The organism is Clostridium sp. X, assembly GCF_055755365.1.
The window spans coordinates 1,609,901-1,667,571 of the sequence record NZ_CM146912.1; the positions used below are offsets into that span (position 1 = coordinate 1,609,901).

At 30.7% G+C, this 57,671-nt stretch carries 48 protein-coding genes and 1 pseudogene (2 of these 49 running past the window's edge); 39 read left to right on the forward strand and 10 right to left on the reverse strand.

The window, feature by feature from the left end:
- Nucleotides 1-173 carry the 3' portion of a lysostaphin resistance A-like protein gene (locus tag ACX0KU_RS08190; protein ID WP_472989315.1) on the forward strand. Its footprint begins 571 nt before the window's first position, so only the last 173 of its 744 coding nucleotides appear in the window; the start codon falls outside the window, past its left edge; it ends in the stop codon at nt 171-173.
- Nucleotides 174-250: 77 nt separating this feature from the next.
- On the opposite strand, the gene ACX0KU_RS08195 is transcribed toward ACX0KU_RS08190, so the two are convergent.
- Nucleotides 251-790 (reverse strand): permease, encoded by a 540-nt coding sequence (locus ACX0KU_RS08195; RefSeq protein ID WP_472989317.1) that lies wholly within the window; start codon nt 788-790, stop codon nt 251-253.
- Nucleotides 790-1,272: a permease gene (locus ACX0KU_RS08200; RefSeq protein WP_472989318.1), complete on the reverse strand. Its 483-nt coding sequence runs from the start codon at nt 1,270-1,272 to the stop codon at nt 790-792. The genes ACX0KU_RS08195 and ACX0KU_RS08200 overlap by 1 nt, the downstream gene beginning before the upstream one ends.
- A 352-nt stretch (nt 1,273-1,624) precedes the next feature.
- Between ACX0KU_RS08200 and ACX0KU_RS08205 the strand changes: the two genes are divergently transcribed.
- The 5 genes from ACX0KU_RS08205 (at nt 1,625) to ACX0KU_RS08225 (ending at nt 9,238) form a co-directional block, all read left to right on the forward strand.
- The gene (locus ACX0KU_RS08205) at nt 1,625-2,329 is read left to right on the forward strand and encodes a response regulator transcription factor (protein ID WP_472989319.1); all 705 of its coding nucleotides are present in this window, start codon (nt 1,625-1,627) and stop codon (nt 2,327-2,329) included.
- Nucleotides 2,301-4,472 (forward strand): sensor histidine kinase, encoded by a 2,172-nt coding sequence (locus ACX0KU_RS08210; RefSeq protein ID WP_472989321.1) that lies wholly within the window; start codon nt 2,301-2,303, stop codon nt 4,470-4,472. Before ACX0KU_RS08205 ends, ACX0KU_RS08210 begins: the two co-directional genes overlap by 29 nt.
- A 195-nt stretch (nt 4,473-4,667) precedes the next feature.
- Nucleotides 4,668-6,257, forward strand: a complete 1,590-nt coding sequence (locus ACX0KU_RS08215; RefSeq protein WP_472989322.1) for a methyltransferase — start codon at nt 4,668-4,670, stop codon at nt 6,255-6,257.
- A gap of 37 nt (nt 6,258-6,294) precedes the next feature.
- Nucleotides 6,295-7,518 (forward strand): RtcB family protein, encoded by a 1,224-nt coding sequence (locus ACX0KU_RS08220; RefSeq protein ID WP_472989323.1) that lies wholly within the window; start codon nt 6,295-6,297, stop codon nt 7,516-7,518.
- A 214-nt stretch (nt 7,519-7,732) separates the two neighbouring features.
- Nucleotides 7,733-9,238 (forward strand): cache domain-containing protein, encoded by a 1,506-nt coding sequence (locus ACX0KU_RS08225; RefSeq protein WP_472989324.1) that lies wholly within the window; start codon nt 7,733-7,735, stop codon nt 9,236-9,238.
- A 308-nt stretch (nt 9,239-9,546) separates the two neighbouring features.
- Here ACX0KU_RS08225 and ACX0KU_RS08230 read toward each other — a convergent pair.
- Nucleotides 9,547-9,711, reverse strand: a pseudogene (locus tag ACX0KU_RS08230) (transposase); the annotation flags it as partial.
- Nucleotides 9,712-9,907: 196 nt separating this feature from the next.
- Here ACX0KU_RS08230 and ACX0KU_RS08235 point away from each other — a divergent pair.
- The 11 genes from ACX0KU_RS08235 (at nt 9,908) to ACX0KU_RS08285 (ending at nt 25,018) form a co-directional block, all read left to right on the forward strand.
- On the forward strand, nt 9,908-10,339 hold the full coding sequence (locus tag ACX0KU_RS08235) for a histidine kinase (RefSeq protein WP_472989325.1): 432 nt from the start codon (nt 9,908-9,910) through the stop codon (nt 10,337-10,339).
- Nucleotides 10,340-10,431: 92 nt separating this feature from the next.
- Nucleotides 10,432-11,937 carry a cache domain-containing protein gene (locus ACX0KU_RS08240; RefSeq protein ID WP_472989326.1) on the forward strand — a complete coding sequence of 502 codons (1,506 nt, stop codon included), beginning with the start codon at nt 10,432-10,434 and terminating at the stop codon, nt 11,935-11,937.
- The gene (locus ACX0KU_RS08245) at nt 11,937-13,532 is read left to right on the forward strand and encodes a response regulator transcription factor (RefSeq protein WP_472989327.1); all 1,596 of its coding nucleotides are present in this window, start codon (nt 11,937-11,939) and stop codon (nt 13,530-13,532) included. Before ACX0KU_RS08240 ends, ACX0KU_RS08245 begins: the two co-directional genes overlap by 1 nt.
- 236 nt (nt 13,533-13,768) lie before the next feature.
- Nucleotides 13,769-14,545: a short-chain-enoyl-CoA hydratase gene (locus tag ACX0KU_RS08250; RefSeq protein WP_472989328.1), complete on the forward strand. Its 777-nt coding sequence runs from the start codon at nt 13,769-13,771 to the stop codon at nt 14,543-14,545.
- A gap of 39 nt (nt 14,546-14,584) precedes the next feature.
- Nucleotides 14,585-16,141, forward strand: coding sequence for an acyl CoA:acetate/3-ketoacid CoA transferase (locus ACX0KU_RS08255; protein WP_472989329.1), 1,557 nt, complete (start codon nt 14,585-14,587; stop codon nt 16,139-16,141).
- Between the two features lie 10 nt (nt 16,142-16,151).
- Nucleotides 16,152-17,459 carry a GntP family permease gene (locus ACX0KU_RS08260; protein WP_472989330.1) on the forward strand — a complete coding sequence of 436 codons (1,308 nt, stop codon included), beginning with the start codon at nt 16,152-16,154 and terminating at the stop codon, nt 17,457-17,459.
- Nucleotides 17,460-17,941: 482 nt separating this feature from the next.
- Complete coding sequence (gene leuA / locus ACX0KU_RS08265) at nt 17,942-19,612, forward strand: 2-isopropylmalate synthase (protein ID WP_472989331.1); 1,671 nt, start codon at nt 17,942-17,944, stop codon at nt 19,610-19,612.
- Nucleotides 19,613-19,745: 133 nt separating this feature from the next.
- On the forward strand, nt 19,746-20,441 hold the full coding sequence (locus ACX0KU_RS08270; protein WP_472989332.1) for a response regulator transcription factor: 696 nt from the start codon (nt 19,746-19,748) through the stop codon (nt 20,439-20,441).
- A gap of 4 nt (nt 20,442-20,445) precedes the next feature.
- The gene (locus tag ACX0KU_RS08275) at nt 20,446-21,687 is read left to right on the forward strand and encodes a HAMP domain-containing sensor histidine kinase (protein WP_472989333.1); all 1,242 of its coding nucleotides are present in this window, start codon (nt 20,446-20,448) and stop codon (nt 21,685-21,687) included.
- Nucleotides 21,688-21,832: 145 nt separating this feature from the next.
- Complete coding sequence (locus ACX0KU_RS08280) at nt 21,833-22,513, forward strand: ABC transporter ATP-binding protein (RefSeq protein ID WP_472989335.1); 681 nt, start codon at nt 21,833-21,835, stop codon at nt 22,511-22,513.
- Nucleotides 22,514-22,528: 15 nt separating this feature from the next.
- Nucleotides 22,529-25,018 (forward strand): ABC transporter permease, encoded by a 2,490-nt coding sequence (locus ACX0KU_RS08285; protein ID WP_472989336.1) that lies wholly within the window; start codon nt 22,529-22,531, stop codon nt 25,016-25,018.
- Nucleotides 25,019-25,090: 72 nt separating this feature from the next.
- On the opposite strand, the gene ACX0KU_RS08290 is transcribed toward ACX0KU_RS08285, so the two are convergent.
- Nucleotides 25,091-25,792 (reverse strand): response regulator transcription factor, encoded by a 702-nt coding sequence (locus ACX0KU_RS08290; RefSeq protein ID WP_472989337.1) that lies wholly within the window; start codon nt 25,790-25,792, stop codon nt 25,091-25,093.
- 283 nt (nt 25,793-26,075) lie between these two features.
- On the opposite strand from ACX0KU_RS08290, the gene ACX0KU_RS08295 reads away from it, so the two are divergent.
- Together ACX0KU_RS08295 and ACX0KU_RS08300 are read left to right on the forward strand one after the other, a co-directional pair.
- Nucleotides 26,076-27,299 carry an FMN-binding protein gene (locus tag ACX0KU_RS08295; RefSeq protein ID WP_472989338.1) on the forward strand — a complete coding sequence of 408 codons (1,224 nt, stop codon included), beginning with the start codon at nt 26,076-26,078 and terminating at the stop codon, nt 27,297-27,299.
- Between the two features lie 115 nt (nt 27,300-27,414).
- Nucleotides 27,415-29,391, forward strand: coding sequence for a carbohydrate-binding domain-containing protein (locus ACX0KU_RS08300; protein ID WP_472989339.1), 1,977 nt, complete (start codon nt 27,415-27,417; stop codon nt 29,389-29,391).
- Nucleotides 29,392-29,657: 266 nt separating this feature from the next.
- On the opposite strand, the gene ACX0KU_RS08305 is transcribed toward ACX0KU_RS08300, so the two are convergent.
- Nucleotides 29,658-30,101: a hypothetical protein gene (locus ACX0KU_RS08305; RefSeq protein ID WP_472989340.1), complete on the reverse strand. Its 444-nt coding sequence runs from the start codon at nt 30,099-30,101 to the stop codon at nt 29,658-29,660.
- 219 nt (nt 30,102-30,320) lie between these two features.
- On the opposite strand from ACX0KU_RS08305, the gene ACX0KU_RS08310 reads away from it, so the two are divergent.
- Nucleotides 30,321-30,446, forward strand: a complete 126-nt coding sequence (locus ACX0KU_RS08310; protein WP_472989341.1) for a hypothetical protein — start codon at nt 30,321-30,323, stop codon at nt 30,444-30,446.
- Nucleotides 30,447-30,474: 28 nt separating this feature from the next.
- Nucleotides 30,475-31,008 carry a hypothetical protein gene (locus ACX0KU_RS08315; RefSeq protein ID WP_472989343.1) on the forward strand — a complete coding sequence of 178 codons (534 nt, stop codon included), beginning with the start codon at nt 30,475-30,477 and terminating at the stop codon, nt 31,006-31,008.
- Nucleotides 31,009-31,218: 210 nt separating this feature from the next.
- On the opposite strand, the gene ACX0KU_RS08320 is transcribed toward ACX0KU_RS08315, so the two are convergent.
- Complete coding sequence (locus tag ACX0KU_RS08320) at nt 31,219-31,566, reverse strand: L,D-transpeptidase (RefSeq protein WP_472989344.1); 348 nt, start codon at nt 31,564-31,566, stop codon at nt 31,219-31,221.
- Nucleotides 31,567-31,656: 90 nt separating this feature from the next.
- On the opposite strand from ACX0KU_RS08320, the gene ACX0KU_RS08325 reads away from it, so the two are divergent.
- From ACX0KU_RS08325 to ACX0KU_RS08345, 5 genes are all read left to right on the forward strand, one after another.
- Nucleotides 31,657-39,168: a DNRLRE domain-containing protein gene (locus ACX0KU_RS08325; protein WP_472989345.1), complete on the forward strand. Its 7,512-nt coding sequence runs from the start codon at nt 31,657-31,659 to the stop codon at nt 39,166-39,168.
- A gap of 14 nt (nt 39,169-39,182) precedes the next feature.
- The gene (locus tag ACX0KU_RS08330; RefSeq protein WP_472989347.1) at nt 39,183-40,016 is read left to right on the forward strand and encodes a hypothetical protein; all 834 of its coding nucleotides are present in this window, start codon (nt 39,183-39,185) and stop codon (nt 40,014-40,016) included.
- A gap of 522 nt (nt 40,017-40,538) precedes the next feature.
- Nucleotides 40,539-40,664: a hypothetical protein gene (locus ACX0KU_RS08335; protein WP_472989348.1), complete on the forward strand. Its 126-nt coding sequence runs from the start codon at nt 40,539-40,541 to the stop codon at nt 40,662-40,664.
- A gap of 231 nt (nt 40,665-40,895) precedes the next feature.
- Nucleotides 40,896-41,648 carry an RHS repeat-associated core domain-containing protein gene (locus ACX0KU_RS08340; protein WP_472989350.1) on the forward strand — a complete coding sequence of 251 codons (753 nt, stop codon included), beginning with the start codon at nt 40,896-40,898 and terminating at the stop codon, nt 41,646-41,648.
- Nucleotides 41,649-41,656: 8 nt separating this feature from the next.
- A complete protein-coding gene (locus tag ACX0KU_RS08345; protein WP_472989351.1) occupies nt 41,657-42,091 on the forward strand; it encodes a hypothetical protein in 435 nt (144 codons plus the stop codon).
- Nucleotides 42,092-42,563: 472 nt separating this feature from the next.
- Here ACX0KU_RS08345 and ACX0KU_RS08350 read toward each other — a convergent pair whose 3' ends face one another.
- Nucleotides 42,564-44,036, reverse strand: coding sequence for a recombinase family protein (locus ACX0KU_RS08350; RefSeq protein WP_472989352.1), 1,473 nt, complete (start codon nt 44,034-44,036; stop codon nt 42,564-42,566).
- A gap of 343 nt (nt 44,037-44,379) precedes the next feature.
- Between ACX0KU_RS08350 and ACX0KU_RS08355 the strand changes: the two genes are divergently transcribed.
- On the forward strand, nt 44,380-44,580 hold the full coding sequence (locus tag ACX0KU_RS08355; protein ID WP_472989353.1) for a hypothetical protein: 201 nt from the start codon (nt 44,380-44,382) through the stop codon (nt 44,578-44,580).
- 26 nt (nt 44,581-44,606) lie between these two features.
- Here the strand turns inward: ACX0KU_RS08355 and ACX0KU_RS08360 are convergent, their stop codons facing one another.
- Nucleotides 44,607-45,008, reverse strand: coding sequence for a helix-turn-helix domain-containing protein (locus tag ACX0KU_RS08360; RefSeq protein WP_472989354.1), 402 nt, complete (start codon nt 45,006-45,008; stop codon nt 44,607-44,609).
- A 287-nt stretch (nt 45,009-45,295) separates the two neighbouring features.
- On the opposite strand from ACX0KU_RS08360, the gene ACX0KU_RS08365 reads away from it, so the two are divergent.
- From ACX0KU_RS08365 to ACX0KU_RS08390, 6 genes are all read left to right on the forward strand, one after another.
- Nucleotides 45,296-45,865, forward strand: coding sequence for a hypothetical protein (locus ACX0KU_RS08365; RefSeq protein WP_472989355.1), 570 nt, complete (start codon nt 45,296-45,298; stop codon nt 45,863-45,865).
- Nucleotides 45,862-46,041, forward strand: coding sequence for a hypothetical protein (locus ACX0KU_RS08370; protein ID WP_472989356.1), 180 nt, complete (start codon nt 45,862-45,864; stop codon nt 46,039-46,041). Before ACX0KU_RS08365 ends, ACX0KU_RS08370 begins: the two co-directional genes overlap by 4 nt.
- The gene (locus ACX0KU_RS08375) at nt 45,992-47,560 is read left to right on the forward strand and encodes a recombinase family protein (protein WP_472989357.1); all 1,569 of its coding nucleotides are present in this window, start codon (nt 45,992-45,994) and stop codon (nt 47,558-47,560) included. The genes ACX0KU_RS08370 and ACX0KU_RS08375 overlap by 50 nt, the downstream gene beginning before the upstream one ends.
- Complete coding sequence (locus ACX0KU_RS08380) at nt 47,529-49,166, forward strand: recombinase family protein (protein ID WP_472989358.1); 1,638 nt, start codon at nt 47,529-47,531, stop codon at nt 49,164-49,166. Before ACX0KU_RS08375 ends, ACX0KU_RS08380 begins: the two co-directional genes overlap by 32 nt.
- Before the next feature lie 263 nt (nt 49,167-49,429).
- Nucleotides 49,430-49,870 carry a hypothetical protein gene (locus ACX0KU_RS08385; protein ID WP_472989359.1) on the forward strand — a complete coding sequence of 147 codons (441 nt, stop codon included), beginning with the start codon at nt 49,430-49,432 and terminating at the stop codon, nt 49,868-49,870.
- A 338-nt stretch (nt 49,871-50,208) separates the two neighbouring features.
- Nucleotides 50,209-50,991 carry a hypothetical protein gene (locus ACX0KU_RS08390; RefSeq protein WP_472989360.1) on the forward strand — a complete coding sequence of 261 codons (783 nt, stop codon included), beginning with the start codon at nt 50,209-50,211 and terminating at the stop codon, nt 50,989-50,991.
- A gap of 188 nt (nt 50,992-51,179) precedes the next feature.
- Here the strand turns inward: ACX0KU_RS08390 and ACX0KU_RS08395 are convergent, their stop codons facing one another.
- Nucleotides 51,180-52,115 (reverse strand): tyrosine recombinase XerC, encoded by a 936-nt coding sequence (locus tag ACX0KU_RS08395; RefSeq protein WP_472989361.1) that lies wholly within the window; start codon nt 52,113-52,115, stop codon nt 51,180-51,182.
- 107 nt (nt 52,116-52,222) lie between these two features.
- Here ACX0KU_RS08395 and ACX0KU_RS08400 point away from each other — a divergent pair, with 107 nt between their 5' ends.
- The 5 genes from ACX0KU_RS08400 (at nt 52,223) to ACX0KU_RS08420 (ending at nt 56,325) form a co-directional block, all read left to right on the forward strand.
- On the forward strand, nt 52,223-52,993 hold the full coding sequence (locus ACX0KU_RS08400; protein WP_472989362.1) for a GIY-YIG nuclease family protein: 771 nt from the start codon (nt 52,223-52,225) through the stop codon (nt 52,991-52,993).
- A gap of 201 nt (nt 52,994-53,194) precedes the next feature.
- Complete coding sequence (locus tag ACX0KU_RS08405; RefSeq protein ID WP_472989363.1) at nt 53,195-54,043, forward strand: hypothetical protein; 849 nt, start codon at nt 53,195-53,197, stop codon at nt 54,041-54,043.
- 70 nt (nt 54,044-54,113) lie between these two features.
- Complete coding sequence (locus tag ACX0KU_RS08410) at nt 54,114-54,305, forward strand: hypothetical protein (RefSeq protein WP_472989364.1); 192 nt, start codon at nt 54,114-54,116, stop codon at nt 54,303-54,305.
- 181 nt (nt 54,306-54,486) lie between these two features.
- Complete coding sequence (locus ACX0KU_RS08415) at nt 54,487-55,302, forward strand: hypothetical protein (protein WP_472989365.1); 816 nt, start codon at nt 54,487-54,489, stop codon at nt 55,300-55,302.
- Nucleotides 55,303-56,121: 819 nt separating this feature from the next.
- Nucleotides 56,122-56,325 carry a hypothetical protein gene (locus ACX0KU_RS08420; RefSeq protein WP_472989366.1) on the forward strand — a complete coding sequence of 68 codons (204 nt, stop codon included), beginning with the start codon at nt 56,122-56,124 and terminating at the stop codon, nt 56,323-56,325.
- Nucleotides 56,326-56,524: 199 nt separating this feature from the next.
- On the opposite strand, the gene ACX0KU_RS08425 is transcribed toward ACX0KU_RS08420, so the two are convergent.
- Nucleotides 56,525-56,788, reverse strand: a complete 264-nt coding sequence (locus ACX0KU_RS08425; protein WP_472989367.1) for a hypothetical protein — start codon at nt 56,786-56,788, stop codon at nt 56,525-56,527.
- 570 nt (nt 56,789-57,358) lie between these two features.
- Between ACX0KU_RS08425 and ACX0KU_RS08430 the strand changes: the two genes are divergently transcribed.
- Nucleotides 57,359-57,671 carry the 5' portion of an FMN-binding protein gene (locus ACX0KU_RS08430; RefSeq protein WP_472989368.1) on the forward strand. Its footprint extends 32 nt past the window's final position, so 313 of the gene's 345 nt are visible here — the first part of the coding sequence; its start codon is at nt 57,359-57,361; the stop codon falls past the right edge of the window.

Here is a 57,671-nt window from a genome sequence, read left to right on the forward strand (position 1 = left end):
CTTGTGTGATTTATCATATGCTTTTTAATATTGGTGGAACTATTACAAATAGCAATCTAAAGATGGAAACATATATGGTACTTATAACACTTATAGTATGTACATTTTATTCCTTTTATTTAATGAGAAAATTGAAAGTAGATAGAGATTATGATAATAACCTACCCTTATAGAAATGAGAAATTTTTAATAAAATATCTTAAATAATGTATTTCAAAGAGCCGTAATATTTAATATTACGGCTCTTTATCTATTCTAGCTCTTCTGCATGTAAATAGATACGATCAAGTTCTTCTTTTGGTAGCAGTTTATGGACTAAGTATCCCATTATTATTACTCCAGGTATATCTATAAGAAGTCTAGTTAGTGTAAACTCATAACCTAAATAAGTAACTTCAAACATTAGTGTAACTATTTTAGTTACACACCAAGCATTCATAAATATTATTATATTACTAAATTTAGCGCCTTTTCTTAAAAGTACTGCCGTAAAAGGGAAGGCAGCATACATAGGGCCTGCAGCTAGAGAACCAATAAGCATAGCAAGTCCGATTCCTAGAAGTCCAGAGTCTTCACCCATGTATTTAATCATAGACTCTCTTGGAATCCAAACATCCATAAGTCCAAGTAAAATCATAATTGGAGGTAGTACGGAGATCATTTGTTTAAAACTTGATGTTGCTACAGAAAAAGTTTTAAAACCTGTTTCTATATTAATTATAGTTATAATTAATACTACAATTAGACAGCACACAGCAAATCTATATCTTCTCAGAATTCTTGTAAGCATTATCTTCCAACCACCTTTCCAATAACAAATGCTACTACAAAAGAAAATAAAAAAGCTATAAAGTTTCTATAAAATGCAGCCTTTTTTCCTATGTATTTAGCTTCTAATGAAAAGGTTACTAGGCCAACTAAAGTTAGAGTAGATACAAGAGCTCCAATTTGAGCATAGCCAGCTCCAGTTTTTATAAGCATATCTGCTGTAGAGAATGCTACAAATGTAGGCATTAAAGTTGCGGCACCAACTATAGCTGAAACTATAACACCAAGTATTCCAGATTCTTTTCCTATTATTTTAGATATCAATGATGGTTCTAACACCGCTAAGATTATTCCTATTATAAAAATAATGCCTAAAAACTGAGGCATTATATTTTCAAAAGACTTCCAGCCTTTTTTTAATGCTAGCATTGTTTTATTTTTATCTTTTATATATGAAATTAAAAGTAGAATTAATGCAGTTGCATATAAAATTAACGCAGTCATAAATCCCCCTCCTGATAGCACTACGTATCTTCTACTAATATTATATGGCTCATATGAGAAAATTGCATAGAAATTTCTCTAAAAGATATAGCACAGAATTATGTAATGTAAGTCTTAAGAAAATCTTTAGAATTCCTACCATATTATCTTTAAAAATTGAGAGTAGTATATAGATATTCCATAGATTAGTTTAATTCAGAAACATAAGATACGGAAACATAGCTTGGTGATTGGTAAATTATAAATGCTATAAGAAAGGGGGAAGGAGTGAGTTAATGTGATTAAATAACTATGATATTATATAATTAGGATTGGAATCATATAGATATGCTTGTAGAAAGAGGTAAATAAGATGAATGAATATAATATTCTAGTTGTTGAGGATGAAAGAGATATAGCAGTTGCAATAGAAGCTTATTTAGTAAATCAAGGATACAGAGTTTTTGTTGGAAGTAACGGCATTGAAGGTTTGGAGATAGTAGAAAGAGAGAGCATACATCTAGCCATTGTAGATGTAATGATGCCTAAAATGGATGGAATAACCTTTACAATGAAGCTTAGAGAAAATAATGATTTTCCTGTAATAATCTTATCTGCAAAATCTGAAGATGTTGATAAGATAATGGGACTTAATATAGGTGCAGATGATTATGTAACAAAACCTTTTAAACCTCTTGAGCTTTTAGCCAGAGTAAATTCTCAGCTGAGAAGATATAGTAAGTTCTTAAATATGGTAAATGAAAACAAGATAAATAATAATATATTTATGGTAGGAGGCTTAGAGCTTAACATAGATACAAAAGAAGTAACAGTAGATGGAAGTTTAATAAAAACTACTCCTATTGAATTTAAGATTCTTACTTTGCTTATAAAAAATCCTGGAAGAGTTTTTTCAACAGAAGAAATCTATGAAAGAGTTTGGAATGAGCAGGCAATAAACACTGATACAATAATGGTTCATGTGAGAAATATAAGAGAGAAGATAGAGATAAATCCGAAAAATCCAAAATATTTAAAGGTGGTGTGGGGTGTTGGATATAAAATTGAAAAGCAATAGAAATAAATATATTATAAATATGGTTATATTTTTCTTATTAATAGCTTTAGCTGTGGGAATGTATTCCACATATACATTTATAAAAGAACAAGCAAAAAAATATGAGTATAATATTTTTGAAAGAGATAGCTTTCTAAGTGATTTAAATACTAGCAATTATGGTATATACTTTGATACATTAAAGAATAAAGAAAATAATACTTTAAAGCCTTCAGATGTGCTTATAAATATAGAGGCAAAATCTAATGATGATGAACGGGAAGATATAAAACACGAAAAGGAAGAGTTTGATAGAAGCATTTATAGGTATCAAGCAGCATTAGATTCAAGATTAAAAAATTTAGATTACTATGCTATAAATAGGCAGAACAATCTAGTTAAAGAGAGAAATAATCAAGGTATAAGTGCTCTGTTAGCTTCTAACTCTGACAGTAATAGTATTAAACTTTTAAATAACAAATATAGTTTTTATACAGTTATTGACTATAATGAAAATGGAGATATAAGCATTAAAAATATCTACGGGGCAGATAAGCTAATTGTAACTGATAATATTAAAAATAATAGAATAGATATTTCTTATAATACAGAGATAAAACCTATTAAAAATATGACATATATTTATGCGGTTCCAAGAGAATTACAATACGAGGATTCAATATCTAATTATAAAATGCAAAGCAAAATTCATTCATATAATATGGCTTCGTCAAATTTTATAAATCCAGCTATTATTCTTATACTTATTATGGGGTTAATAATTCCGTATAAACTGTCAAAGGAGTTAATTGGATTCGATAAAATTAAGAAAATACCTGTAGAAATAATTTCTATTATATTTATTTTCACAGTAGGTATTGCTTTAAATGAGATGTCCTACCATATGATAAGCAGTACACTAGAGAAGAATTTAATTAATCTTGCCCCAATTGTTGTAAGTGAGGCAACTATTAATACATTAGAAATCATGGTAAACATTCTTTTCTGGATTGTTAGCTTTGGAGTAATATTTATTGCAACAGTTCTCTTAAAGCACATTTTAAGCATTGGAATTAGACAATATATAAGAGAAGGTTCGTTGACTTATAAGATTTTAAGAAGCATCTGGAGGAGTAATAAAAAGATCTATAATTATTTAATAGGTATAGATTTGAAAAATAAGGAAAATAAAAAGCTTGCAGGATTACTAGGTATAAATTTATTAATATTATGTATAATGAGTGCTACATGGTTTTTCGGAATATTTATAGCCCTAATATATACTGTAGTATTATTTAAATTAATAACAAAGCATTACAACGATATAAGTGACAAATATAATAAGCTTTTTGAAGCTACAAATAGGATAGCAGAAGGTAACTTAGAGGTTAATGTTGAGGAAGATTTAGGAGTATTTAATGCCTTAAAATTTGAGCTACAAAACATTCAAAATGGTTTTAAGAAGGCAGTTAATGAGGAAGTAAAAAGTCAAAGAATGAAAACGGAGCTTATAACTAATGTATCTCACGATTTAAAAACTCCCTTAACTTCTATTATTACCTATGTAGATCTATTAAAAGATGAGAAACTTCCACTAGATAAAAGAAGAGAATACTTAGATACCTTAGATAGAAAATCTCAAAGATTAAAAGATTTAATTGAAGATTTATTTGAAGTTAGTAAAGCTACCAGCGGTAACATAAGCTTAAAAATAGATAGTGTGGATGTTGTATCACTAATGAAACAAACTTTGTTGGAACTAGACGATAAGATATCAAAAGCATCTTTAGTAGTAAGAACTAATTATCCAGAAGAAAAGGTAATACTTCCTTTAGACAGTCAGAGAATGTTTAGAGTTTTTGAGAATCTTATAATAAACATAACAAAGTACGCTCTAGAGGGCAGTAGAGTCTATATAGATATTATTAATAGCAGTAATAAGGTTGAGATAATATTAAGAAATATGGCCTCAAATGAAATAAACTTTAATGTAAATGAAATTATGGAAAGATTCGTAAGAGGAGATAAAGCTAGAAATACTGAAGGATCAGGTTTGGGACTCGCTATAGCTAAAAGCTTTGTAGAGCTTCAAGGGGGAAAACTAGATATAATAGTAGATGGTGATTTATTTAAGGTTTTAATTACTTTTAATAAAATTAACTAGAATAGGCAATTAAGACGACTTTATGTGGTCTTGATTGCCTATTTTTATTTGAAGTACTATGATAGAGTACTAATTATAGATTAAATGATTGTTTTAGTATATAATCTAATGTTTAAGAGAAAATTTTATTATATAAGATAATTATAGAAACTTCTAAATAAAGATTATTAAATTTATATATAAGAGGAGAAGCAAATGAAAAATACAGACTATACAAGTTTAATAGAAGATTTAAAAACATCAGATGATAAGCAGAGAGCTAAGATAATAGATACGCTCTCAAGAGATTATAATAGTGCAATGCCATTGTTATGGCTAGAAGCATTAGAGCAGGAGAATCCAAGATCAATACTTTCTGTAATAAGAGATATTATAAAGAAAGAAAAACCAAGGGGAATATTCAAAAGAACTATGGGTAACTCTAAGCAAAAACTTGGTGATTTCTTAAAACATTCAGATCCTAAGGTTAGAAAGAATGTATGTGGTATTATTGGTGAAATAGGTGATCCAGAATATTTGGAAGCGTTATATAGTGCTTATAATTTAGAGGATCAATTATTTGTAAAATCATCATATGTCCTTGCAATAGGAAACTGCGGTGGAGTTGCAGATGCAGAAAGACTTACAAAGATACTTGAGGAAAAAAACGGATCTATGCAGGATGATAAGCACAGTAAGGAAGAAAGACTTGCACTTACAAGAGCTATAGCTAAGTTATCTCCTCCTATTCATCATGAATTTATAGGCTTTAAAAATCCTGTACCTATGGTATTAACAGCTATGAATGGTCAGTTTCAAGTTACTTTAACGGATCTTGCAGAAAAGTCCATTAAGGGTAAACTAATTACTGAAGGTATACTTATTAAAGAGAAGGATTTAAAAAAGGTTAATAGCTGTAGAACCTTCTATGAACTTCTTTACCAAATAGATTCCTGCAGCAACTTAAAAATGGATTATAAGGCAATAGCTAGTTCAATTATAAAGGCAGATGTTTTAGGATTTTTAAATCAGTGTCATGCAGGAGAAGGTAATACTCCATTTTGGTATAGAATTGAATTTAAAACTAATGATTATAATAAAGAAAGAACGGAATTTGTAAAGAACTTATCAGGAGAATTGGACCAAATTTCAGGTGGAAAGTTAAGAAATAGTCCATCTTCCTACGAGATTGAGATTCGAATAATTGAGAATAAGGGTTTATGCAATGTATTTATAAAGCTTTATACAGTAAAGGATAATAGATTTGATTATAGAGAAAAAAGTGTACCAGCATCCATAAATCCTGTAACTGCAGCTATTGTAATGAAAGCTATAGAAAAGTGGCTAAAACCTGATGCTAAAGTTATAGACCCTTTTTGTGGAGCTGGAACTATGCTAATTGAAAGAGCTAAGTTAAAGGAATTTAAAGCCCTAACAGGAGTAGATATATATGGTTCAGCTATTACAGCAGCTACAACAAACTCTAAACTGGCTAATATTAAAATGGAATTAATACCTGAAGATATATTAGAGTATTCAACTTATAATGTTTTTGACGAGATGATATCAAATATGCCTTTTGAGAGTAAGGGTGGATCTGGTGATTTTAATACAAGATTATATCGTGATTTTGTAGATAGGATTCCAAGTCTTATAAGAAGGGGAGGAATGGTATTTCTCTATACCGTTGAAAGCAATTTACTTAAGAAGAGTTTAGTAGGTAATGAGGATCTTCAGGTTATTGATACTATAAAAGTTGAAAGTGGTGGCTTAATTCCTCAAGTATTTATAATTAAAGTAAAATAAGATTATAGATAATTTTAGTAAAAGGGATGAAAATACAATGATAGAGTTAAAGGGAAAATATAATACAGCTAAGGTTTATACAGATAAGCTAGAGCCAGAGGTTATTTCACAGGTAATTGAACTATGTAACCAAGAATTCTGTAAGGATAGCAAAATTGCAATAATGCCAGATACTCATGCAGGAAAAGGTTGTGTAATAGGCTTTACTGCTAATTTAGGCGATAGAGTTATACCTAACATAGTTGGTGTTGATATTGGCTGTGGAATGACAGCAGTAGAGCTAGGAAAAATAAATATAGACTTAAAGAAATTAGATGAAATTATCCGAAAGTGGATACCTTCAGGTATGCAGGTTAATGAAGGAAGAGCTGTAAAGTTTCCAAGGCTTCAAGAATTACACTGTTATAGAGAGTTGACTCAGACAAAGAGAATTGAGAGAAGCATAGGTACTTTAGGTGGGGGTAACCATTTTATAGAAGTAGATGTTGATGATGAAGATAATGTATACCTTGTAATTCATTCTGGAAGCAGAAATCTTGGTAAGCAGGTAGCAGAGTTTTATCAAAAGCTTGCTATTGATCTATGCTCTGGTAAAGAAGATTACTTTGAACAACGAGAGAAAATCATTGCTGAGTATAAAAAAGAAGGTAAGAGAAATCATATTCAAACTGCATTAAAAGAGCTTCAATCAAAATATGATAAATTGCTACCAAGTTATCCAAGAGATTTATGTTTTTTAACTGGAAAATATAAAGAAAGATATTTGCATGATATGAATATTTGTCAAGAGTATGCACTGTTAAATAGAGAAACAATGGCAAATACTATCCTTGAGAAACTATTAGGGAAAAAGATAAAGGATTATAGTTACTTCCATACTATCCATAACTATATAAACTTTAAGGATAATATAATAAGAAAAGGAAGTATTTCTGCTTATGAAGGCGAGAAAATATTAATCCCAATAAATATGAGAGATGGAAGTATAGTTGCTATTGGAAAGGGTAATCCAGATTGGAATTATTCTGCACCACATGGAGCTGGAAGACTTATGAGTAGAAGTAAAGCTAAAGAGAGTTTAACGCTTGAAGACTATAAAAAATCTATGGAAGGAATATTCACTACATCAGTGAATCAGTCCACACTAGATGAAGCACCTATGGCCTATAAGCCTATAGAAGAGATTATAAATAATATTCATGATACTGCTGAAATACTGAAAGTTATAAAGCCTATTTATAATTTTAAAGCGGGAGAATAGAAAATGTAAAAGTCAGATGAAAATCTGGCTTTTTTTTTTATTCATTTCAGAAGGTTACCTAGGTATTAAATGTTATGTATATAAGTATATATATAATGTGGATATCACAAAAAGAGGTGATATGAAGTATATTTATTAGTTACAGATAATATTACAGTTTATTAATTAAGTATTTTTATATACTTTTTATAACTTCAACAAAAGGAGGAGAATAGTGAAAATCAAATGGAATATTAAGAAGAAGCTAATACTTATTATATCCGTAGTGTTTATAGTTCCAATGATTGTTTTAGGGCATATAAGTTATAATTATGCGAAAAATCAATTGGATAAGAAAGGTCAAGAGATTTTAGAAAATAGTGTAAAAATGGTTATAAGTATGATAGATGAAAAAAATGCAGAAGTAGAAAGAGGTGTAATTTCTTTAGAAGATGCACAAGAAGAGATTAAAGAATATATTTTAGGGAAAAGAAGAAAAGATGGAACCAGAGCTATGACTAATAATGTAAATTTAGGTGAGAATGGATACTTTGTTATATATGGTCAAGATGGATTAGAAATAGCACATCCAAGAATAGAGGGTACGAATATTTGGAATGTAGAAGATTATAGTGGGACAGGCTATTTTTTTGTTAGAGATGTTATAGAAGTGGCCAATAAAGGTGGAGGCTTTATATACTATGACTGGGTATATCCAAATTCAGGTAAAATCGGTACAAAGATAAATTATTCTGAAACGGATACTAATTGGAATTGGGTAGTGAATGCCACAGCATATGTTGAAGACTTTAATAAAGGTGCTAAGAATATACTATATGTATTAACACTTACTGTAACTCTAGAGATTATAATAGGGCTTACAATAATAGTTTTTATTGCTAGAAAAATATCTGAACCAATAGAAAAACTATCAGAACAAGCAATAAAAATATCAAATGGTGAGCTTGAAATGAATGATATTGAAATAAAGGGAAATGATGAAGTAGCCTATTTAACTGTGGCTTTTAATCAAATGATACATGATATTAAGAAGCTAATAAAAGAGATTAAGGATAAAGCTACACTTAAGGCTCTATTAAAAGAAACAGAATTAAAGGCATTACAATCACAAGTGAATCCCCATTTTTTATTTAATATTTTAAGTGTAATTACAGAATCTGCACTTATAGAGGGAGCGGATAAAACTCTTAATATAGTAGAAAAGATATGTGGAATGCTTAGATACAGTTTAATTAGTTTTCATAAAGAAGTTAGGCTTGAGGATGAACTAGAAATGATAAAGAGATATGTATACTTGCAGTCCCAACGTTTTGGTGATCGCATTAAATTTGAACTGGATTTTCCACAGAATATTCCTTTAACGTATATGACATGTATGACCATTCAGCCAGTTGTTGAAAATGCTATTATACATGGTTTAGAGCAAAAGATTGAAGGTGGTACAGTTAAGATATCTCTAAGAGAAGAAGAAAAAAATATAATTATTGAAGTAAAAGATAATGGGGTAGGTATTGATAAAGAAGTTTTGGACAAGTTATTTGATGAAAAAGATAATAGAAATCATACTGGCCATACAACGGGGATAGGGATAAAGAATGTATATGATAGGCTAAGAATCTATTATGAACAAGAAAATTTATTATTGATCTACAGCGAAATTAATGTTGGAACCTGTGTTACTATTGTACTGCCAAGGGTGAATAAGAGAGGAGTGAAATAGAAGGTTATTTTTTCAATGTTAGATATTTCTTATCATTGGGGAGTTTGTATACTTTTTAGTTTAGAATATGAAAGTAGCACATTTTTAGGAGAAAGTAGCATTGATGAAAAATTCTATTTTTAACAGAGAAGGATAAGGAAATTAGTTACAAAACTACTTTACCAGATTGTTCAAAAACCCTATGCAAATGCATAGGGTTTTATAATTCTTGTATTTTATAATGAGATAGCATTTGGGTAAATACCGAATTTTTACAATCATAAGCAATATCTAGTTTTAGAGTAAATAAAAAATAACTAAGATAACACTCAGGCTATCTTTTTCATATTCTGAACTGCTGCGGTAAGCAGGCATTGCTCGGAAACTTTTTTGATTCCGCGCATGCGACAATAGCGAAGCCCATGCAATTCTTTTGAATCAGCAAAGCTTCGCTCAATTTTTTCTTTTCTTCTTTTATAAATGCTTTTGCATTTATCTGGTTTACCTTCTCTAACCATGTAACCACTATCGGAGTCAGTAGTACTTACTTTTATTATTTATGAAGCTTTGTGAAATTATTTGAATATTAACAATTGTGTGTTAATATATACATAGTATTTGGAATAGTTATAATTAAACTTTTGAGAACATACTCTATATTATGAATATCATAAGAAGAGGTGATATAAAATGCAGAAAGAATATTTTCAGATGATATTATCTAGTTTAAATCTTGCATATGAGTTTACATTAATGGAAGAGAGCGAATTAACATTAGATGTATTAAATAAAGTAATTGATTTAACACGTTACTTTTCTCAGAGCAAAGAAGATATGGTAATGTTAAGTCAAGAGATTAAAAAAATGGAAACGTTTTTATCTATACTAGAACTTCGCTTTCAAAAAGATTTTCAGTATGAAATATATTTAAAAAATGAATTAAAACCTATATTTATCAAGAGATTTTGTTTTATAGAACATATTGTAAAATTTTTTATTAATTATATTGAAGTTGAATCAAATAAAAAAGTAATGAAAATATATATTAATAATGAAATGAATAGTTTAAATATGAGAATTCAGAATGAAAACGCTAGTATATATGAAGATTATATTTACTAGTTATAAATAATAACATTAGAATTTATTAATCCTATGTTTTTATAAAGAATATTTTTATATATTTTTATGGATTTAATAAAAGGAGGAGCTTAGTGAAAGTTAAATGGAATATTAAAAAAAAGCTAATACTTATTACATCTCTATTATTTATAGTTCCAATGATTGTTTTAGGGATTATAAGTTATTATTATGCGAAAAATGAACTGGATAAAAGGGGACAAGAAATTTTGCAAAATAGTGTAAAAATGGTTATAAGTATGATAGATGAAAAAAATAAGGAAGTAGAACGAGGTATGATTTCTTTAGAAGAAGCACAAGAAGAAATTAAAAAGTATATTTTAGGAGAAAAAAGAAAAGATGGTACACGAAACATAGAGAATAATGTGAATTTAGGCAAAAATGGATACTTTGTTGTGTATGGTCAAGATGGATTAGAAATCGCACATCCTAGAATAGAAGGTCAAAATATTTGGAATACAGAAGATTATAGTAGGACAGGTTATTTTTTTGTTAGAGATGCTATAGAAGTGGCTAATAAAGGTGGAGGTTTTACATATTATAGTTGGATATTTCCAAACTCGGATAAAATTGGTACTAAAATTAATTATTCTGAAAGGGATGCTAATTGGAATTGGGTAGTTAATGCTACAGCATATGTTGAAGACTTTAATAAAGGTGCTAAAAACATACTATATGTGTTAATACTTACTGTAATTCTAGAAGTGATAATTGGATTTACAATAATAATTTTTATTGCTCGAAAAATATCTGAACCAATAGAAAAACTATCAGAACAAGCAATAAAAATATCAAGTGGTGAGCTTGAAATGAATGATATCGAAATAAAAGGAAATGACGAGATAGCATATTTAACCATGGCTTTTAATCAAATGATACATGATATTAAAAGACTAATAAAAGAGATCAAAGATAAAGCTGCACTTAAGGCTTTATTAAAAGAAACAGAATTAAAGGCATTACAAGCACAAGTAAATCCTCATTTCTTATTTAATATTTTAAGTATAATTACAGAATCTGCACTTATAGAGAGAGCGGATAAAACTCTTAGTATGGTAGAAAAAATATCTGGAATGCTTAGATATAGTTTAACTAGCTTTCATAAAGAAGTTAGGCTTGAAGATGAATTAGAGATGGTAAAGCGATATGTATATTTGCAATCTCAACGTTTTGGTGATCGAATTAAGTTTGAAATAGATTTACCTAAAAATATTCCATTAATATATATGACATGTATGACTATTCAACCCATTGTTGAAAATGCTATTATACATGGATTAGAGCAAAAAGTTGAAGGCGGTACAATTAAAATAACATTAAAAGAAGAAAAAGAAAATTTAATTATTCAAATTAAAGATGATGGAATAGGTATTGATAAAAAAGTTTTGGACAAGTTATTTGATGAAGATAATCAGAGAAATCATACTGGTCATACAACTGGTATAGGGATAAAGAATGTTTATGATAGGCTAAGAATCTATTTTGAACAAGATAATTTATTATTAATCCATAGTGAAATTAATGTTGGAACCTGTGTCACTATCGTACTTCCAAGACCAGATAAGGGAGGAGTGAAATAATGTATCAAGTATTAATAGTAGATGATGAGGCAAGGGAAAGAAATATAATAAAAATTTTATTAGAAAGACAATACCCAAAAAAATTTGAATTTTGCGAAGCAAATAATGGAGAAGCAGCAATAAGTGAATTTGAAAAAAATCAACCTGAATTATTAATAATAGATATTAGAATGCCTGGTATGGATGGAATTGAGGCTATTAAAAGAATACGTAAACAGTCACTTGATGTTTACGTTATTATTATTACAGCTTATGATCATTTTGAATTTGCTAAAGAAGCCATAAAAAATGGTGTAAATGACTTTATATTAAAACCTCCTTCGAGAGATAGTTTTAATCAAGCTATAAATAAATTTTTGCAATATATTGAAAAACGTGAATTGAACAAACGGAATGTAGAAGAGACACAAGAAAAACTTGAACATTGGATTTCTGTTATGAAAAAGGATATGGCTATATCTTTGGCTTACGGGGGATTAGAAGAAAATATAGAAGGTTATTTTTCAATGTTAGATATTTCTTATCATTGGGGAGTTTGTATACTTTTTAATTTAGAAAATGAAAATAACACATTTTTAAGAGAAAATAATATTGATGAAAAGTTCTACTTAAATAAAATTAGCAATTATATTAATGAGTTTATGAAAAAGTCTTTAGTTCAGTATATTTCTGGGATACAAGGGAAAAATATAATTACGTTTTTATTTTTAAGAGAAAAAGATAAGGAAACTAGTTATAAGACTGCTTTAGATATATCTTCTAGTATAGTGAAATACATACAAGGAAATGCCAATCTAACTATAAAAGCTGGTGTGGGAAGAAACTATCTTTTAGTTAAGGACTTAAGTAAATCATATGAAGAAGCTCTAAGTGCTATAAAAAACAAGAAAAAAACATCTAACAATAAACTTGTATATGCATACAATGTGGAAGACCAGAAGAATGAGGATAATGATGATTGTTATGAGAAATTACTTGTAAAAAAAATTAGAGAGGGAAATCAGAGCGAAGTAATTGATATTTTATTAGAAAGTTTTAATTTTTTGAAGAATAAATACAGTAATGAACAAATGACTTTAAAAGTTAGAATAATTGAATTGCTATCATCCATAACTAAAAGTTGTTTAGGAAAAGAATATACTTCTTCAAGTTTAAATGATTTGGCACCTCTTATTAGATTAGATGAGTTTCATGAAATTATAAAGTTTGCCCAGGGATTTGTTGAGAAGATATTTAAACAAGTGAAGGACCAACAGAATAGTAAAAGACACTTTATTATTGACAAAGTATTAGAATATGTTAATGAAAACTATTATCAGCCACTCTCTGTAGAGGAAACTGCTCAAATGTTTTCATTAAGTCCATTTTACTTTAGTAAATTATTTAAAGAACATCAGAATATAAATTTTGTAGATTTTATTACAGAAGTTCGTATAAAAAAAGCTATAGAATTATTCTCAGATGAATCTTTAAATATTAAAGAAATTGCATACAAATTAGGATACCAAGACCCTAACTATTTTAGTCGAGTTTTTAAGAAAACAACAGGGGTAAGTCCAAAGGATTATCGTAATAAGTTTTTTGTACAATCGTAATATTTAGATACTTATTTAATAGCACAGCATAATTGTGCTATTTTTTTTATTTTTTTGATATAAAAAGAGCAATATAAAAAATCATTTTAAACAATGAACTGAATTGTGAATGTAATGACAGTATAGTGCATCGATTACATTTTGGTTATATATTAACATAAATATAAGGATTAAACATTAAAGAATTTAATCTAAATCAATTAAAAATTTAGGGGTTATGAAAGGGGATATGAAAAATGGAAAATGTATTATACAAAGTAGAGGGCGAAATAGGAATTATCACAATAAATAGACCAAAGGCTCTTAATGCTCTCAATAGTCAGACTTTAGTAGAATTAGGAAATGTAATAAATGAAGTAGCTGAGAGTAAGGAAATTAAAGTTGTTATTATCACTGGATCAGGAGAAAAAGCTTTTGTAGCTGGTGCTGATATTAAAGAAATGAAAGATTTAAATGCTTTAAAAGGAAAAGAACTTGCTAGACTTGCACAAAAAGCCTTTTCTGCAATCGAAAATATGCCACAAATGGTTATAGCAGCTGTTAATGGATTTGCATTAGGTGGAGGTTGTGAACTTGCTTCTGCATGTGACATACGTTTAGCTTCTACTAAAGCTAAGTTTGGACAACCAGAAGTTACCCTTGGAATAACACCAGGTTTTGCAGGTACACAAAGATTACCAAGACTGGTTGGTAAAGGTATAGCGAAAGAAATGATTTCTACTGGAGACATGATTGATGCCGAGGAAGCATACCGCATTGGACTTGTAAATAAGGTTTATAGCCCAGAAGAATTACTACCTAAGGCTATAGAAATGGCATCTAAGATAGCGAGTAGAGGACCAGTAGCAGTTAGTCTTTCAAAAGCAGCTGTAAATGATGGTATGAACATGGATACTGAATCAGCATACAAATACGAAGCAGATATATTTGGACTATGCTTTGCAACTGAAGATCAAAAAGAAGGAATGACAGCTTTTGTAGAAAAACGTAAAGCAGAATTTAAGGGTTGCTAAGAAATTATAATCTGTAATTGGAAGGGGGAGGAGATAAACATGCCAGTTAAAGTTATGTCAGCTGAAGAAGCTGTAAAACTAGTAAAGGATGAAGATACCATAGCTACAGGTGGATTTGTAGGGAGCTGTTTTGCTGACTTTCTTGCAGCTACTTTAGAAAAACGTTTTCTTGATACAGGTAACCCTAGAAATTTGACATTAGTTTATGCAGCAGGACAAGGTGATAGTAAGGATAAGGGAGTAAATCATTTTGCTCATGAAGGACTTGTTAAGAGAGTTATTGGAGGACATTGGAATCTAGCTCCTAAGATGGGGAAATTAGCCGTAGAAAACAAAATAGAGGCTTACAATTTACCACAAGGAGTAATCTCACATTTATTTAGAGATACAGCTGCTGGTAGGATAGGAACCATTACCCATGTAGGGCTAAAAACTTTTGTTGATCCTAGACTGCAAGGTGGAAAGCTAAATGAAAAAACTACAGAAGATATAGTAGAAGTTGTAAATATCTCTGGTAAAGAGAGACTTTTATACAATGCACGTCCAATTAATGTTGCTTTTCTAAGAGGAACTAGTGCTGATGAAAAAGGTAATGTAACTTTAGAAAAAGAAGCTATTACTCATGAATCCACATCTATAGCTCAAGCTGTAAAAAACTCTGGTGGAAAAGTCATCGTACAGGTAGAAAGAGTAGTTCAGTCAGGTTCACTAGATCCTAAACTAGTTAAGATTCCTGGAATTTATGTTGATGCAATTGTAGTAGCAACAAAGCCAGAAGAACATGAACAAGTATTCGGAAAAGAATATAATCCAAGCTACACAGGGGAGATAAGAGTTCCTGTAAATAGTAGTGACACTATAAATTTAGATGAAAGAAAAATCATTGGTCGTAGAGCTGCTATGGAGCTTATTCCAGATGCTATTGTGAATCTTGGAATTGGTATACCAGAGGCTATATCAATGGTTGCAAAAGAAGAGGGAATTGGTGAATATATGACTCTAACTGTGGAGGCAGGGCCGATAGGTGGTATACCAGCAGGAGGAATAGCATTCGGAGCATCTACCAATCCAGAAGTAATTCTTGATCAACCATATCAATTCGATTTTTATGATGGAGGTGGCTTAGATCTAGCTTTCTTAGGATTAGCTCAGGCAGATAAGGAAGGTAATATAAATGTAAGTAAGTTTGGACCTCGTATAGCAGGGTGTGGAGGGTTTATAAATATCACACAAAACTCTAAGAAAGTATTCTTCTGTGGAACTTTCACTGCTGGTGGTTTGAAGATAGACGTTGATAATGGAAAGTTAATTATTAAAGAAGAGGGTAAGGTTAAAAAGTTAATTAATATAGTAGAGCAAATTACTTTTAGCGGAGAATATGCACAGAAGATCAAGCAACCAGTTATGTACATAACTGAAAGAGCAGTATTTGAGCTAAAAGAAGATGGGCTATATTTAACTGAAATTGCCCCAGGAATAGATCTTCAAAAGGATGTATTAAATTTAATGGATTTCACACCTAAGATGGATGGTGAACCAAAGTTAATGGATGAAAGGATTTTTTACAATGAACCCATGGGGTTAAAGAGAGGATAGGGGGGATATTATGTTTGACATATTAATATTAATTGTTGCATTAATATTATTTTCGGTGTTAGCATTTAAGAGAGTCAGTGCTATTATACTAGGTCCAGTAATCTCAATATTTGTAATTGTAGCTGCAAGGCTTCCAATGTTTGAATCAATGCTAGGACCTTATATGCAGGCTGCAGCAGGATACGTTGAAAAGTTTTTCCTTGTTTTTTTCGTAGGAGCTGTGTTTGGAGCAATAATGGATGAGTCAAGAGCAGCAGAATCTATTGCTCGTTCACTAGTAAGAATTACAAGAGGAAGATGGGCAGCACCAGTAGTAATGATAATAACAGGTATTTTAACTTATGGAGGAGTAAGTGGATTCGTTGTATTCTTTGCAATGTACCCTATTGCACTTCAGCTTTTTAAGAATACCAATCTATCTAGAAGATTAATACCAGCAGCTATTTCAGCAGGAGCATGGACATGGTCCATGAGTGGACCAGGAAGTCCAGCTATTCAGAATATCATACCTATGAGATATTTAGGCACTAGTAGTACAGCAGCATTAGCACCAGCCATTGTAGGGGCTTTAGGACAATTGATTTTAATATTCTTATGGCTTGAATATAGAGGTAAATCATTACGTAAGAAGGGATGCGACTTTAATGATACATCTTTACCACCATTAAAAGAACTTGATATAGTACCAGGTAGTGAAGCGGCACCACTACCAAATGCATGGATAGCATCAATACCAGTTATATTAATATTAGTAACTTTCAATATATTAAAACTTCCAGTAGAAGCAGCAGTAACTATAGGTATAGTTTCAGCTTTAGCGCTACTATGGAAACAAAAAAATGGAGCTAGTGAATGGATTAGTACGTTAAATAGAGGAGCTGTAAATTCAGCAACTGCAATACTAAATACAGCTATAGTTGTAGGTTTTGCAGGAGTAGTTAAGGTGACAGCAGGATTTGATAAAGTAATAGGTGGATTGAAAAACTTAACACTTTCTCCTATGGCTTTCGTAGCAATAACAACAGCTATAGCGGCAGGTGTAGCTGGTTCTGCATCAGGTGGTTTAGGAATTGTGTATGAAGCATTAAAAGACACTTATGTAAGTATGGGTATTAACTTAGAATATGTACACAGAATATCCGTAATTGCATCTGGAACGTTAGATACTCTTCCTTATCAAGGGGCTCAAATCACATTACTAGGAATATGTGGGCTTACTCATAAAGAGGGATACTTTGACATAGCTATTACACAAATAATAATCCCTATAATAGTATTAGCAGCACTTGTAATTCCAATGGCTTCACTAGGATTATAATTAGATTAAAAGGTATATAGGCTAATAACTTATAAAAAATACTCTTATATATTTAAAAACTACTACTGAGGAGATATGTAAAGTAGTAGTTTTTAAGTATATATAAAATAATACATTTATGTAAAAGAATATATTATTTATTTTTGCAAATTACTTATTGACAATAGATAAATACTTTGATACTATTAATAACAATTTAATAATTAAAAGCAGAGATTGAGAGTAGTAAAAAGGAAGAAGTTTTATAGAGAGTAGGGATATGGTGAAAACCCGCAGATGTTCCCTTTTGAACTTGCTCATGAGCTGAGAGAGTAAAGTCTTTCCGGCAGTATATGTCGTTAGTATAATTAAGTATAATTTTGGATGGTACCGCGTTAATCGCTCCAAACATGGAGTGTTTAGGCGGTTTTTTTATACAATTTTTTAGGGGTGATATATAGGATAATTCATTAAAATAGCTAAGCATAAGGGGGAATTTATCAATGTTAAATCATAAAAAATATAAAAGATTTGAGACAATATGTTTTGGGGAAAGAACATGGCCGAATAAAAGAATAACAAAGGCACCAATATGGTGTTCAGTAGACTTAAGAGATGGTAATCAAGCACTTATAAATCCAATGACAATAGAAGAAAAGTTAGAAATGTTTAAGCTTTTAGTTGAGCTTGGATTTAAGGAAATTGAAATAGGATTTCCTTCTGCATCACAAATTGAGTATGATTTCTTAAGAACTTTAGTTGATAACAATTTAATTCCAGAGGATGTTACTGTTCAAGCACTTACACAGGCTAGACCTGAACTAATAAAAAGAACAATTGAAGCTTTTAAAGGTGTAAAAAAAGCAATTATTCATATGTATAACTCTACTTCAGTTCTTCAAAGAGATGTAGTATTTAATAAGGGCAAAGATGAAATAAAGCAAATTGCTATAGATGGAGTTAATTTAGTAAAGAAATATGCATCAGAATTTGAAGGAGAAATAACTCTTGAATATTCTCCAGAAAGCTTTACTGGTACAGAAGTAGAATATGCTTTAGAGGTTTGTGAAGCAGTATGTGACGCTTGGGGAGCGTCTAAGGATAAAAAAGTAATAATAAATCTTCCATCAACTGTGGAGATGGATACTCCAAATGTATATGCAGACCAAATTGAGTGGATGTGTACTCATTTTAAAGATAGAGAAAGAGTTATAGTAAGTGTTCATCCACACAATGATAGAGGAACTTGTACTGCAGCAGCAGAGCTTGCTTTACTTGCAGGAGCTGATAGACTTGAGGGAACTTTATTAGGTAATGGAGAAAGAACAGGAAATCTAGATATATTAAATGTTGCTTATAATATGTTTGCTCAAGGAGTAAATCCTGAATTAAACTTAGAAAATATTCAAAAGATAATTGATGTCTATGAAAGATGCTGCAAAATACCAGTTCCTATAAGACATCCATATGCAGGAGAATTAGTATTCACAGCTTTCTCAGGATCTCACCAGGATGCTATAAATAAAGGAATGGCTAAGTACGAAAAAAGAAACAGTGGATATTGGGAAGTTCCATATTTACTAATAGATCCTAATGATATAGGAAGAGAGTATGAAGCTCTAGTTAGAATAAATAGTCAATCTGGTAAAGGTGGAATTGCATATGTAATGGAAAAATATTTTGGATACACACTTCCAAAGTCTATGCATAAAGAGTTTGCAGATGTAATTCAAAAATTATCAGAAAAGATTGGTGAAATTCCTCATCAAACTATTATGGATAAATTTGAAGAAGAGTATCTTAAAAATGAAAGCATATTTAAATTAATAAAATGTAGTGTTTCTCAGCTTCCAGATAGTACTGATGATAGTTCAGACACAATAGTTAATGTAGACTTGATTTATAATGGAAAAGAAATGAAGTTAACAGGAACAGGAAATGGTCCTATAAGTTCATTAATAAAAGCTCTTTCAGATGCTTCATTAGCTGATACTACTGTTTTAGCTTATTCAGAACATTCTTTAGGAAATGGGTCAGAAGCTAATGCCGCAGCATATATTCATATGAAGAGAAATGATAATGGCACGGAAACTTTTGGTGTTGGAGTTAGTAGCAATATTACTCTTGCATCTGTCAAAGCTATATTTAGTGCTTTAAATAGACTTTATTCATAAGCTAAGTTTTATTTCAAAATATAGAAAAATGAATTAAAATTAAAGTAAGAGTTCATGATAATAAAATTACATTATTATGAACTCTTATTTGTTTTTGGAGATGAAACATAATAAAAGGTGGAGATAAGTATAGATGAATAAATTATTATTAGTAGAAGATGATGGGGCTTTAGCAATGGGGATAGAATTTACACTGAAGGATGAGGGATATGAGGTGTTAACTGCATCTACCTTCAACGAGGGTAAGGATTTATTTGAAAATGAAAATTTTGATTTAATAATATTAGATGTGAATTTACCAGATGGTAATGGATATAATCTTTGTAAGTATATTAGAACAAAAAAGGATACCCCTGTAATATTCTTGACTGCCTTAGATGAAGAGGTTAATGTGGTAGTAGGTTTTGAAATGGGTGGAGATGATTATATAACTAAGCCCTTTAGAGTAAAAGAGTTATTATTAAGGATAAAAGCTATTCTAAGGAGAAATTCTAAGACGACTTCCCAAGAAAATAAGTTAATCAGTAGAGATATTGTTGTTGATACATCCACAGCGATAGTAAAAAAGAATGATAAAGAAATTGCTCTTACAGCACAGGAGTATAAGCTTATCTTGATATTTATGTCAAAGGCAGAAGTTGTAATGAAGAGAGAAGAAATATTGGAAGAATTAATGGAGGGGGCTGGAGCTTTCTTTGATGAGAATACTCTTTCAGTTTATATAAAGAGAATAAGAGAAAAAATAGAAGAAAACCCTAAAGAGCCTCAGTATATTGTAACTGTACGAGGTTTAGGTTATAAGTGGAACAAAGAAGTAACTAAGGAGTAATGCTATGAAGAGATATTTTAATAACCCAGAGATAAAGAAAAGTTCTACTAATCTTATTTTAATAATGCTAATTTTTTTAGTGTGTAATTATATTGTGATAAAGGTACATAATGAAAAGTTAAAAAATGATTATATAAAGGCTTTTGCTAGTGTTACAGCTAAGATAGTTGAAGTTGAGCCTAAGATGGAAAAAGAAATAGTACCCCTCCTGACTAAGGAAGTTAGTATTGAGGAAGAGGAAAAGGGTAAGGAAATTTTGAGACAATATGGATTAAGTAAAAATCTAGATATCAACCTATTTCCATATTTAAAGAGTAATTTTAAAAATATGGAATTAAGTATACTATGCACAGGGATTGTCCTTACAATTCTGCTGTTTATGCTTAATTATCTACAATACGGATATTTTTATAAAAATATTAGAGCTTTTAGCTCAGCAGCAAAAAGAATTGTAGAGGGAGATTATAATCTAAAGCTTAGCGAAGAAAAAGAAGGGGATTTATCAAAGCTGACAAAGTCCTTTAACTCTATGGGAGAAGTTATTAGAGGAAATATGTTTGAGCTAAATAAGGAGAAAAAGTTTTTAGTGGATTTACTCTCGGATATTTCTCATCAGTTAAAGACTCCTCTATCTACAATGATTGTGTACAATGATATTTTGTTAAGTAAAGATTTGAGCAAGGAGAAGCAAAGTCTTTTCTTAAAGAATAATGAAGATCAACTTAATCGGATGAGCTGGCTTATTTTAAATTTGCTAAAGTTAGCAAAAATAGATGCCAACGCTATAGAACTTGAAATAGAGAATCAGAGCTTAAATGAAACCATAGAAGAAATTATTGATACACTAAAAAGTAAGGCTATAGAGGCTAAGGTTAAAGTAGAATTTGCTCAAAATAATATTGTATATTTAAATCACGACAGACTGTGGCTTCAGGAAGCATTAATCAATGTGGTTAAGAATGGAATAGAACATGCTGGAGAAGATGGAAGGATTGATATTAACATAGAAGCTAACCCTGTGTATACAAAAATAATAATAAATAATACGGGAGAATCCATCCCGGAAGAAGACTTACCACATATATTTAAAAGATTTTACAAAGGTAAAAGAGTACAAAAGAGTGATTCTATAGGTATTGGGCTAGCGCTAGCTAAGTCAGTAATTGAAAGACATGGAGGGTATATTGAAGTAAAAAGTAGTGTTGTTTATGGAACAAGTTTTATAATAACATTTTTAAAATATTAGGTTATCTTACTAAACTGTAAGATAATCTTTTTCTTTGTAAGGGTACTGTTATGGAGCATTAACATAAAGAAGACTATAATAACATCATTGGTAGAAGATAATCGAAAGATAGTTAAAGATACTTAGAATATTAGGAGGTATGGAAATGGAGATATTGAAGGTTCAAGGTTTAAAGAAGATTTATGGAAAAGAAGGAAATAAAGTAGAAGCACTAAAAGGTGTGGATTTAAGTATAAATACAGGTGAATTTGTAGCTGTAGTAGGGGCCTCTGGTTCAGGGAAAAGTACTCTTCTTCATCTTCTAGGAGGCTTAGATAGACCAAGTGAAGGAAAGGTTATTATAGATGGAGAGGATATTTATAAGTATAAAGAAGAAAAGCTTGCTATATTTAGGAGAAGAAAAATAGGATTCATTTTTCAATTTTTTAACCTACTACCGGTATTAGATATAGAAGAGAACATAGCACTACCTGCGCTTCTTGATAATGACAAGGTGGATAAGGAATATTTAGCTGAGATAATTAAGCTTTTAGGCTTGGAGGATAGAAAACATTATCTCCCTTCAGAGCTTTCAGGGGGACAACAACAGAGAGTTTCTATTGGAAGAGCCTTGCTTAATAAACCATCTATAATACTTGCAGATGAGCCTACTGGAAATCTTGACAGCAGCAACTCTAAGGAAGTTATTGACCTTTTAAAGTTTTCTGCAAAAAAATATAATCAAACTTTAATATTAATTACCCATGATGTAAATATAGCCTCAAGTGCTGACAGGGTAATAACAATTATGGATGGCAGTATAGTTTCAGATAAATATTTAAAATAGTCAGGGGTGAAAAATATGATTACAAGCTATAAGGAAATAACAGGTAAATATTTAAAAGCAAATAAAAAAAGAACTATACTTACTTTAATCGGAATTATATTATCAGTAGCCTTAGTATCTTCCATAGGATTTTTTCTAAAAAGTATGCAAGAGGCACAGATACAAGATATGAAAAATACTTATGGTTCTTGGCATATTGGATATCTTAAAGCTAACGATGAGCTTATTACAAAGATTAAGAGCAATCCCAATGTTTTGAGAAGTGGTACCTATGCAGAAGGAAAAGAAATTGATATAAATAGCAACCTTAGAGCAAAAGAAATATTTGTAACAGATGAAGGGGCAAAGCTTTTACCCTATTCACTTAAAGAAGGTAGACTACCTGAAAAGAGCACGGAAGTAGTTATAGAAAACTGGTTTCTTGATAGGATAAAAAGGAATGCAAAGTCTGGAGATACTATAAAAATAGTAGACAAAGAATATACTTTGGTTGGAATACTAAAGGATACCTTTAAGACTCAGAATTCAAAAATAGGTGAAGTAATTACAAATAGTTCTCATGTAGATGAAAATCAAAGAGTTTTACTAGCAGAGTTACAGGTTGATAAAAAATTAGGAGGAAAGCTTGATGAACTTGCAGGGCTATCAGATAAAAAATTAGTAATGAAAAATGTTGATTTGCTAGCAATGCAAGGAGAAGGATTACCCAAGGGGTTATTTGGAACACTTGTTGTAATAATTACAATTGTTATGATTGCAACTATAGCTGTTATATATAATGCTTTTCAAATAAGTGTAGTTGAGAGGGTTAGACAGTTTGGACTTTTAAGAGCTGTTGGAACTACACCAAAACAAATAAGAAACATTATATTAAGGGAAGCTACCATTCTTGCTGCTATAGGTATTCCTATAGGACTTTGTTGTGGAGTAATTGCTCTCTATGGAATAGATTTAGCTTTTAAAATTATAAGTAAGGGAGAGCTAGTTTTCATTAAAGCAACTATCAGCGCAGATGTTTTAATCATCAGCACTATTATTGGATTACTTTCAATTTATATATCTGCAATGCTTCCAGCTATATTCGCGGGAAGAATATCACCACTAGTTGCTATCAGCAGTAGAAATTCTATATCAAAGGAGAAGTTAAAGCAGGGAAAAAGTTTATTTATAGGTAAATTATTCGGTTTTGAAGGAGAGTTAGCTTCAAAGAATATAAAGAGAAATAGAAAAAGATATAGAACAACAGTATTTTCGATAATAATTAGTGTAACTTTATTTATAACATTTAAGGCTTTTATAGATATGTCCTTAAATGTTTATAAAGAAATGAATGAGTCTAAAGAGATAGATTTTTTAGTAACAACAGATGAAGATGGCACCAACAAGCCAAAGAAGATTGATGAAGAAATTATAAAAGATATAGAAACCATGCCTGAAACTGAAGTTGTATATAAGTCATATGATCAGCACCTTTTTCAATCAGTTATAGATAAGAATAAAGAGCTAAATGACATAAAAGATATGGGGGGTATATATAAAGATACAAACTATAATGGACAAAACAAGACTTTAATAAATGCGTCACTAACAATTTATGATGAAAAATCACTGGAAGTTGCAAAGAAGTACTTAAAAGAAGGAAGTATAAATACAGAGGATTTAAATAGTGAAAATGGAGTAATCATAATAGGAAAAAATGAAATATTTAATGGGAATACTAAAAAGAATTTTTATGGACCTATAGCGAATTTAAAAGTTGGAGATGAAGTACTTCTTCAGAACTACGATGATAGCCTTGATTTAGAAGATGAACCTAAATTTGGTAGTAAAGAGGTTAAAAAGGTTAAAGTTTTGGCTGTCCTTGAAGGCGATCCATTTGATTACCAGGGATATGGAAGAGTTATTAAAATGGTAACTACAAAGACAGTAGCTGAAAAATTAACAGGTAAAAGTATAAAACCAACAGTATTAAATGTGAAGATAAAAGATACAAAACTAGAGGACTCAGCTAAGAGGGGTATAGAGCTTATAATAAGTGATACAGAAAATTTAAGCCTTATAAACATTATTGAGCGAAACAGAACATCAAAGTCTGCTATACTCATGGTTAAAATTTTATTGTTTGGATTTATTATAGTAGTATCCTTAATAAGTAGTGTAAATATTATAAACACACTAACTACAAATATAATATTAAGAAGAAGAGAATTTGCAGCCTTAAAGTGTATTGGACTTACTCAAAAGGGACTTAGAAAAATAATAACCCTTGAAGGAATGCTTTATGGTATTATGGGTAGCATATATGGCTCTATAGCAGGAACTGCATTATCCTATGCTATTTATAAGGGTTTAAGTGATGTGAGAGAACAAAGTTATAGATTGCCTATAGACTCAATAATCATTGCGGTATTAGGTGCTATAATTATTGGATACATTTCAGTTCAAGCACCTCTTAGAAGGATACAAAGAGAGAATTTAATAGATGCTGTAAGAGAAGATTTTTAGTGTGAAAGTCCCCATGATTTGGGGACTTTTTTATAAAGAAAATTTCAATAAGTATTAAAAAATATACTCCAATTATGAATTCTCAATAGGTATCTTGGAGGTTGAATCTTCTAATATATACCCAACGCCTCGTATAGTCTTTATAGTAACTTTTGAACTTAAGTGAGCCAGTTTCTTTCTTAAAAAAGAAATGTAAACTTCCACATGATTATGTTCAACTTCAGAATCAAAACCCCATAACTTTTCAATTATAAGCTCTTTTGACGTGGTCAAGTTTTTTCTTGTAATAAGGAGTTCTAAAAGCTCAGCTTCCTTAAGTATTAACTTGATTTCTTTATTTTCTTTAGTTAATTTCAAAGTAGAGATATTTAATTGTAAGTCACCAAAATTTAAGGAGTTATCTTGAAGTACTTCCCCTTTTCGTCTGGATATAGCTCTTATTCTAGCGAGCAGTTCTTCACTTGCAAAAGGTTTTGCTAAATAGTCATCCGCACCGCTATCAAGGCCTATTACTTTATCAGAAATCTCTCCTCTTGCAGTCAATAGTATTACAGGAGTAGATAGCCCTTCCTTTCTAATGTGCTTAAGAATACTTATGCCATCCATTTTAGGTAGCATAATATCTAAAATTATTAAATCATAAATGTCGCTTAAAGCATTATCTAAACCACTTTCACCATCATTAACAGCATCAACAGTATAGTTGGTTTTTCTTAATATTTGTGTCAGAGCCTCAGCTAATGGAAGCTCATCCTCTACTAACAAAATTCTCATGATAAATTCTCCTTCTGGATATATTCATTTAATTATATCATAAGAAACCTTTAATCAACCTTAAATAGGATTTATCTACTCTAACTTGTTTTATCAGTAAAATTTTAATTTAGCAAAGATATTTAAGGTTTATTTAAGGTTAGATTTTTAAAATAAACCTTAAGCAATAAAACTTTTAAAAATAATAAAGGAAGAGAAGTTAAATCAATAGTTCAGCTCTTTACTATGATATCAGATTTCGTTATCATAAATTTAAAATATGGATTTGAAAGGTAGGAATAAGATGAATATAAAAAGAGAAATGGTAAAAAAAATACGTTATGTTGTGCAAGCTTTCGGTATTCTGCTTACAATTATTGGACTTTTCACAGGTTATCCTATAGCTAAAGCGCTTTTATTAGTTATTACCTTTATTATGGCTCCTGTCTTTTGTGGATGGGTTTGTCCTTTTGGTACATTACAAGATTTCTTTGGAATAATAGGAGATAAATTAGGAATTAAAAAACGTATGATCCCTAAAAGTCTAAATAAAGTTTTAGTATGCTCACGGTATGTACTGTTGATTATTACTACATTTATTAGTATTGATTTTATTTTTAGTCTGTTTAAATTAGATCCTCGTAGCAACCTATCAGCGGTTCTTACAGGCAATAGTCTAACAGTAATAGGATGGATTGTCATTGGAATATTTCTTGGAATATCTTTATTTTTTAAAAGACCATTTTGCAATTATCTATGTATTGAAGGTGCTAAATATGGTTTAGTGAGCGCATTGAGGCCTATAACTATCATTAGAGATGAAAATTCCTGCGTTAATTGTGATAAATGCAACAGAGCATGTCCTATGAATATAGATGTGTCTTCCCATGGACAAGTGAGATCCTTGCAGTGTGTTAATTGTATGGAATGTGTTTTGGAATGTCCTATTAGTAATACCTTAACTGTAGGTATAGTACCAATTAAGGGAAAAAATAAAAAAATAGTCCTTCCTATAATTATTATTGGTGCCTTGTCAATATTTACGTTTATTATATACAGTAATATTAATTATGGCAGTTTAAATATAGGTGCATTATCTGGTGCTTTTAATGATAAATCAATGGCTATTGCTGGAGATAGTACAGTAGAATATGGGGATGCTGCAGGCATAGCTGATGGAGTTTATACAGGAACTGGCACAGGATTTAGAGGAGAAATGTCTGTTGAAGTCACTATAAAAGAGGAGCAAATTAATAAGATTGAAGTTACTAAAACAATAGATGATGCTAAATGGTTCGATAGGGCTTATAGTACTATAGCTTCTGAGATCATTTCTTCGCAGACAGCAGATGTGGATACGGTATCTGGAGCGACTTACTCTTCAATGGGAGTAAAAGAAGCTGTTGCAAATGCGTTAATAAATGCAGGTGGAAAGAATGTAGAAGCTATTGTTAATGATTTACCTAAAGAGGGTGGTTCCCATGGTAAAAGACCAAGATCTGAAGGAGGACATTTTAATAGAAACTAAATATATATTCATTTAAGGTTTGTTTAAGGTTCACTATATACAATGAAGATATCAAAACAACACTCTAGTTATAAAAACAAACATAAATGAATTAGTAAAGAAGGGGATATATACTATGAATAAAAAATCTATATATTATAAATTAACAACAGCATTTGTTTGCACTGCATTTTTGTATGGTTGTAGCGGCCAAAGCTCAGTATCAGAAAATAATACTTCTGCTGAACAGGTCAAAGCAAGTATTATTGGTAATAAAGCTGTAAAGACTGCTATAAGTGAAGTGATTACCTATGATAATGATGACACATATACTGAATGGAAAAATGGGAATCCCAATTATATTCAATTAAGTGTAACTAATGCTAGTTTAAAGGGCTCTGGAGCAGCGGTAAAGCAGGGTAAAATTACTATAACTGCTGCAGGAGTTTATGTAATTAGTGGTAAACTAGAGAATGGACAAATAGTTGTTGATGTTCAGAATAAAGGAACAGTTAGGCTTGTTTTAAATGGAGCGGAAATAAAGAGTTCTGATAATGCACCTATTTATGTAAAGAATGCGGGAAAGACAATTATTTCTCTTGAAGCTGGTACAGAAAATATTATAACAGACGGAACGAAATATACTTTAGAGGATTCTTCCACTGATGAGCCTAGTGCAGCAATATTTAGTAAGGATAATCTAGTTATAAATGGAAGTGGTAAATTAACTGTTAAGGCAAATTATAACGATGGAATTACTAGTAAGGATGATTTGAAAATTACGGGAGGAAATATTAAAATTACTTCAGTTGATGACGGTTTAGTGGGACGTGACATATTAGCAGTTAAAAAGGGTACTATAACCATAGAAGCTGGTGGAGATGCAATAAAATCTTCTAATGATGAAGACAATACTAAAGGGATTATAGCTATTGAAAATGGAACTTTTAATCTAAAAGCTGAAAAGGACGGAATACAAGCAGAAACAGCAGTACTTATAGCTGATGGTTCTTTTAATATTAATTCCGGTGGTGGAAGTGTAAATGGAACTAAAAAGGCTGAAGGGAATATGAGAGGTGCAGGAGGCCCGATGGGTGGCAAGGATAATAATTTTAATAGAACACCTCCTACAGAAAATGATAATACTAACTCCGATAAAACAGCTACTGCTGAAACAGAAACTGAAAGTAAAAAAGCAATAAAAGCTATTAGTGATATAGGGATTGCGGGAGGCACTTTCAATATAGATTCTGCAGATGATTCTATACACAGTAATAACAATGCTATTATAGAGAAAGGTAATTTTACAATTACTTCTGGTTATGATGGAATTCATGCCGATGCAACTTTAAGTATAAAGGGTGGAAAAATAAATATCACAAAGAGTTATGAAGGCATAGAGAGCGCTGTAATAACAATTTCAGATGGTGATATACATGTTACCTCTAGTGATGACGGTATAAATGCTGCTGGAGGAGCTGATGGCTCTAATAAGATTAATATAAATGGTGGATATATTGTAATTAATGCTAGTGGGGATGGCTTAGATGCAAATGGTTCAATATATATGACTAAAGGAACAGTAGTTGCATATGGACCAACATCTAATGGAAATGGAGTTTTAGATTATGATGGAACATTTGATATGACTGGTGGTTTCTTAGTAGCTGCTGGTAGTTCAGGAATGATACAGACACCTTCAGATAGTTCAACTCAATACTCAATAGAAATGACTTACCCACAGATTCAGGCAGCAGGAACTCTTGTAAACTTACAAAACAGTAAAGGAAAATCTATTGCAACCTTTGCACCTATAAAAGATTATCAAGCTGTAATTATTAGTTCACCTGAACTTAAAAAAGGGGAAAGTTATACACTTTACTCCGGTGGAAGTTCAACAACAACAGCAACTGACGGACTTTATACTAATGCTAAGTATGAAAATGGAACTAAAGTAGTAAGCTTTACTATTTCAAGTTCAGTAACTTGGCTTAATGAATCAGGAGTGACAACTGCTAAAAGCTCTATGCCAGGAGGAGGTCGTGGAGGTAAGGGAGAACAAAGAGGACAGAGACCAATAGTACCGCAAGATCAAGCTTCTCCTGCACAGTAAAATTAGTTATAGAATAATTAAATACAGCAATAGAATAGGGAAAGTTATTACTGTTTAAAGGTTTTTTAATAAAAGGTCTGTTTTGTTTATCAAAACAGACTTTTTTTATTCCTATGGCATAGGTAATAATATATTGATATGATGGAGTTAGAAGTAGAATAAACTGGGTAAGTATCATTATGACATAAAAAAAGCACCATAAACTTTTAGTGTTTATGACACTTTATAAGAATGTTGCGAATAATTCACAGTCTTTACCTACTTTATTACTCTTTATCATACCATCTCTGATAAAAATAAATAACTGGAACATAACCGAATTGCATAAGTAAAAGTCCAAAGTTACTCATGTTAACCATCTTGTAAAGACCAACTCTTTCAAAAATAAAGGGACTGATGATAAATGCTTGAATTGCTTCAAAAACTATATTAGTTCCAAAAAACAACCAAATCTTTGGATATGTAAAATAAAATACAAGTAATGTAGCAACAGGAAGCAGTCCATAATTGAAGGCTGAAATATTTTTAAGGAAAAATAAATTAGTTGTTACTGTCCACCAATTCCATTTTTCAGCAATCTGCCAGAAAATCGAAGTCAAAAATATCGTAAAAAATGTAACTGATAAAAACCGTTTTACTCTTTTTATGTCTAGAAAGAATAATACAAACCAAGGTACAATAAATGTAAACCATAATATAACTTGCGCCATACTTATTCACCTCCATAATATGTTATTATATTTTCATATCTTAATTAAATCTATGCATAAACGGAATAACTTTTATATATTGGTGTTAGTATAATATTGTACACACAGAGTAAAATCTGTAATTGTAAAGAAATGCAGGACTACATATTCTAAACATAAAATAGTAGAACAAGAAAATGTGCTCAAAAGAGATTTTGAAACTAAAAATATCAATGAAAAATGGGTATAAGTTGTTCAACTTTTTGTGTCCAAGATATTGACATAGAGCCAGAATTACAAGAGCTAAAAGAGACAAAAGAAATTCATAGAAGAGAACTAGAAAAAGTATGTAACCATGCAAACTAATATGGTATATTAGTAATAATTAGAGGGTATGACAAAAACGATGCAGTATATGTGGGTATTTTCACAGAATATAAAAGGAGGAAGAAATATAATGGGAGCAGAGTGTAAAAACTTATTTAAAATAGCAGGAAGTGTAGAGGATGTACATACATTTAGAGATGAAGTGATATCTATATTAAAAACAGGTTGTGCTGAGAGCATCCTATCAGATAAAAGAATCAGAAAATGTGATATTCTATTCTACGGAGATACATTTAAAACAATAGAAGAAAATGATAGAATACTATGGGGATCTATTGAAACCAATAAAGGTGATATGTCTGAGTTATTAGCTATACTTTCACAGGACAAAGATTTAAGAGTAGAGCTATGTGCAACTAATAATGAAGCTGATAAATTTTCTGTTATGAAAATACGTAATGGAAGAATAGAATTTTGTATTTCAACAGAGTACGTACACGATACAGAAGGTTTAGACGAGTTTTTAGCTATAGTAGAAAAACATTCAACAATACCTGTTGAAAAATTAGTTTGGGCAAAGATACTTAAGGCAATATCTTAATCTTGGACAAACTAATATGATAAAAATCATATTGAGCATGGGTGTTATATAATGAAGGGATTAATTTAGATATATAAGAAATTGAAGAAAATCAAAGAGAAATATATAACTAAATAATTTAGTAAAAATAGAGTTCATGATAATAAACAACATTATTATGAACTCATTTTCATTTTTGTTTATAAAAGGATACAATCATTATTTATTAGTTTAGACAATTTTCACAGGGGTTCCAATTGGGACTAAATTAGCTAGCTCAAGAACATTAGCATTACTGAGTCTGATACATCCATTAGATACAGCCTTTCCTATAGAAGATGGATTATTAGTTCCGTGAATACCATAACCAGGTTTTGATAAACCTAGCCATCGTACCCCGAAAGGACCTCCTGGATTTACAGCTCTATTAATAATAGTAAAATCCCCTCTAGGAGTAGGTGTGGAAGGTTTACCGAATGACCTGATACCGGGGTAAAAGGTTAAATTTATCAAAAGTAAATTAACATAACAAGGAACATATAACACTATAATAATGTCCTGTAACATAGTAGCTAACACGACATATATTACTCCTTGAAGTAGGCGTATATTTCGTAATAAACTTTAGTTAATAAATTATTAATATTTAACTAAAGAGGAGGAAATATAGTGAACAGTTACAGAAGATTAATATCTAGGCTACTTATAGCTGTTTTTATTGTTACCGCTTTCCCCACCCAGGTACTTGCGGAAACACTAAATAGTCAAAGTAAACAAGCCTATGTAGAACCACAGTTAAGTGAAACAGAAGTACAAGCTAGTAAAGCAAAAAATCCACCTAAAATACTTAAAGAGGTGGAAGAAAAAAGAGAAGAAAACATAAAGCATTTTCTGCTAGATGATAATACATATGAAGCGGTGATATATGAGGATCCAGTTCACTACAAAGAAAATGGGAAGTGGCAGGATATAGATAACTCATTAGTTGAAGCTAAGGATAAACAAGGTAATAGTCTCCTTGAAAATAAGAAAAATGACTTTAAGGTTAAAATAGATAAAAAGTCAAATTCAGAAAAACTAGTAAGCATAAACAAAGATAAATATGAAATATCCTGGAAAATAAGTAAGAGCAAAAATAGCTATGACAAAGTGAAAAAAGCTAAAGAGCTTAAAGAAGTTAAAGAGGAAAACGGAGAAAATGATATATTAAATGAACAGAAAACAGAAGTTTCTGAGAATGAAGAGGAAGAAGAAAGTACTGTTCTAGAAGAAAGTCTTATTAAAGAAGTAGAAGCTGAAGTAGTGGAGACAGCTCCAAAGGAAAGTATCTTTAGCTTAACTAAAAAAGACGAAGATGAAGATAAAAAAAATTTAAAGAACATAAGCTCAAAAGTTAAGTATGAAAATATAGAAGATAAAGTAAATCTTGAATATAATGTTACATCTAAAAAAGTTAAAGAATCCATAGTTTTAAATGAAAAAATAGACAATCCTAACTTTGAATTTATTTTAAAAGCTAAGAATTTAACTGCAAAATTGAATGAAGATAAAAGCATTAGCTTTTATGATAGCCTAAATAATAAGAAGCTCGTATACACTATGGAATCACCTTATATGTACGACAACATAGGAGAGTTAAGTCAAGATATAGAAGTTATATTAGAGGAAAAAGGTAATAATTATATTTTAACTCTTTTACCAAATAAAGAATGGCTAGATAGTGAAAAAAGAGTACACCCTATAACGATAGATCCAACCATAGGAACGCCTCAAGATATAAACAGTATTAAAGACAGCTATGTAGCTGAGGGAGTACCAGGTAATAACTATGGTGGAATTGAGTTTTTACAAGTAGGTAAGGGAAGCGTTACTGGGACTAATAGGTCTTATATATCTTTCAACTTACCTACTATAAAATCTACAAATATAATTACAGAAGCTTATTTATATTTGTGGTTAAATCAAGCAAATTCTACACCGACTCAAATAGATGTTCATAAAGTTAATTCAGCATGGAATTCAGGTACAATAACTTGGAACAATAAACCAGGATTTAATTCTAAGATAGAGGATTATGATATTGTAAGCGGAGATCAATATTCTGGTTTTATGTGGGATATAACCTCTATTGCAAAAGAATGGACATCCACAGGAATAAACAATGGATTAATGCTTAAAAATCATAATGAAGCTACTGGATATAGTCAGTTCATTTCTTCCGATTCCCAAAGTGGGCTTTTAATAGGAAGACCAAAAGCTAGTATAGTTTATACTGATAGTACAGGACTGGAAGGTTACTGGACGTATCATTCACAAAATGTAGGAAGAGCTGGTACAGGCTATGTTAATGATTATAATGGTAACTTAATATTTGTTCACAATGATCTATCTATGAATGGAAATAGAATGCCTATTTCTTTATCCCATGTATTTAATAGCAATGAAAAAGCTACAAGTACAGGGTATGGTAATGGATGGAGATTAAATTTAAGTCAAAGAGTATTGCCTGAAACAATTGCAGGAATTCAATACTATGCTTATACAGATGAAGATGGAACAAAGCATTATTTAAAATATAATTCTACAGAACAAGTATACAAAGATGAAACAGGCATTGATATTACTATGACTATAAACTCCTCTAGCACAAATGAAAGATACAGAATAAAAGACAAGAAAGATAATCAACTTTTATTTACAGCTAGTGGGTATCTTTATAAGATACAAGATAATAATGGTAATGCTTTAATATTAAGTTATGAAGGTACAGTTTTAAAGTCTGTAACTGATGGATCGGGTAGAGTAACAACTTTTGATGTAAGTGAATATGGATACTTATTAGGAATAATTGATCCAAGTGGCAGAAGGACAAGCTTTGCATACAATGGAACAAAATTATCAAGAATAACTTATCCAGATGAGAAGTTTACTACATATACTTATAATACCCATAATAATTTAGAATCTGTTAAAAACTTTGATGGCTATAAAATGAGCTATGTATATTATGACGTAGTTCCTTATCGTGTAAAACAAATAATAGAGACTAACAAAGATAACTCAGCTGGAGAAGGAATAAATATTAAATACGGATATAATAGCACAACATATAATGATCACAGAGGAAATAAGGAGATATATCAATTTAATAATTCTGGAAACACTATAGCTATAAGAGATGATGAAGGAAATGCCCTTTATTATGATTATGGTAAAGACCAATCAACAAAGAATAAGCTCTCTTTTGGGTCAAAACTTCAAAAGTCAATAATGAATTATGTAAAGAACCATAATGCAGAAATAGTAGGAAATTGGACAGCAGTAAATGATGGAAATACTAATGGTTCATCAACTTATGATACTACAATTAAGTATCGAGGAGCACAGTCTTTAAAAACTGAAAAACTAGATAATTTAAACAGACGTTTTCATAAGCAGCAAGTAACTTTAACTAAAGGAAATACCTATACATTATCTGCTTATATAAAGACTGATAATGTATCAAATGATAATAAAAAAGGTGCAGCAGTATTTGTAACCTACCAAGATGAAACTGGAGCTACAAAAAATGTATATTCTGACTATGTTTCAGGATCAAATGATTGGAAAAGAGAAGAAGTAACCTTTACTCTTCCAGGAAGTTCAACATCAAATATAGTTGAAGTAAATGTAGGTATAGTAAATGAGAGTGGAGCTGCTTATTTTGATGCTATTCAGTTAGAGGATGGATCACTGGCTAACCGCTACAATATGTTAGAAAATCCTAACTTTATTCATGAAACAGGTGGAAACCCAGAGTTTTGGAGTAAAAATCCTTATACAGACAGTAATGATATGGTATTAACTTCTTCAGATTCCTCATATCCTATAAAACTAGATAATAGTAAAAAGGTATTTAGAATTAACGGACGTGCATCACTAAATAAGAATATATACCAAAAGATAAATCAATCAGGTAATATTGGAGATGTATTTGTTGTATCAGGCTGGGCAAAGGGAGACTCTGTACCCTTAGGAGGAAATAGATACTTTGCACTAGATGTAGGTATAGAAAAACTAGATGGATCCTATGAATGGAAGGTAATCCCTTTCAATGAAGACTCCACGGAGTGGCAGTATACATCAAAGAAGATAGTTACGGGAGTGCAATATAAGAGTATAACCTTCTATGCCCTTTACTATGGGAATGAAAACACAGCATACTTTGATGGACTTCAGCTATACAAAGAAGAATTTGGACAGAGTTATCAGTATGATAGTAAAGGAAATTTAATATCTACTGAAGATTTAGCGAAGCAAAAATCGCAATTTCAATATTCAGCTAGTAATGACCTAATTAAATCTACAAATATAAATGGTGGAGAGTTTAATTATATATATGATTCTAAACACAATATAAAAGAAGCTACTTCATCTGAAAATGTAAAATACAGCTTTCAATATGATGATAGTGAAAATGGAAATGGAAATGTTACAAAATCAACAATAGGAGATCCAAGTGGAATCACTATACAATCTGAAGCAGAATACACACCAGATGGAAATTATCTAAGTGAAATAAAGGATTCCTCTGGAAACAAGGTAAGCTATAATTATGATACAACTAAAGGAAATTTAGTTAAAACTACTGATGCGAGAGGAAATTCAGTATTCTATTCTTATGACTCTATGGATAGGTTGACAAAGGTAGAGACTAAAGGACTTGAAGTATTTTCACTTACAAACAGTGTAACAGGAACAAGGGGTACAACTCCTTATATAAATGATGCTATTTTTGATGATGACGAAAATGGAAAGTTTGTATTAAGGGCAATAGATAATAAAAGGCTTGTATACTCTCTAGGCCTTGGACTAAATTCAGGTACTATGGCAACTTGGGTAAAACCAGGCACTAGCACTACTTCAAGATATATACTTGATTCTCAAGGAGCTAGTTCCTCAGTTTTAAGCATATATCTAGACACAAACAATAAGATAAATTTAGCTGTAAGAAATAGTAGTGATAATGGTTGGAATCCAGTTATACCAGGGACAAGTACTGTAGCTGTAGCTGCAGATACATGGAATTATGTAGCTGTTACTTGGAGCAAAAGTGAAGATAATAAACTTACCTTTAATTTATATTTAAATGGGGAGGTATATACAAAAAACGGCATAGATGCGGATACTATAAAGAACTTTGCAGGAGCAACTACTTCTCTAGGTATGCATAATAGTGGAGCTTACTCAGTAAATGGATTAATGGATCAGTTTATATACTCAGGAAGTGCTCTAACAGGAGATGAAATAAGTGATATACGTGATGATGGAAGAGGAAATTATGAAGAAGAAGCATCAAGTATAAAAAACACTTATACCTATAAAGATGATAAGATAAAAACAGTAGAACACAATGGCTTTAGCTACACTTTCAACTACGACGATGTAGGTAATAATAAAGGGGTTAGCATAGGAGGTCAAAACTTAATCACTAATGAATATCAACTTAGAACAAAGCTTCTTAAAAGCTCTACCTACGGTAATGGAGCAAGTGTATCTTATCAATATGATAGTGAAGATAGAATTAGTTCTAAATCAACTAATAATGGTAAGAATTATGAGTATTCTTATGACGCCAACGGAAACTTAGGACTTCTTAAAGAAACAGTAGGTGGCACAAGCATAGATTATAGATATTTATATGATGCCTCAGATAGACTTGTAAAGGTAAAAGAGTCTAATGGCAATGTAATGTCTTATAACTATGATAAAGGAAGTAATTTAAGTACTTTCCAGGAGAAAGTAAATGGAATAGGATATATAACTTCTTATGATTATGATAAGGATAATAGAATAACAGATATATACTATAAAAATCCATTAATGAATAGTGAAGGGACAGAATATTTCCCACTAAACAATAGTCTTATAGGATCAAGAGGAACAAAGCCTTATAGTATAGGTATTGGCTCTGAAAAATATGAAAAAGATACAACAATAACTGACTCGGAGATAAAACAAAAAAGAGTGCTTAAAACTGACTCAAATACAAAGATCCTTTATGATTTGGGAATAAAACAAGATAAAGGTACTATGGGAGTATGGTTTAAAACCGAAGGTGGTACAAGTTCAAGATATATATTAGATTCAAGGGGAGAAGACAATTCAGTCTTAAGTATGTATCTAGATGCAAACAATAAGTTAAATTTAGCCGTAAGAAATAGTGCAGGAGTCTGGGTACCTCTAGTACCATCAACAGAAGCTGTAGCCCTAAATACATGGAATTATGCAGCGTTTACTTGGAGTTTATCAGGAACAACTTTAAATGTAAAACTATATGTAAATGATGAAGAGTATTCAGCAAGTACTACAGACTTTAAAGACTTCTCAGGAGCAAAGACAGCTCTATGCGGAACTGTATCAGGAACCCACCAGCTAGATGGACAGTTAGAAGGACTAAGCACTTACAATAAAGCACTAACTTCTGAAGAAGTAGATTCAATATATGAAGCAGGTAGAAATAATAAAGTAAATTTCAAGTATGACAACTTAGGAAGACTAACACATAGAACAGTAAATACAGGGGTAGTAGATTTTGTAACAAAATATAGCTTTGAAGCTGGAAAAGAAGAAAATATAACTACCACAAGGGTAAGTGAAATAGATAATAACTCAAAGAAAATAGCCTACACTTATGACCAAAATGGTAATATAAAAACAATTACTGAAGATGAAAAAGTAATAACTTATTATTATGATGAGCTGAATCAGTTAATAAGAGAAGATAATAAGGTACTAGACAAGACAATAACCTACACTTATGATGCTGGTGGAAATATGCTAAATAAAACAGAATATGCATATACAACAGGAACATTAGGAGAAGTAACGTCAACAGTAAGCTATGGATATACGGATTCTAATTGGAAAGATAAGCTTACAAAATACAATGAGAAACCTATAACCTATGATGCCATAGGGAATCCAGAAACCTATGATAACTACACATTTACTTGGGAGCAAGGAAGGCAGCTAGCAGGAATAAATATTGGCGGTAAAAATATAAGCTTCAAGTATAATGTAGATGGAATAAGAACAGAGAAAACAGTAGATGGAGTAACAACAAAATATCGTCTTGTAGGTGATAAGGTAACATTTGAAGATAATGTTACTGATAAGATATATTACACCTATGATGCTTCAAGTGACCTTGTATCTATGAACCTTAATGGTGTAGAATATTGGTATATAAGGAATGCTCAAGGGGATATTATTGGTTTATTTGATGAAAATGGAGCTACAGTTGCTTCTTATACCTATGATTCTTGGGGGAAGCTTATATCCATAAAGGATGGAAATAATAATGATATAACAAATGATGAAACAAGTGTAGGATATAAGAATCCGTATAGATATCGAGGCTATAGGTATGATACAGAGACTAAGTTGTACTATCTGAATTCAAGATATTATAATCCGGAGTGGGGTAGGTTTATTAATGCGGATGCAGCTGTAGGACAAACAGGAAGTATCCAAGGACATAATATGTTCCAGTATTGTTTTAATAACCCTGTAAATATGGATGACCCAAGTGGATACTGGCCAAAGTTAAGTACAATATTAACTGCTGTGGCAGTTGTAGCAACAGTGGTTGCTATAGGGGCAGTTGTTGTTGCAACTGCAGGAGCGGCAGCACCAGCATTTGCTTTGGCTGGTGGGGCTGTTCTTGGAGGTTCGGCAGGTGGAGCTGCAGGTGTAGCAGCTGCTGCTGGAGTGGTAGCTATTGGTGCAGGTGCAGCATCTGTTGGTGTAAAAGCCGTAGAAAAATCTATGAGTCGGAGTTCTACACAAAGCTATACGGTATATGCTTTAGCTGATGACAATGGGGAGGTTAAATATGTTGGTAGAACTAAAAATTTTAATACCAGAATGAAGCAACATCAAAAACCAGGTAGTAGAACTGAAGGACTTACCCCAAAAGTAAGAATAGATAACTTAAGCTATGCCCAGGCAAGAGGATTAGAGCAACTTGGCATGACTTACTATCATACGAGGGCATTTATGGGTGAAAATGGAAAAAACCTGATAAATGGTATCAGCCCAAAAAGGTGGGGAACAACTCCGTATCTAGATGCTGGTAGGGCTATGTCTGGATATCTATATAATCAAATATCAAATGAAATACTTTGCTGGACTGAATAGGAGGAAACAAATTTATGGGAACGTGGGGACCAAAGCTTTATCAAGATGATATAGCTGAAGATGTTAGAAGTTATTATAAGGACCAATTGAAGAGAGGAAAGTCAAATGATGAAGTGACAAATGAATTGATAGAACAGAGTAGAGATATTATTAGTGATCAAGACGATGCTCCAATTTTCTGGTTTGCACTAGCTGATACACAATGGGACTTAGGTAGACTATTAAACCGGGTAAGAGAAAATGCTCTAGAGTGTCTTCGTAATGCCTCCAACTTGGAAAGGTGGAAAAATGAAAGTCCAAAGGAATATGAATTGAGAAGGAAGATTTTAGAGGAACTAGAAATCAAGTTAAATTCACCTATGCCACCTGAAAAAAAGGTTTCTCAGTACAAATTGTATAAGTGTGAATGGAAAATTGGTGATGTATTTGCCTATAAATTTGAAGAAAATTATGCAATAGAAAATGGTTTTGGCGGGAGGTTTGCAATCATTTGTAAGGCTGATGAAGGTATATGGAGTCCAGGACATGTAATACCCATAGTTTACATTAAGCTTTCGAATGGGACTGAACTCCCAAAATCTGAGTCTGATATTGAAAAATGTGAATTTGTAAGAACAACTCTTGCAAGAAGAAAGCCAGAATATAGGATGCAACTCCTTTCAACTTCTAGGAGAATAATACCGAATGACAAGTTGATTTATATTGGGAACTTTACAAATTTGTCTACACCAAATGATGAATATATTATTCATGACAAAGTAAGCATCGTTACATGTAATTGGTCAAAATTTGAAGAAACTGTTATTAATAAGTATTTAAACCTTAATAATCGTTATCTAAACAAGTAATATTTAAATTTAACTGTCCGATGACATTGTACATGAAAAACTTTTAAGGTGCTGAATACATGATTTAAAAGAAAGGGCTAAAAGCGTAAAGCCTAGTGCCACGGATGAATGACAAGGAGCCAACTTCCAGTGACTTTCTATCATCTCAGAGGAAGATTTTAAAGGAGTAGTACTAAAGTATAAGATCTCAATGTAGAAAAGAAAAAAGCATTTTAATATATCTATAAGTGTAATCTAAAGTTCCTAGCAATATGTATATCATATGTTGCTAGGAATTTTAGATTAATTATGAATGACTTTTAAAAAGGTGATAAAATCACCACCCGTAGGAGTTGTGGTCAGTGCTTATAAAATATGATTAGAAGCAACTGTGTCATATATGAAAACTTTCAGAGTAATATATAAGATTCATAAAAACTTTTTTATAGTAGAAAAAATAGCCGTAGGCGAATTCAGCTTAGAAAATTACTAGTTATATAGAAAGTTATAATGGATAAGTAGCTATAATTTCTGAAGAAGTTAATGCAATATTATACTTATGATGCTTCAAGTGACCTTGTATCTATGAACCTTAATGGTGTAGAATATTGGTATATAAGGAATGCTCAAGGAGATATAATAGGACTACATGATAAACAGAGTTCTTAGCCTCAGAGGAAAGGGTTTATCTCCGCTGAGGCTTAGAAATCGTTATCCAGGGATGTAGCTGCCGTTGCCTCCCACTTTTAGGAAAGATGGGAGTATTACGGCAGGTAGTCATCTGATAAAGATGGTGTTCAGGTTGTAAGCTATGTTTATGATAGTTGGGGTAAACCCTTTGTAACCTATGCAGAGGAAAATAATGCAGGTGATACTATTAAAGATGGTATAACTGGATCAATGGCAAATACTGTAGGAGTTAAGAATCCTTATAGATATCGAGGATATAGGTATGATACAGAGACTAGGCTATATTATCTGCAAAGTCGTTACTATAATCCTGAATGGGGAAGGTTTGTTAATACGGATGCTATAGTGGGTAAAACTGGTAAGTTATTAGCGCATAATATGTTTGCATATTGTATGAATAACCCAGTAAATATGGTAGATCCAAGTGGGTTCGAAGCGTATTGGGGAGAGTTTAGAAAGATGGAGGCGGAACTTAATAGACAAGAAATTATTGGTATTGTAAAAGCGGCAGAACCTCCAAATACTAACATACCTAGTGCGATATCGGGAACATTAACAACTGTGGTAGGGAGTAAAACTAAAAAGATTAGTGCATATACTGATGCTGATTCAATTATACGACTTTATCCATCTGCGCAAAAAATACAACCATATTTAAAAGGAGCTAACTTTGCATCAAAAGCATTCACAGTCTTTACAGCAACATTGGACATAAGCCATACTTGGGATTCTAATGTAAAGCTTACAACTAGCCAAAGAGTTACAAAGACATTAGTGCAAATTGGAGGAATTGCGGCAGGAGCCGCTGTTGGTGCGATTGCATCAGGGCCGTTATTGGCTGCGGGTATAACAGCTGGCGGAATTTCATTCTGGGGAGCTGTGATAGGGGCTACTGCAATTGATATTGGAGCAGGAATACTTATAAATAAAGGACAAGATATTATTTATAAAAAATTGGAATAGGTGATAGTATGAAGTATAAAAATAGTATATTAATTATGATTCTTTCGTTATTAGCATTAGTTGTATTTGGTTATTGTTTTATTTATTTGCAAGAGAGTATGGAGTACAAGGTATATGGTATTGTGTCTGTAGTTATCTTATCAATACTGTACATATTTGTAGTTTTTGAATACTATCAAATAAACGAAGAAAGTATAGTACATGTAAAAAAAATGGGGTTTGAAAGAAAAGAAGCATTTTGGAAAGAAATTAACCAAATTTATGTTCAGCCAAATGATATATTTACGGCGGTTGAAATTCGATACGGTAGGATAAGTGAGAATTCTATTGTAATAAATGCTGGTGTGAAGAATTACAAAGAATTAGTAAAAATAGTTTTAGATAAAACTAAGAATAATCCTAAGATTTCTGTAGATATTAAAATTCATAAATTATTAAGATAAAATAACAAGTGGGTTTTATAAAGAAATTTCTTTATGAACTTATAATTTAGCAATGGTCATAAAATACATGAGAGATTATGGTTTTAGAATATTACAATGAGAGATAACTGTCAGGTGAAAAAGATGTTCTATAAACCTTAACTCAATAGTAATAAGGAATTACTGGAGCAATAACCTAAAAGAAAAAGCTGAATAATAAGAATACCATATAATAAATCATGGAATTTAATAACAAACCGTCAGCAGGTTCTAATAACTGTTGACGGTTTTTCTCAATCAAATTAAAGGAAACATTAAAAATTTAGTATTAGTAATATTGAAGGATACTGTTCAGAGCACTAAATCCTTACAAAAAACAAGTAATATGAATATGACGAGGCATTTATTAGGGATTTAATGCATTTTATATGTTCCTATATAGGAACATACATAGATATTGCACGAAGATATTTTGAAAAGTATCTTTAATAAACTAAGATAACCTATACCTGATCACAATCTCACTCTTATTAAACACCTCAACACTATAAATCCTTTCCTTTAACCAAAGCTTTATATTAACGGGATTATTTAGTGCTAGTATTTCTTCAACTCCATCCAGATGTAGCTTCAAGTTATTAGACATGTCCTTATGTTGAAGCTTTTTTTCTAGTTGGTCTATCTGATTTTTTATTTCTTTTTCCTCTATTAATACTCTACTCTTAGCTGACTGAAGCTCTTCAAGTGAAATAACTCCAGCTTCAAAAGCTTCAAGTTGCCTGTCGAATTTTTGATGTGTCTTTTTAAGGTTTGAATACAATAGTTCTTTTTCAATATTTATAGTATCTGATTGTACAGTAATAATCTTAGTAGCATCAGCTTTTCCAGTTTTAATTATTTCTTTTATATTATCAAATACTAACTTTTCTATAGCATCCTTATGAACAAAATTATAAAAACACAGTTTGTGATTAAGATAGTTTCCACAGACATATCTAATATAAACTTTTCCTGATACATGTTTCTTTCTCTCACCAATCATGTTGTGACCGCAGTGCCCACATTTAATCATAGAAGATAATAGATAATTACTTTTTACAGCTTTACCTTTAATTGTGGACTTAGCCTTAATTATATTTTCCACCTTTTTATATAGCTCACCTGAAATAATAGGAGTATGGGAGTTTTCTACAACTATCCATTCACTTTCATCTTTTTTAGAGTTTGTACAGCGTTTAGTTTTATTCCATACATAATTCCCTATATATACGGGATTTTTTATCATGCGTCTAATAGCTGTTGAATCCCAGGCTTTAGCTTCACGGGTAAGAATACCAGCATTATTAAGATGAGCTTTAATAGTTGTAAAGCTATCACCTTTTGAGTACATTTCAAAAATAAGTTTTACAAACTTAGCTTCTTCGTTATCTATCATAAGCTTTTTTGTATCTTTGTCCATTGTATAGCCATAGGGAGTACGGCCAATATATTTTCCTTTTGTAGCCTTTTGCTTCATTCCCTTCATTACTTCTTGAGCAAGATTAAGAGAGTGAAATTCAGCTATTACTTCCATCATTCCTTCAAGGAGTTTTCCGGTAGGAGAATCATCAAAGATTTCTGTGATGCTAATTACAGTTACACCACATTCTTTTTGTAGAAGAGACTTATATATGACCGAATCAGCTCTATTTCTAGCAAAACGGTCTGTCTTATGTATGAGTATTATTGAAAAACTCTTGTCCTTTTTCTTTGCGTCACTAATCATCTGTTGAAACTGAGGTCTATCAGCTGTTCTAGCAGATTTACCCTCATCAACATACTCTTTTATAAGCTCTATATTATTTTTAATAGCAAACTGTTTTATAGCCTTTATTTGAGCAGGGATAGAATTATCTCTGGATGCCTGTTCTTCAGTACTTACACGAGCATATAAAACTGCTTTATTATTATCTAATTTATTTACCATAACTTTCACTCCATATAGTGTTTATGTGAAATTAAAATATCAAAGGTACTTTATTCATAAGTTAAATATTTAGTTCACATTAGTTTTTAATCTTTATATCAGAGTTAAGTTATAGCCAGTAGAGTGTATGATAATTTGCCCAAGCTAATTATAACACTTTGGCTTATTAATGGAATTTGTAAATTGTGGATAGTTTTAATTGTAAATTGTGTATAACATTATATTCTTATTGAATAAAGATTAGATTTATACACAATTTGTTAGTAGAATCTATATTTTAAACAAATACTTTCTGTTATAAAAAATCCCCTTGCTCATATATTTGAACAAGGGGATGATCTAAATGATTGAAGATAAGTTATTACAGTTAGTAAAAGTGAGCTTTATAACAGAAGACAATGAGGAGCTAGAAAGAAGTAAGCTCACAGATGAACAGTATAAAAATTTTTGTAATGAGCTAGAAACAGCTAGATTGAAGCATAAAATTATCTGGCCTGAAATGGATGAAAGATATCAAGTGAAACTTAATTCAGATGTGGTTTGAAGCCATATCTGAATAGTGTTAATTATCTATTCATCTTCTCCTAATATCTTTGCAATTTTAGTTAATTTGTTAATTGATTTAGCAGATAAATTTTTTATTTGCTTAGATAATACCTGAATTTCCTTATTATTAGCTAGGTTTTGAAGATAATCAGCTAATTCATCGTCATTCTTTATCATATTATGTATACTCTTAAGTACTTTATCTACTTGTACTGGATTACGGGTATCAGTTTTTCCTATCAAATAATCTATTGAAACCTTAAAAAAGTCAGCAAGAATTTCTAGCATTTTTATGTCAGGAGACCTTCTACCAAGCTCCCAGGACGAAATAGTTGTCCTAGGTATATTTAATTTTAAGCTTAATTCCTGTTGAGATAAGCCTTCTTCAAGTCTTAATATCTTTAACCTTTTAGTAAAGTGATTCATCATTACACCTCTTCAATTATGGCAAGATTATACAGAGCTTTTCGCTAACAAGTAAAATCTTCCTCTAAGTACATATTGTATTGAAAAATATAGTTATATTCAATGTATTTACCAAAATTATTGCCATAATGTTCTATTGATTTACATGGTGCGTCTGAAATATAATATTTATGACGCGTATTGCGTCTAAAGGAAATGAGTTAAGATACAAAAGCCAGTTAGAAGTAAATTTTAATTTGCCCATTGAAATTTATTACTGTTTTACAGGTATATTTGGGGGGAGGATTATGCACAGCTCTAATTTATCAAATAAGTATTTATCCTTTGATCAGAGCATTCATCAAACTATGGCTGACTATAATTTACTTCCTATTTCAAGAGAATTAAGCACTAATATAATACTTGATACTTTGAACAAAAATTGGATTAGTAAAGGCTATGAATCATATTCTGAGGAGCGAAAATTTAAAGCTAGAGCTTATAATGTAGTGCTCACATATTTTACTAACCCTCTTGATATAGGATTAGATATGTTTGTCATAAATAAAAATCTTGGCTATAGCATTAGTAGAGAAGTAGCTATATTTGCAAAGGTGGACAAGGTGTATGAAAGATTTGATGGCAATATTGAGATTGTTGATTATAAAAGTGGTTATTTAATTAATCATATAAATAGTTTTCCTATAGATTTAAGAACCGCTGTACTTTTGAAGTTGGTGTATTTAAAGATTGGTATATATGCTGATTATATAAGCTACTACTATTTAAATTACAATAAAAAGTTTATAAGAAAAGTTTCAAATGAAGATATTTATAGTGTAGATACTATAATCAATAAACTTAGGAGGAAGAGATGAAAAATATAAATAATAATGATGAAGTTAAAATGATATTTAGAAATGAGAGAGAAGCAATGAATAAACTAATGAGTTTTATAATAAATAAACTACTAGAGAATGATGATATCTTTAAGGAGATTATAAATGAAAATAAAAATTCCAAAGAAGGAGGACATAGTAAAGAGCATGGTTAATGATTCTTCTAATTATGTAGCTATATATGCTAGAGAATCTAACCCTAGTGTAAAAAGTGCTCTTGAAGCTCAAGTTATAACGTGTACAAGATATGCAAGAGAAAACAACTTAATTGTTTATGATGTATATAAGGAATTTGTTTCCGCAACTCAAAAACACTTTACTAGAAGAGTAGAATTTAAAAGATTAATTGAGGATGCTAAAAAAGGTTTATTTAAAAAAATTATAGTGACTAAAAGAGATAGATTAACAAGAAACTTTCAAGAACATCTAGAAATAAGAAACCTTTTTAAGGATATAGATATAGAAATATTATATAGCAATGATGTACAACTGAGAGAAGATAGAGATTATGCGGCTAACTTTATAGAAAATATTATTATGGCAATTGCGGAGCTTGAACCTCAAAATATTAAAGATAGAATTTATACAGGTCAACAAATAAAAAGGACAAAGAGAATTTATGACAAGAGACCAGCTTATGGATTTACTTGCATAAGAGTATCAGAAAAAGAGTATAAAAAAAAGTATATAGAAGATGGAGTTAAAGCCTTAGTAATTAAAGATATATTTCAAATTTATTTAGATAAAAATGACACAGCAGAAAAGCCAGAAGAAATTATTGAGAAATTAAAAGAAAAAGTTGAGGAAAGGTGTAAAGATAAGGGTAAAGAATATCTGGAATATAAAAAAACTATTTCTAATTTACACAGTGGTGATGTAGTTAATTATCTATCACGTCCAATCTATGCTGGGCTACAAACAAAATCTCTAGATTATAAGTATAAAGATTTTAAAATTTTATATGAGGATAGAGAGCTTGAAGTGGACGAACAGTATTTTCATCCGTGCAAGAATGTGAATAGGATTATTTCACCTAAGCAATGGTATGAAGCAGTTAATAAGTGGACTAGTGGTAATCAGGTGATCAAGAGAAAAAATTCACAACGCAAAAGTAAAAGTAATTTATTTAAAGGAGCATTTTATTGTGGTAAATGTAAGAGCGATATTGAACTAAAAGGAAATACATTTACCTGTGGCAAAAAGGATTGTCTCAGAATAGCAAAAGATAAATTTATTAAGGGAATATTAAATTATTTCATTGTGTGGATTAGTAACAATAGTAAAGGTACAAAGATAGTAAAAGAAATAGTTAGTAAGCTTAAATTGACTTTGAAAAATTTGCAGAATGATTTAATTAAATGTATAAATGAACAAGGAAAGTGGGTTAACAGATATATTAAAGATAATGAAGATAAGTTTATAAAAGAAAATATACAAAGATTAGTTGATGAAAAATTAAAGATTGAAAAAGATATAGAAGATATAAAAGAAAAAATTATCTTTCTAGAGGGAGATTTTAATAATATAATTTTAGAACTTGCTAATTCAAAATTCATGAATTTATTATCAAAAGAATTAGAAAATAATGAACAAGCTCTATTAGAAATATTTGATTATAAAAATTTAGAGGAGATAATAGTTGATGGAAAGAGAATTAAAATCAAATATAACTAAGGATAAAAATGATATAGATAAAGTAGCAGCTTATTTGAGAGTTTCATCTACAAGGCAAAGTGAAGAAGGGTATTCTATAGAAAATCAACTAAAGTTTATTAATGAATATGTAGAAAAGAAGGAATGGATTTTAGAGAAAAATTTAATATATGAAGAGAGCAAACCAGCTACAAAAGTAGAGGGTAAAAATATAGACAAATTAAATTTTATAGATAGTTTTAAAAATAGACCTAAGCTATCGCAGTTATTAAAAGAGGCTCAGAAAAGATCATTTCAGCATTTAATTGTATATTCTAGAGATAGACTATCAAGAGTTGTGGAAGATGCAATGGCATTAGAAATCTTCTTTGAAAAGTATGGTATCAAAATACACTATATTAAAGCAGGTGAAGATTTTGAAAATGCAAATCCTAAGATAAAAAGATTATTAAATATAATATTTACTAGTCTAGCAGAAATGGAAATAAACCTGCTATCAACAAGAGTAAAAGAGGGTAGTAAAGCAGCTGTAAGTAAAGGTAACTGGGCAGGCGGAAAAGTACCTTTAGGATATATACCTGTTCAATATGAGGATTACTCAAAGGGAGGTAATAAAAAATCTACAAGACTGAAGGTATCAGAGCTTGATAGCAGTTTTATTAAAAAGATATTTGAATTATACTCTGGAGGATATGGTTATAGAAAAATTGCGGAGGTTATGAATAAAGAATATGGTTTTATTATATGGACTAAAAGTAAAATTGAAGCCATTATAAAAAATAAAACTTATACTGGGCAAATATTTTGGGATAGAAGAGGGGGAAGGAGAAGTCCTAATAGATATAATAATGATCAGTTTTTCTCACCTTTAGATAAAGATAATATAATCATTAATGAGAGTTTTTGGGACGAGATAAATAATGAAAGGGAAGCTCGAAATATGAGAAGGGATGCTTTTTACTATGATACAGACTATATTCTAAAAAATAAATTAGTATGTTCAAAGTGTAAAAGAATTATGAAAGCTAAGTATCCAGGAGTTAACAAGACAAGTGTTTATAGATGTGCAAATACAAAAGATGAAAGGAGCATATGTAATACTATTATCCCCTGTAATATGGTAGAAGAAGCTTTTCTTAAGTACATGAAAGAAGTTGTACCTGAACCTGAAGATACTAGTGAATTTTGGAGTCGCTATGAAGCTACGTTTAATAAGAGTGTAAAAGGATATAAGTGTATTGCAAAGCTTCTAGAAAAGAGAAAGAAGAATACAGAGGATTTAATGGGGAAAATTCGATACTGTATGGGAAAAGAAGAGGATAAAGCATTACTTATTGCACTTGAAATTCAGCTTTCAGTATATAAAAATTTAATTACTAAATATGATGAAACACTAGAACTTCTTAAAAAGAAATCTAGTGTAACTGAAAAAAGTAGAGAAGAAGTGGAGTCTATAGTTCAATTATTTTTACCAAGTTTATTCACTGACATAAAATTAAAAGGTATAAAAAGAATTAGAAGAGAGTTTATTGTTAGATTTATTGATAAGATAGAAGTTAATTATAATAAGAAGAGTAAAGAAATAGTTATAAATAAAATAGTATTTTTACCTCCTGAACTTATGTAAAGCTTAGGAGGTTTTTTCTATATCCAAAGTAGGTAAGGAGTCTGTCACGGTATACCGTGACAGACTCCTTACCTACTTTAAATCGATAAAAACAGTACAGAGTTTTAAAAGTTTTTATAACATGAACTAAATGTATAGGATTAAAAGTTATAACATTAAAAATGAGAGTTTTCCTAATATTTTAGCATTATCTAATAAAAAATGTATATATGACTACTAATGAAAATAGAATTAGTTATAGAAATATACAAGGGGTGCGGATTTTGACTTCAAGTGATTTTCAGATAATTAAGATTTTAGGGGATTTAAGGAAGAATTTGATTAGCAACTGCGTAGATAGAAATTATTCACCAAAAGAGATAATAGAGGAATTAAGAAAACTTAAGCTAGATCATTCGGGAGTTGGAGAGAGTGGAATTCAAGATACTATAATTAATGTAATAAATAAGCGATGGAATGAAGAGAGAAAGGAATGGGTGGATAATACCCAACTGAAGCTTTTTGGAAGTTTTACTGAGGAAGATGAGAGGAAGTTTTGGAGTAGCTATCTTGCAAAATTTTCACCAAATCAAGCAGAAACATTATTAAAGGATATGAAGGAAATCTTAAGTAACGTAAAAAGAATAACTCAAGCTGCTGAGAGGATTACAAGGGATATAGATTATATTGTTTCAAAAGTAAAACAGTATGATGGAGATAAATAGTGGGTAGGCAAATAAGTTTATAAATAAAGTTTTTAGAGTGGTAAAGAATGTAGCCACTCTATTTTTGTATTGAATAAAAGTGAAGATAGTGGTAAATTTGAATAAATGGTAAATTTATGTTTTATTATGTCTAAAATATGGCTATATAGTAGAGTGAATTTCTTTAAGTATCTTTGAGAACAAACAAATAAAAAAAGGTATTTATAGTCAAGTGTTTTGTGATATGGTAAAGGTGAAAAATTTGGTGTATTAGAATTTAGGAAGAATAAATGGCGTAAATCTCATCAATCAATGATAAATCATTACTTTAACTGGTATTACACGAAGGAGGGAATGAAATGTTAGGATTATTTAGACATAAAAAAGATGATGTTTATACACAATTAACCAAAATTGCTAAAGGTATCTATGCAGATTTTGATTTCAATGGAGAAAATGTGTTATATGAACTATCAAAAGAAAAAGAGGCACGGATAGCTTATGGACAACCTGTTGGCAAGCAGTTTAAAGTTATTGTTGGTATTAAAGATTTTATTGATGCTAACGAAATAGATGAAAAGCAACTTATATATTTTCAAAATACTATGTTTCATGAATTTGTACATGCAGATACGTGGTTGCATACACCTGAAACCTTAAAGAACGCTTTTCAAGGCAATAAACTAACTTATGCATATTGGGCATATAAATTATTAGATGAATATAGAGCCTATAGAAAAGCAAACGAGAAGTATAGACAAGATGAACAGTATTTAAAAGAAGGAGAGGAAAAGATCTTAAGCGTATTTGAGCATTACTGTAATAGGTTGCAAATTCGTGCACAAGAACCAGCGCCAGAAGTGTTTATAGACAGTTACTATGATTTAGGCTCTGCTTTTATAGCACATAAATTTGTGAATCCTGATTTTCCTTCCATCAATGATAAGCATTATATTCAGTTTGTTGATTCATATTTAAGCCACTTAAAACAAGCAAGTGAATGTAATTTGACAGAATATAAAGAATATGAGCAATTAGGAAAACAGTTAGTGAAAGACTTTAAACTATTATTCCCTTATGTTAATGGAATGCATATAGGCAATTCTTTTGACTACTTTTTGACTAATTCTCATATGAAATAGTATTATAACAAAACAATGGATAGCTCAGCTTGAGTTGGAAGCATCAAATCCAAATAAGAGGTGTCAATTAATTTTATAGTTTATGATATTAGCTACATTGAGTAGAAAACGAATAAATTAGATTTATCAACTTCCTATTATCCATAAAAAGGCCTGCTATCATAATTAGATAGCAGATACTAAAAAAGTTAATTAAACATCATAGCTAATGGGTTGGAATTAACTGCGGATTGAAGTTGATGTTCATCAATATGAGTATATATTTCGGTTGTAGCAACACTTTCATGACCAAGAATTTGCTGTAGAGAGCGGATATCTACTCTACCGTACTTATACATAAGAGTAGCTGCTGTATGACGAAGCTTATGAGTTGATATGGACTTGGAGTCAAGTCCAGAAGAAGCAACATATTTCTTTACAATATTTTGTATAGCTCTTGTGGTAATACGTTTATTATTTCTAGATATGAATAAAGCATCAGTGCCAACATTAATTGAATTTCTAATATGTAGCCAATCATTTATAGCTTTTTTAGCTGCAGGTGTTAGAAAGATTTTACGTTCTTTATTACCTTTACCGACTACAGACAAAATGTCATTATTAACTTGATTAATATTTAAACTTGCAAGTTCAGACAGTCTTAATGCACAATTCAAGAAAATAGTTATTATGCAGTGATCTCTTGGAGAGTTTTTGCATGCAAGTAATAAACGTACTGATTCTTCTAAGTTGAGATATTTTGGTATACGTTTTGGTAATTTTGGAGTTTCTAATTCTTCAGCAATATTATTATCAATAACATGAGCTTTAGTTTTAAGGTATTTCCAGAATTGTCGTATAGAAACTATTTTTCTTGCACGAGTTCCAGCAGAAGCATTTACTGTCTTTTGGCAATTGGTAATAAAAGAATACATATCATGCAGCTGGATAGATTTTATAAATTCTATATCTACTTGGGCAAAGTTGTTGTCAGTTATATTAATGCTGCGTGAGTTCATGGTATAACTAAAAAACATGAGCAAATCTGTCCTATACTCAAATATTGTGTTTTCAGAACGATTTTTTATTATAGAGAGATAGCCTAGATATTGTTCAACTAAAGGACAAGTTTTATTTGATTGCATATTTAACACCTCAATAAAATTGTTGACAAACTAGCAATGGTATAAACAAGCTCTTATAAAAAGTTGTTTAATAGGTAAAAAAGGAAATTAATATAGGAGATGAAAGTATGTTTGGCACGGTAATTATAGATGCATACAAAAAAGATGAAAAGGAACAAATAGCAAATGCACTTGATGACTTATGTTCACCTTGTGATACATACGGATGGGCATCTGCTGGAATTTATTGTTTTTGGGATTATTATAGTAAAGAGATTCTTTATATTGGATTGGCAGCAGATTTATGTGATAGATTTAAGCAACATAATGGAATTGTCCTAGTAGATGATAATAGCTGCAAAAGAAATCAGATTGATGCATATTTCAACATTAAAGAGAAAATTGGATATTCCATATTTGTTCAATCACCACTATCTCAACCAATCACACACAGAAACGAAAAAGAGTATAGAAAAATGCTAGGGGATGAATTTTCAAGAGAAGATTATGTAGGACAGGAAGGTCAAGAGCATATAAAGCAAGTTGAAGGAATTTTAATAGAAGCTTATAGAAAAGCAAATGGAGAATTTCCTTTATGGAATCGTATGGGAGGATCCTTATATGGGCAACAAGTTGCCTCTATTGGAAATTATGAAATTGTAAAATCATTTTATGATTTTGAACCTAATCCACTTGTTTCTAGATATTCATTACGAGAATTATCAGAAAATGCTATGTATGCAGGATTTGAAAATTATTTGCATGCAGTAAGAATGTCAATGCTAATTTCAGGGATGAATTTTGGGGATGCATTAGAATTTCATAATAGAATGGATTCAATAAATAGATATCAGCAAATGATTGAAAATGGATATTTCAACAAAAGACTGAAAATATAAACTGAATAAAAACTTGTAATCAATATCTACATACCCATTAGGTTAATACTAGAAAGTTAATAACGATATAGGGCTATAATAAAAAGCTCAAAATATTTTATTATTATGAGAATAGAAGTAATAAGATTTGCTCTATTTAACAATTTCACAAACTTTTATTTTGAAAATAAGAGTTAGAGTAGAATAAAAAGGAGAAAAACAATGAGAACGTGGGAAGCTAAATTATATATTAAAACGTATTATAATTTTAAAGAAGAAATAAATATCGATAGAGTTAGATTTTTTTACGATAATGTTCGTAATTGTAATTTTGCTATTATCAGTTTAGAGGCGGAATCTATAGATGAGGCTGAAAGAATTGCTATAGCTGAAGTAAGTTTAATAATGAAAGTCTTAAGGTATATAATAGATTCTACATTTGAATGCATAATATTTTCAGTCAATGAAACAACAGAGGGCCAAGTCGTTAAAGAAGGATTTACTGATATGGATGCGACTATTACAGTAGTTAAGGACTTTCCAGTAGATAAAGTAAGTGAAATAAATGCTTTGCTAAATAAATATTGTTACGCAGATGAAATCGGTAAAAAATCTTTCAACTATTTTGTAGATGGATTTAATTTGAAAGATCACGGTAATGAGGCTTTTCTTAATTTCTTTAAGTCAATTGAGCTTATTTCTAATAAATATTTGGATCAAGCTAAAATTGAAAAAGAAAATGAGACAAGTAAAGAAATTAATAAGCTTCTTATCAAGCTTCAAAAGGCTATAGAAGATATGAATATTAAAAAAATTAATGGAATTTCTAAGCAATTATATAGTTTAGGATTTATTGAGGCTAAAAGAAAGCTAAAAATTGCTTTGAAAAATTTAGGTTTAAATGAATATGAAGAACAAATAAATGACCTTCCAGACTTAAGAAAAAATGTAGCACATGGAATGATAGAGTATGAACCTATTACATTTGAACAATTGACTATATGTAAAGACATCGCTAAAAAAGTTATACTTAAATATCTAGAAAAGAATCAGATTGATATTAAAATATGATTCTTTACATAGAATTTCTATATATATATTTAGCTTTTTAGTATCAATACTTTAGAAAATGAGACAATCAATGGCAAATAAGACGGGACCACAACCAGATATAAAATATTGTCCTTTATGCAAAGATGATCTTAAAAATATACCAAGGGATAAAATGAAATCTAAAGGTTATATCAGAAAAGATGGAACAGTTTCTCAACACACACATACATATGAATGCTTAAAATGCGGCAATAAGTTTGAAATTAATCAAGATCGATAAATAAATTAATTTAAGAATGTCTTCTATTTGTTCATAAATTTGGACAAGTTAAATCTATAATAGCAAAGTTAATGGTAAGTTCCCATTAGGCTAATAATAGGAAGTTTAATCAAATATGAAAACAAGTCAATAAATAGTAATTTACTTATGTGAGGCTGAATGAGGAAATGGAGGAAAATAGATGATTATGACTAATATGATTTATGATATTCGCACAACTGAATATGCTCAACAGACATTGACCAAACTTACAGGTGTACCAATCCCAGTGTGGGAACAATATCTTGGCCACGAGCGCGAATATAAATACGCAGACGATCTTGTGGCAGAAGTAATCAACTCTCATGGATATCTTCCCCGTAACTACAGAGATTTCGTATTTGTCTACTTTCATGTGACGACAAGCGCTAACGAATGCTCTTCTTTTAGGAAGCATGGAATATTAGATTTAAAGCAATCTTATTCGTGTCATGACTCTGAGCTGAGAGAGTTTTTGGAAAAGCACGATGTCCATATCAATTTGGATGAGCGAATACTAACATATCGTGGACAAGGATTTGATATTACTTTTGGAGCTTGTCCAAGACGAGGCACAGAAGCTTATAAATGTTGGTCCATAGGGAGAAAGTTTTATTATGATTATACTACATGTGGGTTCTTGTCGGTGTGGGAGAGAAGTCCTTATGGTGGGCAAGTTCATCGTAGACCAGAAATTTTGATGGATATAGATGATCTTATCGGATTGAATTTGTCCCAAGAGTGGATGTCGATGCATGATTCTTATGAGATAGTGGCCAAGGTAAGTGGCGAAAAAATCGTCTATGCCGGTGATGACGATCTAAGCGATGAAGATAAGGTCCTGAGTTATTTGACAAAGGCATATCATACAGCCTTTTATGAACCGACTGAAGAAGTGCTTCTAATTAAGAATAATGTACAGATACCGCCTTTCGATATTCTTGAAATAAAGTCACTGGGACATTGGAAAAATGATTGATGTTTTATCTATTGGAGTCTAATACTTTCGCGGAATTAAAGATAGAGCAACAAATTCCAATTTGTAGAGTTGAGGTAACATAATTATAGATTCAATTCGGACTGAACTTTCTTAAATTATGACATATTACTGAAAAGATAATAGCATTGATAAGCCTTAGTTTTGCTTCTCATTATCCATATAATAAGAAGTTTAATGATTAAAACTAAGTTAGTATGTAGTTTATAGTAATATAACCTTATCATAATCATCAGGGGGAACTTAACTTCTCCCTGCTTTTTTTAGTTTGTCCATTCCTAATACGCTACCCTAACACAAAATTTGATTCAGGTATCAAGTCATTCGGTTTACCAACTGCAATCGGGTAACTCTTAAACACTGCTCCATTTTTAAATAAAGTAAGGCGACGAGCAGCTACATTAATGGTGATGCTATAACTAGGAGTTGGAGCTCGAAGAAGTGGCAGAAAAGTATAGGTCTTAGGATATGAAGACATATTTACCTCCAAAAGAAATTAGTTATCTTTATATTATGCAAAAGTATAGTTTAATGGTGATTAATAAATTAAAATAAGTCTAATTTAAGCATAGAGGATGGTGATATATATGAAATGGAATTGTATAAGAAAGATATATCTAAACCATTACGATTCCTAGGTTGTAATAAAAAATGAAACTTATACTGGAGAAATATTTTGGGACAGAAGATTGGAGGCTCTATTTAGAGAATAGTGTAGATATCATAAAATTATAGGAACAATAGCAAAGAGGTGGTTCACATGAGTAAAAAATATTAGTTCTGTTATCTTTTATATTTTTATTGTTGCATACAAAATATGCTAATGCTGAAGATTTTAAATATGTTGAAATTTTTGACCCGAAACAAGATAAAGTTGTGAAAGTAGTTCAATCAAATGCAGAAATTCATAGTATCATTGGAAGTTGGATTAAAAATCTGCAAGGCATTTATGGTAAAAGTGATCCTCTTACTGATGATGGATATGCCATTCTATATTATTTTTGAAGATGAAAACAAAGCAGTGTGTTACCCATTTAATGGTGATATAGATATATTATCAAATATTTTAGACTTTAAACTAAGTTATAAATGAAGGGCTTACTATTTACTAACAATATAAGAAGCATATTTAATAAATTTAGATATATTACTATCAATATATCTGTTATGTCATAATTTAAGATTATGAGATTAATTTTATGTGTTATCTTATGATAGTACTATCTAAATTATATAAAATATTAAAATCATAGTAAGATACTCCTCCAATAATTTCCACTTGGGATTTTAGTATTATAAGATTAATTCTGCTATCTGGATATTTCGCTTGTAAAGGGTGATTGATTACAACTGCATAGTGTTCTTCTATAACTTTTCCAACTTTTACTTTATCATTTTGCGTTAAGTAAATAAAAATAATAATTATTAAAAATGTTATAGGACCTAAAACTGTCAAATATCTTCTCAAAATTACCCACCCACCTTATTTTCTCAAGGGGCTATAGCTGGTTAGTCATCACGCAAATAAGAGAACAAAAGCTTTTATACTGGAAAGTGATTTCTAGAGTAAGATAGTTTTTTGTATAGAGTAAAAATTAACTTTTACAAAAATAATTACAAAAAAATAATATGTTTACAAATATAAATTAAAACAGTATAATGATAATGATTATCATTATCTGCAAAAGCAGTAGAGTTAAAATTAAAAGTATACTTAGTAATAATCAATATATGAATGGTGTTTGAGGAGTCTGAGTATAACTAAATTAATCGGATGATTCCAACTAGGAAATTTGAATAGATAAATAAGATAAAATTATAGTCTTCAACAGTAGTTGTGAACATATTCACAAAATGGGGTAAGGTATATAAATGTAATCTTATGAGTAAAAGGATTTTCGATTAATAAAATATAAATTTAAGAAAAAGTTATAATACATAAGCGATAATGAAAATTAATTTCAATTAGAAAGGGATGATTTATAAACTATAGTTGTAGATTATTTAGAGTGTAGATTACAATATAAGGGGGATATAAATGAATAAGAAAATAGCAACAATGACTGCAACAATACTAATGGTTTCATCTCTTTTGATAGGATGCAAATCAAGGCCCGTTTTCAATGATGGAATATATGAAGGTGCGGGAGAAGGTAAAAATGGAGAATTAAAGGTTGAGGTAACTGTAAACAAAGGCAAAATAAGTGGTATTAAAATAGTTGAGCATAAAGAAACACCAGGACTTTCAGATGAGATATTAAAGAAAGTACCTGAAGCTATTATTAAGGCCCAATCAACAGAGGTTGATAATATAAGTGGAGCAACAATAACAACAAAGGCTATTAAGGATG

Bases quoted from the DNA above. Each gene is read 5' to 3' on its own strand.
- ACX0KU_RS08410 (WP_472989364.1), top strand. From the start codon at position 54,114: ATGGCAAATAAGACGGGACCACAACCAGATATAAAATATTGTCCTTTA.
- ACX0KU_RS08305 (WP_472989340.1), bottom strand. From the start codon at position 30,101: ATGGCGCAAGTTATATTATGGTTTACATTTATTGTACCTTGGTTTGTA.
- ACX0KU_RS08370 (WP_472989356.1), top strand. From the start codon at position 45,862: ATGAAAAATATAAATAATAATGATGAAGTTAAAATGATATTTAGAAAT.
- ACX0KU_RS08205 (WP_472989319.1), top strand. From the start codon at position 1,625: ATGAATGAATATAATATTCTAGTTGTTGAGGATGAAAGAGATATAGCA.
- ACX0KU_RS08375 (WP_472989357.1), top strand. From the start codon at position 45,992: ATGAAAATAAAAATTCCAAAGAAGGAGGACATAGTAAAGAGCATGGTT.
- ACX0KU_RS08315 (WP_472989343.1), top strand. From the start codon at position 30,475: ATGACAAAAACGATGCAGTATATGTGGGTATTTTCACAGAATATAAAA.
- ACX0KU_RS08355 (WP_472989353.1), top strand. From the start codon at position 44,380: ATGATTGAAGATAAGTTATTACAGTTAGTAAAAGTGAGCTTTATAACA.
- ACX0KU_RS08235 (WP_472989325.1), top strand. From the start codon at position 9,908: ATGCAGAAAGAATATTTTCAGATGATATTATCTAGTTTAAATCTTGCA.
- ACX0KU_RS08215 (WP_472989322.1), top strand. From the start codon at position 4,668: ATGAAAAATACAGACTATACAAGTTTAATAGAAGATTTAAAAACATCA.
- ACX0KU_RS08345 (WP_472989351.1), top strand. From the start codon at position 41,657: ATGAAGTATAAAAATAGTATATTAATTATGATTCTTTCGTTATTAGCA.
- ACX0KU_RS08270 (WP_472989332.1), top strand. From the start codon at position 19,746: ATGAATAAATTATTATTAGTAGAAGATGATGGGGCTTTAGCAATGGGG.
- leuA (WP_472989331.1), top strand. From the start codon at position 17,942: ATGTTAAATCATAAAAAATATAAAAGATTTGAGACAATATGTTTTGGG.
- ACX0KU_RS08220 (WP_472989323.1), top strand. From the start codon at position 6,295: ATGATAGAGTTAAAGGGAAAATATAATACAGCTAAGGTTTATACAGAT.
- ACX0KU_RS08310 (WP_472989341.1), top strand. From the start codon at position 30,321: ATGGGTATAAGTTGTTCAACTTTTTGTGTCCAAGATATTGACATAGAG.
- ACX0KU_RS08195 (WP_472989317.1), bottom strand. From the start codon at position 790: ATGCTTACAAGAATTCTGAGAAGATATAGATTTGCTGTGTGCTGTCTA.
- ACX0KU_RS08415 (WP_472989365.1), top strand. From the start codon at position 54,487: ATGATTATGACTAATATGATTTATGATATTCGCACAACTGAATATGCT.
- ACX0KU_RS08340 (WP_472989350.1), top strand. From the start codon at position 40,896: ATGGCAAATACTGTAGGAGTTAAGAATCCTTATAGATATCGAGGATAT.
- ACX0KU_RS08260 (WP_472989330.1), top strand. From the start codon at position 16,152: ATGTTTGACATATTAATATTAATTGTTGCATTAATATTATTTTCGGTG.
- ACX0KU_RS08290 (WP_472989337.1), bottom strand. From the start codon at position 25,792: ATGAGAATTTTGTTAGTAGAGGATGAGCTTCCATTAGCTGAGGCTCTG.
- ACX0KU_RS08245 (WP_472989327.1), top strand. From the start codon at position 11,937: ATGTATCAAGTATTAATAGTAGATGATGAGGCAAGGGAAAGAAATATA.
- ACX0KU_RS08360 (WP_472989354.1), bottom strand. From the start codon at position 45,008: ATGAATCACTTTACTAAAAGGTTAAAGATATTAAGACTTGAAGAAGGC.
- ACX0KU_RS08365 (WP_472989355.1), top strand. From the start codon at position 45,296: ATGCACAGCTCTAATTTATCAAATAAGTATTTATCCTTTGATCAGAGC.
- ACX0KU_RS08250 (WP_472989328.1), top strand. From the start codon at position 13,769: ATGGAAAATGTATTATACAAAGTAGAGGGCGAAATAGGAATTATCACA.
- ACX0KU_RS08330 (WP_472989347.1), top strand. From the start codon at position 39,183: ATGGGAACGTGGGGACCAAAGCTTTATCAAGATGATATAGCTGAAGAT.
- ACX0KU_RS08335 (WP_472989348.1), top strand. From the start codon at position 40,539: ATGCAATATTATACTTATGATGCTTCAAGTGACCTTGTATCTATGAAC.
- ACX0KU_RS08350 (WP_472989352.1), bottom strand. From the start codon at position 44,036: ATGGTAAATAAATTAGATAATAATAAAGCAGTTTTATATGCTCGTGTA.
- ACX0KU_RS08400 (WP_472989362.1), top strand. From the start codon at position 52,223: ATGTTTGGCACGGTAATTATAGATGCATACAAAAAAGATGAAAAGGAA.
- ACX0KU_RS08275 (WP_472989333.1), top strand. From the start codon at position 20,446: ATGAAGAGATATTTTAATAACCCAGAGATAAAGAAAAGTTCTACTAAT.
- ACX0KU_RS08395 (WP_472989361.1), bottom strand. From the start codon at position 52,115: ATGCAATCAAATAAAACTTGTCCTTTAGTTGAACAATATCTAGGCTAT.
- ACX0KU_RS08255 (WP_472989329.1), top strand. From the start codon at position 14,585: ATGCCAGTTAAAGTTATGTCAGCTGAAGAAGCTGTAAAACTAGTAAAG.
- ACX0KU_RS08200 (WP_472989318.1), bottom strand. From the start codon at position 1,272: ATGACTGCGTTAATTTTATATGCAACTGCATTAATTCTACTTTTAATT.
- ACX0KU_RS08280 (WP_472989335.1), top strand. From the start codon at position 21,833: ATGGAGATATTGAAGGTTCAAGGTTTAAAGAAGATTTATGGAAAAGAA.
- ACX0KU_RS08380 (WP_472989358.1), top strand. From the start codon at position 47,529: ATGGAAAGAGAATTAAAATCAAATATAACTAAGGATAAAAATGATATA.
- ACX0KU_RS08405 (WP_472989363.1), top strand. From the start codon at position 53,195: ATGAGAACGTGGGAAGCTAAATTATATATTAAAACGTATTATAATTTT.
- ACX0KU_RS08300 (WP_472989339.1), top strand. From the start codon at position 27,415: ATGAATAAAAAATCTATATATTATAAATTAACAACAGCATTTGTTTGC.
- ACX0KU_RS08390 (WP_472989360.1), top strand. From the start codon at position 50,209: ATGTTAGGATTATTTAGACATAAAAAAGATGATGTTTATACACAATTA.
- ACX0KU_RS08285 (WP_472989336.1), top strand. From the start codon at position 22,529: ATGATTACAAGCTATAAGGAAATAACAGGTAAATATTTAAAAGCAAAT.
- ACX0KU_RS08295 (WP_472989338.1), top strand. From the start codon at position 26,076: ATGAATATAAAAAGAGAAATGGTAAAAAAAATACGTTATGTTGTGCAA.